General features: G+C 37.4%; 55 protein-coding genes (2 of these 55 only partly in view). 38 read left to right on the top strand and 17 right to left on the bottom strand.

Translation table 11 applies throughout. The features are described 5' to 3' along the window. A protein-coding gene (locus ABJQ32_11960) for a transketolase C-terminal domain-containing protein (GenBank protein MEP5290356.1) crosses the window boundary here: on the top strand, positions 1-285 show its end. The gene continues 1,785 nt to the left of window position 1, outside the view; the window shows 285 of its 2,070 coding nt (coding positions 1,786-2,070); its start codon lies off the left edge, out of view; the stop codon is at positions 283-285. Here ABJQ32_11960 and ABJQ32_11965 read toward each other — a convergent pair. Both ABJQ32_11965 and ABJQ32_11970 read right to left on the bottom strand, forming a co-directional pair. Beyond that, positions 282-872, bottom strand: coding sequence for a thioredoxin family protein (locus tag ABJQ32_11965; protein ID MEP5290357.1), 591 nt, complete (start codon positions 870-872; stop codon positions 282-284). The two genes, ABJQ32_11960 and ABJQ32_11965, sit on opposite strands and share 4 nt — an antisense overlap. 96 nt (positions 873-968) lie before the next feature. Beyond that, a complete protein-coding gene (locus tag ABJQ32_11970) occupies positions 969-2,096 on the bottom strand; it encodes a histidinol-phosphate transaminase (GenBank protein MEP5290358.1) in 1,128 nt (375 codons plus the stop codon). A 71-nt stretch (positions 2,097-2,167) separates the two neighbouring features. Between ABJQ32_11970 and ABJQ32_11975 the strand changes: the two genes are divergently transcribed. Continuing rightward, positions 2,168-2,995, top strand: coding sequence for a DUF3667 domain-containing protein (locus tag ABJQ32_11975; GenBank protein MEP5290359.1), 828 nt, complete (start codon positions 2,168-2,170; stop codon positions 2,993-2,995). A gap of 3 nt (positions 2,996-2,998) precedes the next feature. Then, the gene (locus ABJQ32_11980; GenBank protein MEP5290360.1) at positions 2,999-3,355 is read left to right on the top strand and encodes an ArsC/Spx/MgsR family protein; all 357 of its coding nucleotides are present in this window, start codon (positions 2,999-3,001) and stop codon (positions 3,353-3,355) included. A gap of 21 nt (positions 3,356-3,376) precedes the next feature. Here ABJQ32_11980 and ABJQ32_11985 read toward each other — a convergent pair whose 3' ends face one another. Continuing rightward, positions 3,377-3,811, bottom strand: coding sequence for a nuclear transport factor 2 family protein (locus ABJQ32_11985; protein ID MEP5290361.1), 435 nt, complete (start codon positions 3,809-3,811; stop codon positions 3,377-3,379). Between the two features lie 105 nt (positions 3,812-3,916). Between ABJQ32_11985 and ABJQ32_11990 the strand changes: the two genes are divergently transcribed. Beyond that, complete coding sequence (locus ABJQ32_11990; protein MEP5290362.1) at positions 3,917-4,366, top strand: MarR family transcriptional regulator; 450 nt, start codon at positions 3,917-3,919, stop codon at positions 4,364-4,366. Here the strand turns inward: ABJQ32_11990 and ABJQ32_11995 are convergent. Then, positions 4,363-5,733 carry an amidohydrolase family protein gene (locus ABJQ32_11995; protein MEP5290363.1) on the bottom strand — a complete coding sequence of 457 codons (1,371 nt, stop codon included), beginning with the start codon at positions 5,731-5,733 and terminating at the stop codon, positions 4,363-4,365. The two genes, ABJQ32_11990 and ABJQ32_11995, sit on opposite strands and share 4 nt — an antisense overlap. Before the next feature lie 220 nt (positions 5,734-5,953). On the opposite strand from ABJQ32_11995, the gene ABJQ32_12000 reads away from it, so the two are divergent. The 9 genes from ABJQ32_12000 to ABJQ32_12040 all read left to right on the top strand — a co-directional run bounded on the left by ABJQ32_12000 (position 5,954) and on the right by ABJQ32_12040 (position 15,567). Then, complete coding sequence (locus ABJQ32_12000; protein MEP5290364.1) at positions 5,954-6,844, top strand: hypothetical protein; 891 nt, start codon at positions 5,954-5,956, stop codon at positions 6,842-6,844. Positions 6,845-6,997: 153 nt separating this feature from the next. Further along, positions 6,998-7,336, top strand: a complete 339-nt coding sequence (locus ABJQ32_12005; GenBank protein ID MEP5290365.1) for a PadR family transcriptional regulator — start codon at positions 6,998-7,000, stop codon at positions 7,334-7,336. Next, positions 7,333-9,966, top strand: a complete 2,634-nt coding sequence (locus tag ABJQ32_12010; protein ID MEP5290366.1) for an FtsX-like permease family protein — start codon at positions 7,333-7,335, stop codon at positions 9,964-9,966. Before ABJQ32_12005 ends, ABJQ32_12010 begins: the two co-directional genes overlap by 4 nt. Before the next feature lie 127 nt (positions 9,967-10,093). Beyond that, positions 10,094-11,215 carry a carboxypeptidase-like regulatory domain-containing protein gene (locus ABJQ32_12015; GenBank protein MEP5290367.1) on the top strand — a complete coding sequence of 374 codons (1,122 nt, stop codon included), beginning with the start codon at positions 10,094-10,096 and terminating at the stop codon, positions 11,213-11,215. A 52-nt stretch (positions 11,216-11,267) separates the two neighbouring features. Continuing rightward, a complete protein-coding gene (locus tag ABJQ32_12020; protein MEP5290368.1) occupies positions 11,268-12,236 on the top strand; it encodes a YafY family protein in 969 nt (322 codons plus the stop codon). Between the two features lie 95 nt (positions 12,237-12,331). Then, on the top strand, positions 12,332-12,958 hold the full coding sequence (locus ABJQ32_12025) for a GyrI-like domain-containing protein (GenBank protein ID MEP5290369.1): 627 nt from the start codon (positions 12,332-12,334) through the stop codon (positions 12,956-12,958). Continuing rightward, positions 12,955-13,329: a VOC family protein gene (locus ABJQ32_12030; protein ID MEP5290370.1), complete on the top strand. Its 375-nt coding sequence runs from the start codon at positions 12,955-12,957 to the stop codon at positions 13,327-13,329. The genes ABJQ32_12025 and ABJQ32_12030 overlap by 4 nt, the downstream gene beginning before the upstream one ends. After that, on the top strand, positions 13,326-13,679 hold the full coding sequence (locus ABJQ32_12035; GenBank protein ID MEP5290371.1) for a DUF1801 domain-containing protein: 354 nt from the start codon (positions 13,326-13,328) through the stop codon (positions 13,677-13,679). The genes ABJQ32_12030 and ABJQ32_12035 overlap by 4 nt, the downstream gene beginning before the upstream one ends. 139 nt (positions 13,680-13,818) lie before the next feature. Next, positions 13,819-15,567 carry a tetratricopeptide repeat protein gene (locus ABJQ32_12040; GenBank protein ID MEP5290372.1) on the top strand — a complete coding sequence of 583 codons (1,749 nt, stop codon included), beginning with the start codon at positions 13,819-13,821 and terminating at the stop codon, positions 15,565-15,567. A gap of 3 nt (positions 15,568-15,570) precedes the next feature. Here the strand turns inward: ABJQ32_12040 and lpdA are convergent, their stop codons facing one another. The 3 genes from lpdA to ABJQ32_12055 all read right to left on the bottom strand — a co-directional run bounded on the left by lpdA (position 15,571) and on the right by ABJQ32_12055 (position 21,322). Then, positions 15,571-16,965, bottom strand: coding sequence for a dihydrolipoyl dehydrogenase (gene lpdA / locus ABJQ32_12045; GenBank protein MEP5290373.1), 1,395 nt, complete (start codon positions 16,963-16,965; stop codon positions 15,571-15,573). A 41-nt stretch (positions 16,966-17,006) separates the two neighbouring features. Then, positions 17,007-18,545, bottom strand: coding sequence for a 2-oxoglutarate dehydrogenase complex dihydrolipoyllysine-residue succinyltransferase (odhB, locus tag ABJQ32_12050; protein ID MEP5290374.1), 1,539 nt, complete (start codon positions 18,543-18,545; stop codon positions 17,007-17,009). Positions 18,546-18,607: 62 nt separating this feature from the next. Then, complete coding sequence (locus ABJQ32_12055; protein ID MEP5290375.1) at positions 18,608-21,322, bottom strand: 2-oxoglutarate dehydrogenase E1 component; 2,715 nt, start codon at positions 21,320-21,322, stop codon at positions 18,608-18,610. A 207-nt stretch (positions 21,323-21,529) separates the two neighbouring features. On the opposite strand from ABJQ32_12055, the gene ABJQ32_12060 reads away from it, so the two are divergent. From ABJQ32_12060 to ABJQ32_12115, 12 genes are all read left to right on the top strand, one after another. Then, complete coding sequence (locus ABJQ32_12060; GenBank protein MEP5290376.1) at positions 21,530-22,276, top strand: 30S ribosomal protein S16; 747 nt, start codon at positions 21,530-21,532, stop codon at positions 22,274-22,276. Between the two features lie 6 nt (positions 22,277-22,282). Next, a complete protein-coding gene (gene rimM, locus ABJQ32_12065) occupies positions 22,283-22,804 on the top strand; it encodes a ribosome maturation factor RimM (GenBank protein ID MEP5290377.1) in 522 nt (173 codons plus the stop codon). Positions 22,805-22,813: 9 nt separating this feature from the next. After that, positions 22,814-23,488 carry a tRNA (guanosine(37)-N1)-methyltransferase TrmD gene (gene trmD, locus ABJQ32_12070; protein MEP5290378.1) on the top strand — a complete coding sequence of 225 codons (675 nt, stop codon included), beginning with the start codon at positions 22,814-22,816 and terminating at the stop codon, positions 23,486-23,488. A 79-nt stretch (positions 23,489-23,567) separates the two neighbouring features. Beyond that, a complete protein-coding gene (locus ABJQ32_12075) occupies positions 23,568-24,509 on the top strand; it encodes a hypothetical protein (protein ID MEP5290379.1) in 942 nt (313 codons plus the stop codon). A gap of 179 nt (positions 24,510-24,688) precedes the next feature. Next, a complete protein-coding gene (locus tag ABJQ32_12080; protein ID MEP5290380.1) occupies positions 24,689-25,312 on the top strand; it encodes a hypothetical protein in 624 nt (207 codons plus the stop codon). Beyond that, positions 25,313-26,923, top strand: coding sequence for a sensor histidine kinase (locus tag ABJQ32_12085; protein ID MEP5290381.1), 1,611 nt, complete (start codon positions 25,313-25,315; stop codon positions 26,921-26,923). After that, the gene (locus ABJQ32_12090) at positions 26,920-27,537 is read left to right on the top strand and encodes a response regulator transcription factor (protein MEP5290382.1); all 618 of its coding nucleotides are present in this window, start codon (positions 26,920-26,922) and stop codon (positions 27,535-27,537) included. The genes ABJQ32_12085 and ABJQ32_12090 overlap by 4 nt, the downstream gene beginning before the upstream one ends. A 102-nt stretch (positions 27,538-27,639) precedes the next feature. Next, complete coding sequence (rplS, locus tag ABJQ32_12095; GenBank protein MEP5290383.1) at positions 27,640-28,002, top strand: 50S ribosomal protein L19; 363 nt, start codon at positions 27,640-27,642, stop codon at positions 28,000-28,002. Between the two features lie 66 nt (positions 28,003-28,068). Next, entirely contained in the window at positions 28,069-28,842 is a 774-nt protein-coding gene (dapF, locus tag ABJQ32_12100; protein ID MEP5290384.1) for a diaminopimelate epimerase, read from the top strand. Between the two features lie 102 nt (positions 28,843-28,944). Next, on the top strand, positions 28,945-32,298 hold the full coding sequence (gene secA / locus ABJQ32_12105; GenBank protein ID MEP5290385.1) for a preprotein translocase subunit SecA: 3,354 nt from the start codon (positions 28,945-28,947) through the stop codon (positions 32,296-32,298). Next, a complete protein-coding gene (locus ABJQ32_12110) occupies positions 32,280-32,777 on the top strand; it encodes an SPOR domain-containing protein (protein ID MEP5290386.1) in 498 nt (165 codons plus the stop codon). Before secA ends, ABJQ32_12110 begins: the two co-directional genes overlap by 19 nt. Next, the gene (locus ABJQ32_12115; GenBank protein ID MEP5290387.1) at positions 32,770-33,960 is read left to right on the top strand and encodes a M20 family metallopeptidase; all 1,191 of its coding nucleotides are present in this window, start codon (positions 32,770-32,772) and stop codon (positions 33,958-33,960) included. Before ABJQ32_12110 ends, ABJQ32_12115 begins: the two co-directional genes overlap by 8 nt. Before the next feature lies 1 nt (position 33,961). Here the strand turns inward: ABJQ32_12115 and ABJQ32_12120 are convergent, their stop codons facing one another. Beyond that, a complete protein-coding gene (locus ABJQ32_12120; GenBank protein MEP5290388.1) occupies positions 33,962-35,125 on the bottom strand; it encodes a porin in 1,164 nt (387 codons plus the stop codon). A gap of 199 nt (positions 35,126-35,324) precedes the next feature. Here ABJQ32_12120 and ABJQ32_12125 point away from each other — a divergent pair, with 199 nt between their 5' ends. From ABJQ32_12125 to ABJQ32_12140, 4 genes are read left to right on the top strand one after another with little or no spacing between them, the layout of a single operon-like run. Beyond that, positions 35,325-37,043, top strand: a complete 1,719-nt coding sequence (locus tag ABJQ32_12125) for a Na/Pi cotransporter family protein (GenBank protein ID MEP5290389.1) — start codon at positions 35,325-35,327, stop codon at positions 37,041-37,043. After that, positions 37,040-38,203 carry a Na/Pi symporter gene (locus ABJQ32_12130; protein ID MEP5290390.1) on the top strand — a complete coding sequence of 388 codons (1,164 nt, stop codon included), beginning with the start codon at positions 37,040-37,042 and terminating at the stop codon, positions 38,201-38,203. Before ABJQ32_12125 ends, ABJQ32_12130 begins: the two co-directional genes overlap by 4 nt. A gap of 22 nt (positions 38,204-38,225) precedes the next feature. Then, entirely contained in the window at positions 38,226-38,585 is a 360-nt protein-coding gene (locus tag ABJQ32_12135; GenBank protein MEP5290391.1) for a phage holin family protein, read from the top strand. Beyond that, complete coding sequence (locus ABJQ32_12140; GenBank protein ID MEP5290392.1) at positions 38,563-38,931, top strand: hypothetical protein; 369 nt, start codon at positions 38,563-38,565, stop codon at positions 38,929-38,931. Before ABJQ32_12135 ends, ABJQ32_12140 begins: the two co-directional genes overlap by 23 nt. Here ABJQ32_12140 and ABJQ32_12145 read toward each other — a convergent pair. After that, entirely contained in the window at positions 38,928-39,842 is a 915-nt protein-coding gene (locus ABJQ32_12145; GenBank protein ID MEP5290393.1) for an AraC family transcriptional regulator, read from the bottom strand. The genes ABJQ32_12140 and ABJQ32_12145 overlap by 4 nt on opposite strands. Before the next feature lie 114 nt (positions 39,843-39,956). Beyond that, the gene (locus ABJQ32_12150) at positions 39,957-41,096 is read right to left on the bottom strand and encodes an acyl-CoA dehydrogenase (protein MEP5290394.1); all 1,140 of its coding nucleotides are present in this window, start codon (positions 41,094-41,096) and stop codon (positions 39,957-39,959) included. A 495-nt stretch (positions 41,097-41,591) separates the two neighbouring features. Here ABJQ32_12150 and ABJQ32_12155 point away from each other — a divergent pair, with 495 nt between their 5' ends. Further along, positions 41,592-42,680, top strand: a complete 1,089-nt coding sequence (locus ABJQ32_12155) for a hypothetical protein (GenBank protein MEP5290395.1) — start codon at positions 41,592-41,594, stop codon at positions 42,678-42,680. A 527-nt stretch (positions 42,681-43,207) separates the two neighbouring features. Here ABJQ32_12155 and ABJQ32_12160 read toward each other — a convergent pair. Beyond that, on the bottom strand, positions 43,208-43,531 hold the full coding sequence (locus ABJQ32_12160) for a hypothetical protein (protein MEP5290396.1): 324 nt from the start codon (positions 43,529-43,531) through the stop codon (positions 43,208-43,210). 431 nt (positions 43,532-43,962) lie between these two features. On the opposite strand from ABJQ32_12160, the gene ABJQ32_12165 reads away from it, so the two are divergent. Further along, the gene (locus ABJQ32_12165) at positions 43,963-44,202 is read left to right on the top strand and encodes a hypothetical protein (protein ID MEP5290397.1); all 240 of its coding nucleotides are present in this window, start codon (positions 43,963-43,965) and stop codon (positions 44,200-44,202) included. A gap of 153 nt (positions 44,203-44,355) precedes the next feature. Here the strand turns inward: ABJQ32_12165 and ABJQ32_12170 are convergent, their stop codons facing one another. The 4 genes from ABJQ32_12170 to panC form a co-directional block, all read right to left on the bottom strand. After that, positions 44,356-45,045 carry a zinc metallopeptidase gene (locus tag ABJQ32_12170; GenBank protein MEP5290398.1) on the bottom strand — a complete coding sequence of 230 codons (690 nt, stop codon included), beginning with the start codon at positions 45,043-45,045 and terminating at the stop codon, positions 44,356-44,358. A 108-nt stretch (positions 45,046-45,153) separates the two neighbouring features. After that, the gene (locus tag ABJQ32_12175) at positions 45,154-46,140 is read right to left on the bottom strand and encodes a lysylphosphatidylglycerol synthase transmembrane domain-containing protein (GenBank protein ID MEP5290399.1); all 987 of its coding nucleotides are present in this window, start codon (positions 46,138-46,140) and stop codon (positions 45,154-45,156) included. A 4-nt stretch (positions 46,141-46,144) separates the two neighbouring features. Beyond that, positions 46,145-46,495: an aspartate 1-decarboxylase gene (panD, locus tag ABJQ32_12180; protein MEP5290400.1), complete on the bottom strand. Its 351-nt coding sequence runs from the start codon at positions 46,493-46,495 to the stop codon at positions 46,145-46,147. A 6-nt stretch (positions 46,496-46,501) separates the two neighbouring features. Continuing rightward, a complete protein-coding gene (gene panC / locus ABJQ32_12185; GenBank protein MEP5290401.1) occupies positions 46,502-47,353 on the bottom strand; it encodes a pantoate--beta-alanine ligase in 852 nt (283 codons plus the stop codon). 113 nt (positions 47,354-47,466) lie between these two features. On the opposite strand from panC, the gene ABJQ32_12190 reads away from it, so the two are divergent. The 7 genes from ABJQ32_12190 to ABJQ32_12220 all read left to right on the top strand — a co-directional run bounded on the left by ABJQ32_12190 (position 47,467) and on the right by ABJQ32_12220 (position 54,943). Continuing rightward, positions 47,467-48,276, top strand: a complete 810-nt coding sequence (locus tag ABJQ32_12190; GenBank protein MEP5290402.1) for a glycogen/starch synthase — start codon at positions 47,467-47,469, stop codon at positions 48,274-48,276. 37 nt (positions 48,277-48,313) lie between these two features. Further along, complete coding sequence (locus tag ABJQ32_12195) at positions 48,314-49,648, top strand: DUF4270 family protein (protein MEP5290403.1); 1,335 nt, start codon at positions 48,314-48,316, stop codon at positions 49,646-49,648. A 20-nt stretch (positions 49,649-49,668) separates the two neighbouring features. Then, the gene (gene glmS, locus ABJQ32_12200) at positions 49,669-51,507 is read left to right on the top strand and encodes a glutamine--fructose-6-phosphate transaminase (isomerizing) (GenBank protein ID MEP5290404.1); all 1,839 of its coding nucleotides are present in this window, start codon (positions 49,669-49,671) and stop codon (positions 51,505-51,507) included. 9 nt (positions 51,508-51,516) lie between these two features. Beyond that, entirely contained in the window at positions 51,517-51,894 is a 378-nt protein-coding gene (locus ABJQ32_12205; protein MEP5290405.1) for a RidA family protein, read from the top strand. Positions 51,895-51,960: 66 nt separating this feature from the next. After that, the gene (gene gltX, locus ABJQ32_12210) at positions 51,961-53,490 is read left to right on the top strand and encodes a glutamate--tRNA ligase (GenBank protein ID MEP5290406.1); all 1,530 of its coding nucleotides are present in this window, start codon (positions 51,961-51,963) and stop codon (positions 53,488-53,490) included. A gap of 10 nt (positions 53,491-53,500) precedes the next feature. Next, positions 53,501-53,683 (top strand): hypothetical protein, encoded by a 183-nt coding sequence (locus ABJQ32_12215; protein MEP5290407.1) that lies wholly within the window; start codon positions 53,501-53,503, stop codon positions 53,681-53,683. 54 nt (positions 53,684-53,737) lie between these two features. After that, positions 53,738-54,943, top strand: a complete 1,206-nt coding sequence (locus ABJQ32_12220) for an NAD(P)-dependent oxidoreductase (GenBank protein ID MEP5290408.1) — start codon at positions 53,738-53,740, stop codon at positions 54,941-54,943. 47 nt (positions 54,944-54,990) lie between these two features. On the opposite strand, the gene ABJQ32_12225 is transcribed toward ABJQ32_12220, so the two are convergent. Both ABJQ32_12225 and rho read right to left on the bottom strand, forming a co-directional pair. Then, a complete protein-coding gene (locus ABJQ32_12225) occupies positions 54,991-56,079 on the bottom strand; it encodes a hypothetical protein (GenBank protein MEP5290409.1) in 1,089 nt (362 codons plus the stop codon). 108 nt (positions 56,080-56,187) lie between these two features. Next, on the bottom strand, positions 56,188-57,671 hold the 3' portion of the coding sequence (gene rho / locus ABJQ32_12230; protein ID MEP5290410.1) for a transcription termination factor Rho. 124 nt of this gene lie beyond the right edge of the window; only the last 1,484 of its 1,608 coding nucleotides appear in the window; its start codon lies beyond the right edge, outside the window; its stop codon occupies positions 56,188-56,190.

The following is a 57,671-nucleotide window of genomic DNA, read 5'->3' on the forward strand; positions in this document are numbered from 1 at the left end:
GTCATTGACCTCCGTACAATCATGCCATGGGACAAGGAAGCGGTACTAAATTCTATCAAGAAAACAAATAGATGCCTCATTGTACATGAAGACGCGATGACAGCAGGGTTTGGAGCTGAAATAGCTGCAGTACTTGCCTCTGAAGGGTTTAGCTACCTAGATGCTCCAGTAGAGCGAATTGCCATGCCGGATATTCCACTCCCTCACAATGTGCCACTGATGGAATCAGTGGTGCCCAACATAGAACGAATTGCTGAGAAGATGAGAGAGATTGTGGAGTTTTAAATGAACTCTCCAATCTCTTCCTGAATAGCTTCAAGCTTATTATCGTTATACCATTTTTGGAGAACGACCTGAAACTCTTTATAAGGTTCTCGGTCTTCACGCTCTCTCCAGCTCCAGTATAGTTCTTGGGCTTCTTTTGGTCTTGGTCCCCAGTCAAAAAGCACATTGAGTTCTTCATCCAAAGCAATCAATTTTGGAATAGACCTTCCTCCCTTTGTCAGGAACTGATCCATTAGCTCCAAATTCTCATCTCTAAGCACAATTCTCAGTTCAATTTTAGGATTCAATTCTGCCAATTTTGCTAGCAAAGGAACGCTATTGGCAGCATCACCACACCAGGTTTCAGTGATCAAAAGCCAGGTTTGCTTAGGTAAGGATTTAATCTTGTCAACTAAATCAGGTATTAAGACTGCAGTCTTACCAATTCGTTTGGAACGTTGAGCATTTAGCTTGGTATAATAAATCAAGTCTTCTTTTTGCTCTCCAGAAGTTTTCCCCTCAACTGCATAATTTGCCAACATCACCTGATATTCTTCTGCAGAGAACGAATTGTTTAATGCTTCAGAAACTATCTTCTTTAAATCCATTTTTGAAATTTCAAACAACTACAATTTTCAATTAGCAGAAGTTCAAAAAAAGAGAAAATCAATTCCGAAAAGTTAGCCCCACGACCAAATGGAAGATCAAATCAAAAATTCTTCTGCCACTTGAATAAACTTTCTCAATTGTTCAGGTCTACCAATACTTACTCGAATATGATTCGTCATACTGGGCCACTTTGTAATAAGGATACCTTTATCTCTCATTTTAGCAACTAGATTGCTTTCAAAACGATCATCTCTAGCATAAACAAAGTTTGTAGAAGAGGGATTGTAGCGCACTCCCCAATCATCATATGCTTTATAGAGAATTTCCTTTCCTTCATTGTTTTTGTTAATACATCTATTTAGAAATTCAGTATCGTCCAGAGATGCTCTTGCTGCAACTAGCTGGGGCCATCCCGTCGAAATTTCTGCGCCTAAATGCCTTGCTCTTAATGCTTGAATATTTTGCTCTTGAGATACCGCAAACCCTATTCTTAATCCCGCCAGCCCATATGTCTTGGAAAAAGTTCTGCATATAATCAAGTTTGGTAGTTGGCGCACGAGGCTAATCATACTCCCCTCCAATCCAGCATTAGAATATTCTATATATGCCTCGTCTACACAGATCAATACGTTTTCGGGTACTCTTTTACAAAAATTCGTCAGATCAGCCGTATTCACTTCTGTTCCTGTAGGGTTGTTAGGATTACAGATAAACACCATCGTGGTTTTAGGCGATATTGCTTGAAGTAGCCTATCTAAATCTATTCGATCATCTCCATCCAGCTTTACTCTTTTGACTGTGGCCCCAGTTTGTTCTCCAAATCGAAGAGCAGTTGGAAATGTTGGTGATGGAGCAAGAATTTCTCCTTTCTGCAGTGATACATGCTGCCCGAGTAAACTTAAAACTTCAGTTGATCCAGCTGTCAAAAAGAAGTTTTCTTCTTGGAGTTCATTGTTTTTAGCCAACTTCTTTTTCAACTCAACCACTACTTCATCCGGATAGCGATTTGCATACTGCATAGCATCACTCACCGCTTTGACGGCAGACTCTGAAGGTCCGTAAGGATTTTCGTTCCAGTTAAGCAAAATCAGATTGTCCTTTTCTCTAAAATCTTTCGGTCGCTCACTCGCGCATCCTTGTGCTATAGGTACTCCTGCAAGCAAGACTGAAGTTGAGGCAAGCAAACTTTGTTGAAGCCATTGTCGTCTGTTGATACTCATCATTTTTTTGAGGTAGGTATATCAGTAATTTACTAATTTGAGGAATTAGTATTCATTAGTCCCCATTATAGGTTTTGGAGAAACAGACATGCAAAACATGCAGCAATAAATTTTCAGGAAATTACTGCAACATATGTGGAGAAAAAGTAATTACCAGTGAAGATCAAAAGTTAAAGTATTTGATTGGCGAATTCATCAATGCAATATCATTCGCTGATAGCAAATTTTGGAGGACGTTAAAAAGCATATTGCTTAACTCTGGAAGGTTTTCAAGAGATTTCATGGATGGAAGAAGAAAGAAATACATGCGCCCCATTGCTATTTTCTTATTCGCAAACCTGGTTTATTTCTTATTCCCCTTATTCACCACCTTCCATTCAAGCTTGGGAAACCAGATATCAACGTACAATTTTGTTCATAGTGATTTGGCAAGTGAACTTGTTCATAAAAAAGTAGCGAATGAACAAACAACTTTCCAAGAGTATGAAGTTGTATATAACTCAAAGACGAAAGAGTTATCAAAAGTCTTTCTCATACTGGTAGTGGTTATTATAGCATTACTTCAGTGGCTCTTTCATAACCCAACTAGATTCTACCTTTCAGAGCACCTAGTATTGTCATTTGAGCTAGTAACTTTCATGATAATCGTTGGTGTTCAGTTTCAAGGGGTGCTCATGCATTTTCTCCGTTTCATAGGATTGGGGCACATCATATCAGAGATGCTCGTCACTTCTATCGCTTTGGTTTTATTACTCTACTTTTTAATTCGCTCCGAAATTTCTTTCTTTAATTTTTCGAAACTGCGAGCTATATTGAATTCAACACTGGGAATAATAAGTTTTGCTGTTGCAATTTATACTTATAGAATCTTTTTATTTTTCATCACATTTTGGTCTACTTGACATATGAAAAAAGTTTATTATTTATCCACCTGTACCACCTGCAAGCGAATCATGGATGAGCTTGGCGACCTTATCTCGAACTTTGATCAGCAAGATATCAAAACTGAACAGATGACTTTTGAGCAGGTTGATCTAATGAAGGAATTAAGTGGGACTTACGAATCACTTTTTTCTAGAAAGGCTATGAAATATCGGTCGATGGGATTGGGGGATAAAAATTTATCAGAGGAAGATTATCGTAATCTGATTCAAGGAGAATACACATTTCTCAAACGCCCAGTTTTTATTCTCGATGATCAAATATTTGTTGGAAACAGTAAGAAAACGATAGAGGAACTAAGAAAAATTCTGGAGAGCTAAAAACTCTCCAGAGAACAAACATCAACCGTTCTTTCGAGATCGCTGACCAAAAGAAACAATTCCCCACTTACCATCAATTTTAAATAGCGTTAATCGATAATCGTAAAAGACTTTCTTATCATATGCATGTACAATAGCCGAAGCAATTAAGCCTTCGTCGTTTATGTCCAGGCCTTTGATTTCCATTTTCCTCTTACGCCCTCCAAACTTTCCTGAAGCATGCATTCCCGCAAACTGCTCTGCTGTCACAGTAAGCATTCCTGTACCATCGGGTGTAAAAGCAAATATTCCTGAAGTCTCATGAAATACATCTGCTAACATTTTCCCATCTTGTTTGTCAACACCCTCTACAAGTTTCGTTATCACAGTTTTTACCGCTTCAGTTTCATCTTTAGATTGAGAGCATACTGCTGAAGCAAAAAGAGAAGCAAATACAATTAAAAAGGTAGTTTTCATTTTCGTGTTTTTAGATTTAAATTAAATTAATTAGCACACTAATAATTAGCTAGCTAACTTATACTCTATAACTAGATTTAGGTTTCATATTCTTTAGAAAAACTGATGAAATTTGACAAAATGGGCACTAGCCCCGGATATTTGATTGAATCGCTGAGTAGAAATATGCGCAGGTTTTCTGCTGATATTTTAAAGAAAAACGATGTAGGACTAACCTTGGAGCAATTTGCTGTACTGATGGTGCTCAGTGATCATGGACCAAAGCATCAAGCTGAGATAGCAGAGATTATGTCAAAAGACAATCCCACGCTCACGCGCATTTTGGACTTACTTGAAAAAAAAGAACTGCTAAATCGTGAAACCTCTCCTGATGACAGAAGGAAGTTTTTGCTTGTGCTTACAAAAAAAGGAAAAGCTAAAATAGATGCTACTCATCCTCTGGTAATCGAAATTAGAAATACTCTGTTTGGTGGTTTTACTTCTGATCAGCTTGATCAACTACTGGAGATAAAAGCCCTAATAGAAGCCAACATTTCTGCTGCAAATAAATCTTAAATATTCTTAGCTCTTTCAGCAATTTTCTCTAGCTCCTTATCAATAGCTGCACGATCAATCCATTGGCCTCTAACCATTACACCTGCAGGTTTTTTTAGGTTGGATAGATCCTTGAGCGGATTATTATTCAATAAAATTAGATCAGCACTAGCTCCTGCTTTCACTTCTCCAAATTCGCCTTCCATATTAAAAAATTTTGCTGGATTAATTGTTCCTGCCTGTATTGCTTGAAGAGGTGTAACTCCAGCATCTATCATTCCTTTCAACTCATGATGAATCGAAAAACCTGGCACATTAAAAACCTGTGGAGCATCTGAACCTAGCAACAGACCATGACCATTTTTTTGCAGCGAAAAAATTAGTTTTTTTCTGAGACTATTAAATCTTTCCCATTTTTCCGGATTATACTCTGAACTTGAAATCAATCCCTTTTTATTACTCACCCATTGATCAAGTGTTGATTTTGGCATGTATTTCATTTCAGGCTCATCAGCAAGTACCTCTGGGTCAATAGGAGAAAACCATCTGTCAAACAAACTTTGAGTGGGCACTACCCAAACGCTATTTTCCCGTGTCAAATTAATTAGCTCTTCCATCAAGGTCTCATCCACTAAATCAGTAAAATTGAATCCGAAGAATCCATTCTGATTTGGATCAACATTCTCGCTTTCCGGCACCATCCCTTCCAAAAACCCGTCTACATGATCAATAGATCCATAACCACTATTGATTGCATGTCTTACTCCGATATCTACTGGTACATGTCCGGAAAATCCTATCCCTACTTCTTTTCCAGTCTTTACAATCTGATCAAAAACTTCTTTCTGAAGACCAGGGTGAATCTTCAAAAAATCGTAACCATCATTTTTGAACTGCGTTACTTTTTCAATCGCCTCTTCCACTGTTTTTACAGAGTTACCATTAACTGAAGGACTAGAAATAAAAATTCGCGGGCTTAAAATTTCATTGTTTTCCGACTTTTTTCTCAATTCTAAATGTGATGGATGTCCTAACATACCTCGGATGGTTGTTACCCCATTGGACAGGTATAGAAAAAGAGTTTCATCGGTATTATCTCTCCCCCACTGTGGAGAAGGAATATGTGCATGCATCTCAGCTAGCCCCGGCATTACATATTTTCCTGTTCCATCAATCACTATTGCATCACCAAAGTTTTTTGATTTTGCATCTATCGCTCCAATCTTTCCTTCTTCCACAATTACATTTTGCCCTTCCGAAATACTCCCATCTTGAATATTTATGATATTGACATTTCGAATGACCGTAACAGATGAGTCCAGATCGGAAGTTGGGCTTTGCGCCTGGCAGGATACAATGAGGAGGATGATTGGAATAAAGTGCTTCATAGAAAATTTTGGATGAAGATACGCATACTATCGATCAGTATAAATCAAATTGTGATGAAAGGATAAAATCTATCTGGCATGTGTTTTTACTTAAAGTTTTACTTTAAGTATTGCCATCTAGTAAGCATTAAGCAGAATACTTATATACAAATGAGTGAAATCAATAACCAAAATCGCTTCCTTCACTTTCTAAGTTTGTATCATACCAAATAATAGCGGTTTGTCACTTAATGCATTTGTTTTAATACTCTCCCTACCATTCAGTTTATTTAGTGAACAAGGCGATAAGGGAAATGACTCTTCTGAAATTAGAATTCAGAAAGGGCATTCGCTGATGGAAACGGTATTTGATCGGTTTCATATCAATTATGAAATGAGCAGAATCCACAAAGTTGGATATTATAGAGAATCAATGTCAGATTCACAATCCTTGTACTATCTAGCAGATGGTATTGTTGATATCTACATCCCATCTAATTTGAATCAAATAGAGAATGCTTACATTAAGCCAATCAAGACAAGAAAAAAGGCATTCAAAGAGCTAGCTGATGAATATATACTCTTAGGTAACGCCAGTGATATGGCTAGATCTTCGATTTGGAGACCAAATTCTTTTTTGAGTGATAAGAACAGAGAGCACTACACATTTAAATATGAAGGAGATTCTATCTTAAATAATTACGATATATCCATTATTAGTTTTGAGCCAATAAAAACTAAAGGAGAAGCTTCAGGGAAAATTTATGTTGACCAGCATAGCAAAGCTATTATCAAAATAGCCTATTTACCAGACGCCTCACATTCCAAATTATGGAGTTCTGTTTCCTGGTCAGAAGAATTTCAATTTCGAGATGGCGCTTTTGAACTTTCCAGCGTTCGATTCCATGGAGTGAGTTCTGAGAATAGCTATCAATATGATGCTACTCTTGTCATGGATCAATTAGAGGTACTTATCAGGATTCCTGAAAATGAAGAGTACATAAAAGAGAATAGCCCTCTGCTAGATGAAGTGGTGATCGAAAGCTCATCTGACTTCTGGGATGGTTACGAATTCTTGAAACGTAACCTACAATCAGAGGCCGAACAAGCTATTTTAAGTCAACTTAATTAAAAATCTCCAGTCAGGCTAATTGCCTATTTACGAAAAATTTAACGCTCTTTCCCTATCTGTCTTTTTTCCTATGTAACCTTTTTCTTGATAGTCAGTATTAAGATTACAATTGTAACTTATATATTTAGGTAACAATTGTAATTTTAAATAGATATGGGAAAAGAAACCATCGGAGAATTTGAAGAAGTAGTGATGCTCACTGTCGCTGTGCTTTACAAAGAAGCATACGGTATTACTATCAAAGAAGAAATGGAAAAACACTTGAAACGAGGTGTTAACCTAGGCGCGATGCGCATCGCCCTCAAAAGATTGGAAAGTAAGGGATTTCTGAAATCTGAATTTGGAGAAGTCACGGCTGTTCGTGGAGGAAAACGAAAGCGATACTACGAAGTAACTCCACAAGGAAAAAAGGTACTTGAACAAGTAATGGAAACTAGAAAACAGCTTTGGAAATCGATCCCCTCCGTTGCTTTTGATTTCAAATTTGGATGAATAAAATCGTCCATATAAAACCTCCACAAAAGTTGCTAAGATTCTTTCGCTGGTTTTGCGATCCTGATCTTGTAGAAGACTTAGAGGGAGATCTCATAGAGCTTTTTGAGGAGAGGGCAGGAAGTAGTATATCAAGGGCTAAAACACTTTTTATAAGAGATATACTATTCATGTTCAGACCCGGTATCATTAAAAATTTTGAAGGACACAAAAACTTAAATAATTACGGCATGTTAAAAAATTACCTAAAATCTGCATGGAGAAACCTTATGAAATACAAGGGTTTTTCCACTATCAACATTCTGAGTCTATCTATCGGCATGGCTGCATGTATGGTCATCTTTCTCTTTATCAAAGATGAGCGTTCCTTTGATGCGTTCCATGAAAAGAAGGACACAATCTATAGGCTTTGCGAAGTACAAAGCTTTCCTGGAACTAACACACAAAACGTAGCTCTCAGCATGCCAGGGATGGGGCCAACGATGACGGCCGAGTTTCCTGAAATTGAGAATTTTACCCGCTTTAGAAGCTTTGGTGAGCAATTAATTGAAGTCGGTGATCAAAGAATAATGATTGAAAATATTTCCAGCGCGGATAGTAGTTTTCTGAGCATATTCGATTTTCCCTTTATTTCTGGAGATCGGAATACTGCTCTGAATAACCCATACGATGCGATTATTTCGAAAGAAACTGCTCTGAAGCTATTCAACCAGATGGACGTTTTAGGAGAAACTTTTACAATCAATGGTGATCAATGTAAAATTACAGGAGTGATCGAAAATGTACCTGAAAACTCTCATTTGCAATTCAACATCCTTTTATCTATCAGAATATCCACTCAAGATAATCCTGGGTTTGATAATCAATTTGGAAGCAATTTCTTAAATACTTACTTCGTCCTAAACGAAAACGCTGACTTAGATGCAATGTCAAAGCGCTATCCAGATTATTTATCAAGTCACATTCAGAGGGATGATGATATCAATGAATTCTACAAGCTCTTTCTACAACCATTACCAGATGTTCACCTGGCCTCAACTGATATTGAGCACGACTACAATAATCACCGAAAATTCAATGGTACTTACATTGATATATTTATCCTCATTGGTATTTTCATCTTAATTATAGCCTCGCTTAATTTCATGAATTTGACCACTGCAAGGGCGAGTAATCGAGCAAAAGAAGTGGGTGTAAGAAAAGCCATAGGAGCAGTTAAAGGTCAGCTTTTCAACCAATTTATTGTTGAATCAATATTACTAGCAACTCTGGCACTCGTATTTGCTATTTTTTTAGCATTCATCTCCTTGCCTCTTCTTAATAATCTGATCGATAGACAATTTGGGATTGTTACACTTTTTTCCAATTTAGAGATTGTCATGGTTATTATTGGAGCTACACTTTTACTTGGTGTTCTGGCCGGACTATATCCTTCTCTATACCTTTCTTCTTTCAGGCCGGTAATTGTCTTGAAGGGATTCAAGTCCTATGAGAAAAAGTCCTACTTCAGAAGCTCGCTTATTGTCATCCAATTCAGTTTAGCTCTTGGTATGATTGTGAGCACACTAGTGGTCTTGCAACAACTCAATTTTATGAAAAACAAAGACATTGGATTTGGAAAAGATCATATTCTACTCGTGCAAATGAGAGGTGAAGCAGGAGAAAAGTATGAGCAGATGAAGCAAGCATTGCTGGGAGAATCCAACATTCTTGGGGTAACTGCTTCAGGCCAAAGACTAGGTAGTAATTTCCACCAATGGGGATTCAAGGTTAGAAAAGATACAGGCATTGTTAGTTTGACTCCTTCCAATGTATTTGTAGATCATGACTATTTGGATGTCTACGATATAAAGCTCCTATCAGGTAGAACTTTCTCAAAGGATTTTGAGACAGATGATGGCAATGCGTATATTATAAATAAAGCATTCGCTGATGAGTTAGGCTTTGAAAATCCCGTTGGCAAACGGGCAGCTCACGCCTGGTATCCAGATGATTCATTGGGCACGATCATAGGAGTAACAGAAAATTTTAATTTCAACTCGCTACATTATAAGGTAAATACTTTATCAATGGTCGTTCACACTGACTGGGGGTATAGTGAGATGTCTATTAAAATAAATGGGGAAAATATTACTCAATCTATTCAAGATGTAGAAAGAATTTACAATCAGTTTGTTACTGACTACCCAATAAGGTATGAGTTTCTGGATGACCATATGCAGCAACTCTACGAGTCTGATCAACAGATGGGATCTGTCATTACAATTATTGCTGTCCTCTCCATTTTTATTGGCTGTATGGGACTTTTTGGATTGGCTTCTATCTCTATTCAAAGAAGGATAAAGGAAGTAGGCATTCGAAAGGTAATGGGAGCTTCAACTATGGAGTTGCTTACCATTTTGTCAAAAAATTTCGCATTGATGATTTTGATAGCTTTTGTTTTAGCAACACCTCTCACTTTCTTATTTCTCTCAGGGTGGTTAGATAATTTCGCCTATCGTATAGAAATAAATCCACTCATTTTCTTCGTAGGAGGTTTGCTTGCATTAGTAATTGCTTTAGCAACGATCAGTTTCCATGTAGTAAGAGCAGCAAATGCAAATCCAATTAAATCATTGAAGTATGAATAGCTAAGAATTTAATCTAAGGTTAGATCCTTACAAAACCGATATTATCATTTGATAAATTTTATCGAAAAAATCAATGCTTAAATGCATTTCAGAGCTATATTTGAAGTGAAATAAATGATCACCTCTTATGTTTCACTCAGCCTTTACACTCGCATTGGCATTGATTTCTTTTTTCTCTGTTCCTGATCCATATTCGGTGAAAGGGATCATCCGCGATAAAGAAAGTAATGAGCCAATTCCTTTTGCACATGTAGTAATCGATGATGTTATCAACATCTCTAACATTGATGGAGAGTTTATTATTTCAATAGCTGATTTGGAATCTGAAGACGCGCAGATTGAAATTTCTTACATGGGCTATGATTCCTATTCTAAATCCGTGCAAGACATAGAAGGATATCATACTATTTTTCTTCAGCCATCAATCACCACATTGGATGAAGTTGTAGTTAGAACAGGGCCATTCATAATGGAAAAAGTATTTAATCGATTTCATATCAATTATTCTATGGAACGCCAGCATATGGTTGGTTTTTATAAGGAATCTATGTCTAACTGGAAAGAATTCTATTATGTGGCTGAAGGGATCATGGATATTTACTCCCCCAGCAATATTGATAAATTACAATACCCGCTAGTGAGGCCTTTGAGGACAAGGAAAAAAGTATTCAAAGAGCTAGATATTATCAACGATGTTCTTGGTGGAAATGCGAGTGATATGGCGCACTCCTCAATATGGCGAACAGATTCCTTTCTAAGTACAAAAAACAGAAAAGACTATGACTACTTCTACTCAGGAGCAACTTCAATTGGTTCCAAAGAAGTGATTATTGTCGAATTTGAACCTAGAAAAAACAGTAAAGGAAATACAAAAGGAAAACTCTATATTGATGAAGAAAGCCTTGCCATTATTAAGATCGAATATTTCCCAGTAATTGATGATTGGTCACATTGGGAATCCGTATCGTGGGTAGAAGAATATGAGAAGAAAAATGGACTATATGAAATGATTAGTGTCTCATTTACTGGCACCAGCACCAATCATGAATTTGATTATAATGCGCTTCTGGTCATCAATGAGTCCAAAGCAATTGATGAATTTCCTGAGGATATCTACCTTCTAACTCAACATGATTCATTCTTTGAAGAGGCACAGGATAATTTCTCAGATACTTTTTGGGAAGGCTTCAATTTCATGAAATTAGGCACTAAAGCTTCTGCCAATTTAGAAGACACAAATCGTAATTAAATAAGAATCCTCTTTTCTTACATCATTAAGAGAATACCTTTAATTTTCTCTTATGAATCGTATTGATCGGCTCAATGCCTTGCTAATTCACCTGCAAAGCAAGCCACGTGTCATCTTATCAGAACTCGAGGATCGTTTTAATATCGGAAGACGAACTGTATTTAGAGATATAAGATCTCTGATTGATGCAGGCGTGCCTATTGGCGGAGATGCAGGAGAAGGTTACTTCATTGTCGAAGGTTATCATCTACCACCGGTGGTCTTTAATAAAGAAGAAGCAAGTGCCATTCTTATAGGAGCCAAATTCGTAGAAAGAAGTGCCGACAGTCACACAATCAGCGAGTATGAAAAAGCAATGTATAAAATCAAGGCTGTCTTGAAATACTCCGATAAAGAGTTTTTGGACAATCTTGACGATAGGATAGCCATAAGACCAAGTCCGGCTCCACAAAAATCCGCTGATTCACACATAGCCGAAATTCAACAAGCTATCGCCACAAATAGATTGATTTCGATGACTTACTATTCTCAGTATAACGACTCTACCACTTCCAGAGAAGTAGAACCACTTGGTATGGTTTTCTACTCCGGTCGCTGGCATCTAATTGCTTATTGTCGTTTACGAAATGACCTAAGGGATTTTAGAACCGATAGAATACAAAAAGTTAAGATACTTGCAGAAGTGATAGATCCCTCTCGGCATCCCAATTACCTTGATTTCCTAAACGAAGCATTATTAGGAACTGATGCTAAAGAAGCTACCATCATTTGTTCTGCAATGGTTGGAAGATTCATGGGAGAACAAAAGTATTACCAAGGCTTTGTAGAAGAAAAAAAAATAGAAGACGGACGATATGAAATGAAATTCACTCCACCCTACTATGATTACTTCGCACGATGGCTTATGATGTATGGCAAAGAAATAGAAATAGTGTCACCATCAGAACTTCAAGGGATTGCCGCCACTCTGGCAAAAGAACTTCTGGATCATCACAGCGTTCCTTTTTTTGCTGATAAATAATCACTGAATAAATTTTTGAATTCAATTTTTTTGGGTGACATAAGGCTGTCACTCTGGGTCATTTCTTTGCTTCCATAATCATAAAACTCACTATTATGGAAGCAACAATTGAAAAACTAGACTTGCAAAAATCAGATCCAAATTATTACAAAGCTGGAAAAAAACCAGACTTAAGAGATCTGGATTCTTACTACTATCTCACACTTTCGGGCCGCTGTGACCCAAAATCGGATACCTTCCTAGAAGCTATTGACAAGTTGTACGCAGTAGCCTACAGCATAAAATTTATTTGTAAATCAGAAGACATGGACTTTGTAGTCCCAAAAATGGAAGGGTTTTGGTGGATTGATGGAGGATTAAAAGCACAACATAAGTTTGCACAAACACCTGCCAATGAATGGAATTGGAAAATAATCATACGAATGCCGGACTTTGTTGAAGGTGATCACTATTATCGGGCAGTTCAGAAGGTAAAGGCTAAGAATCCTGATTTACTTGATAATGACGAAGTGAAGTATGAACTTATCAATGAAGGTAGGTGCGTTCAAGGATTACACATTGGAAGCTTTTATGAAGAAGAACTAACTATTGCTAAAATCATGCAATACATTGAAGAGAACGGATTAGAGGTGGCTGGTTATCATCATGAGATTTATCTTAGCGATCCAAGGCGCACATCAGAAGAAAAACTTAAAACAATTTTAAGATACGCTGTGCAATGAAAACTAATTTTTTAGGGTTAAAAACCACAATATACCATGTGCCAAATTTGAGTGAAGCAAAAGAATGGTATACCAAAGTATTTAGTACAGATCCTTACTTTGAAAACGATTTTTATATCGGATTTAATGTTATGGGATATGAACTTGGTTTATATCTTGACAAGACTTCCTCTGACAAGAAGTCAGACAATATAGAATCACTATGGGGAGTCAGTAATGTAGAAAAAGAGCATAAACGAATGATTGAGCTTGGAGCTACAGAACATAGCGCTCCTCAAAATGTTGGAGGTGATATAATCGTTTCCAATCTTAAGGATCCGTGGGGTAATGTGATTGGACTTATATGTAATCCGCATTTTAAGTTACCTTGAAAACAATCGGCAGCTTCATATTAGGACTCGACGGCCAGCAAAAAGCCGTCGTTTCTTTCCTACATAATCATTTAACTAATCACCATGATTTAAATGGAAAGATTAGCTATAATATTCCAGTATATTATAGGAAGACATGGATATGCTATCTTAATCCAATCAAAAAAAATGGAATTGAATTAGCATTCGTTAAAGGTCATAGACTTTCTAATGAACAAAATTTGTTGAAAAGAAAGAATCGTAAATACGCAGCGGGAATTGATATCTATGAGATCAATGATATTCCTGAAAAAGCAATAAACGAAATTATCAATGAAGCATTAATTCTTGATCAGCTTCATTCAAAATAACCTCATATTAAGTATTTTAACTACCCAAATGATACGTGTATATACCTAAATTTTCAATCAATACTCTCTTAGCATTGTACCTGCTAATATTAATTGAAATCAACTAGTATATTTCAAGATTAAATTTTGTATCACTAAGTTGAAAATCGCCCCTAATTCTAAAAGATCGAATATTCTCTCGCTGCTAGATGATGCCTATCAATCGCGAATAAATAATCTAAAAAATAGTATCGCACTTGCCGAAAAGGCTTTTGAAATAAGTAAAGAAATAAGTGACAAGGAGTGTATAGCAAAATGCTTATCGCAACTCTCCCTTTTTCATATGATTATTGGTGACTTTGACCTCTCCATGAATATGGCAAAAGAAGCCATTGAAAATTTCGAGGAGTTAAAAGATGAGAAAGGAATTGCAGATGCGAAGTACACCATTGCAGGAGCTCTATACAAGACAAATGATTTTCACAAAGGCCTGACTTACTTAATCGATTGCCTGGCTACTTATAAGAAACTCAAGGATTATCACAATCAAGCTAGAGTACAAAAATCTATGGGTACTATCTACGAATACTTCGGAGATGTAAAAAGTGCCATGCAAAATTATGAGGAAGCTATTGACTCGGGAGAAAAAGCAGGTGACTTGAATCTTAAATCCAATGCCTATAATCCGCTATCAGGCATTTATCTCAATCAGGGTAACATTGCGAAGGCAATGGAAGTCATTGAAGAATCAATAAAACTGAAGAAAGAAACGGGAGATACTCGTGGGTTAGCTTTTGCACTCTACGGTAGAGGAAAAATATATACAAAGACAAAGCAATTTGCTGAAGCGGAAAATGATTTTCATAACTCGATAAAAATCCATGAAGACATGGGAGAAAAGCTTGGTTGGGCGATGAGTCATCACAAGCTAGGTGCACTTTATATTCAAATGGACAGGTTGGGCAATGCAAAAGAAACGTTAATAAAAGCGCTAGAGTACAGCAATAAGAATAAGATAATACTAATCAAATTCAAGGCTAATTTCCTTCTTCACAAAATAGCAAAAAAAGAAAATGATTTCGAGTTAGCACTGAAGTACTTGACGCAATATGTTGAAGAAAAAGAAAGTGTAATCAATGACAGAACTGCAAAGGTCATTGAAGGATATGATGTAATCTCAAAAATGCAAGCGCTTGAATTGGACGCGAAAGCTCAAAAAGAAAAAGCCGAAATAATAGAAAAGAAGAAAATCGAGTTAGACTCCTTTTTCTATCGCATATCTCATGACTTAAAGGGCCCTATTACATCCATGATGAGCCTTAATTACATTGCGAAAATTGAGATCAAAGATGAAGCTGCATTGAAATTTTTCAACGAATTTGAGAATCAAGCTAATCGACTCAATAATATCTTGGATGGTTTGTTAAACCTGACCAAGATGTCTTTTAACACAGAAGCGACTCAAGAAATCGACTTTAAGAAGATTATTGAAGACTGTATTGCATCATATAAATTCCTCAGTCACTATGAATTGGTTGAATTCAAGATTGATGTTGACCAGAAAATTAGATACAAAGTAGAATGGGCGCTGGTAAATACTATTATTCAAAATCTAATTGAAAACGGAATTAAGTATGCCAGAACTGAAAATAACAAGCCTTACATCTTTATTTCTGTAAAACAAACCTCAAGCTCCATCGAAATCAAAGCTGAGGATAATGGAATAGGTATGGATGAAAAAACAGTTGAGAACATCTTTGTAATGTTCTTTAGAGCTAATCGTAAAATAGAAGGCACAGGATTGGGACTTCATATTCTGAGAAGGGCAATTGAAAGACTGGATGGGGATGTTAGAGTAGAAAGTGAATTTGGGAAAGGTTCTACTTTCAGCATAACCCTTCCCAAATAATTCTTACATATGTATTGGTCTATTGTCCGTGGCAGCTAATGCAGCCTCTTTAAAGGCTTCCATGTAGGTCGGATGAGCATGAGACATACGCGCAATATCTTCAGCAGAAGCTCTGTATTCCATAGCGGTAACTCCTGCTGCAATCATATCCGCAGCACGCGCGCCAATGATATGAACACCCAGCACCTCATCAGTCTCTTTATCAGCAAGGATTTTTACCAGTCCTTCTGTATCCATACTCGCTCTTGCTCGTCCAAGTGCTTTATATGGAAATTTACCAGTTTTATATTGTCTACCTTGTTCCTTCAATTGCTCTTCAGTATACCCAACTGAAGCAACTTCAGGCCATGTATATACTACTCCTGGAATAAGGTTGTAATTAATATGTGGTTTCTGCCCTGCAATTGATTCCGCTACAAAAACACCTTCTTCCTCAGCCTTATGAGCTAGCATAGCTCCTTTCACTACATCACCTATTGCATAAATATTATCAACACTTGTCCGCAGATGATCGTCAACCTCCACTCTTCCTCTATCGTCCATCTTCACACCCGCTTTATCCAATCCCAGACTATCTGTGTACGGTCTTCTGCCTATAGAAACCAAGCAATAATCACCTTTAAGTTCAATTGTTTCTCCTTTTTTACTTTCAGCTTTAACAGTGACGTTTTTGCCCTTTTTCTCAACCCCTATTACTTTATGTCCTAGGTAAAACTCAAAACCCAGTCCTTTGAGAGACTTCTGTAATTCTTTACCCATAGTAGAGTCCATACTTGGAATTATACTATCCAGGAATTCAACAACAGAGACTTTCGCTCCAAGTCTTCCATATACTGATCCGAGCTCCATTCCAATCACACCTCCACCAATAATAATCATATGTTTTGGCACTTCTTTTAGCTCTAATGCCTCAGTACTTGTAATCACTCGATCTTTATCAAGCTTGATGAAAGGCAAGCTTGATGGCTTAGATCCGGTAGCAATAATTATTTTATCTGCAGTAATCTTTTTCTTGTCTTTACCATCAATCTGAATGGTGTTTTTATCCACAAAACTTCCCATCCCTTGAAATACATCTATCTTATTCTTCTTCATAAGATAATCTACACCTTCCACATTCTGCTTCACCACATCAGCCTTGCGGTCAATCATTTGCTTCAGATTCACCTTCGGTTTATTAATATCAATACCGTGCGTTTTGAATGTATGCTCCGCCGCATGAAAGTGCTCTGAGGAATCTAAAAGTGCTTTAGACGGAATGCAACCAACATTCAGACACGTTCCTCCAAGTGTATCATATTTTTCAATGATGGCGGTTTTCATGCCCAATTGAGCGCACCGAATGGCTGCTACATACCCACCAGGTCCAGAGCCTATTACTATTACTTGATAATCCATATTTCTTAAGATTTTAGATTAGGAGATTTTGAAATTTAGATTTAAACGCCTAATAATAACCTGGTAGGATCCTCAAGGAGTTGCTTAACTCTCACAAGGAAACTTACAGATTCTCTTCCGTCGATGATTCGGTGATCATAGGAAAGCGCAACATACATCATAGGTCTCACTACAACTTCTCCATTCTCGACCACCGCTCTTTCTACAATATTATGCATACCAAGAATCGCTGATTGAGGTGCGTTGATAATAGGCGTTGACATCATTGAGCCAAATACTCCTCCATTCGTTATAGTGAAGGTTCCTCCCTCCATTTCTTCAATACTCAACTTGTTGTCTCTAGCCTTAGTGGCAAGTCGAACTACTTCTTTTTCTATCTGAACAAAGTTCATTGACTCAGCATTTCTAATGACTGGAACCACAAGTCCTTTAGGAGCAGAGACTGCAATAGAGATGTCACAGTACTCACTAAAAACCATTTCATTTCCATCAATCTGGCCATTGACCGCTGGCCATTCTTGAAGAGCCACGCATACTGCTTTTGTAAAGAAAGACATGAACCCTAGTCCTACTTCGTTCTTCTCTTTAAATTCCTCTTTGAACTTCTTGCGAAGGTCCATGATTGGCTTCATATTCACCTCATTGAATGTGGTAAGCATGGCCGTATCATTCTTTACAGAGACCAACCTTCGAGCTACCGTCTTTCTAAGTGAAGACATTTTTTCCTTGCGCTGCTCCCTGCTTACTCCACCACCGAACGTTGGAGCTTCAAATTGTGGTTTGGATGGTTTATCATCGGAAGCTTTGGAAGAAGGGCCTTCTTGCCTCGCTTTCTCAGCATTCATGGCATCCTCCTTCGTTATCCGTCCATCTTTTCCTGTTCCTTTTATATCAGAAGCAGCAATTCCTTTTTCATCTAGTATTTTTGCTGCTGCTGGAGATGCATGACCGGTAGCATATGTTTGATTCTCAGAGTTGGAGCTGGAAGAAGAACCAGATGCCGACGATGTATCTGTAGATGTATCCGAAGAAGGCAACCCTCCTTTCATTACTTCAATCTTGCAGATTAGGGCTCCAATTTCGAGCGTATCTCCTTCTTGAGCAACGATTTGTAATTTGCCCTGTGCTTCAGCGGTCAGGTCAAACGTAGCTTTATCTGATTCTATCTCTGCAATTACCTCATCTAGTTCTACAAAATCACCATCTGATTTTGCCCAGTTAGAAATAGTTACTTCTGTTATTGATTCGCCAACAGCTGGAACTTTCATTTCCAAAATTTCTCCCGTAGTGGTAGCTTCATCAGAGGAACTCGCAGATTCAGAATTACTTGATGGACTGTCTGTTGGTTTGCTGTTGGCATCAGGCTCAATTGCGCAAAGAACAGCCCCTATTTCTAGCGTGTCCCCTTCTTGAGCTTTGATACTTAATTTACCAGCAGCCTCGGCCGTTACTTCAAATGTGGCTTTATCTGATTCCAATTCACAAATGACTTCATCCATCTCAACAATGTCTCCGTCATTTTTAGTCCAGGATGCTACGGTTACTTCAGTGATTGATTCACCTACCGCAGGTACTTTCATTTCAAGACTCATTTTCTTCTTGTTTAATATTGTTGTATTTCTTCTAGACCTTAAATGCCTAACTAAATTTCAAATGCTTGCTTTACCAGATCCGCTTGTTCTTGTTTATGCACTTTAGCAAATCCAGTAGCCGGTGATGCACTAACTTTTCTTCCAATAACCTCAAAATTCATCTCTATCCTTGTTTTAATAAAACTCCATGCACCCATGTTCTTTGACTCTTCTTGTACCCAAACTAATTTCGGATTATTGTACTTCTTTAGAATGGCATCAATTTGTTTTTGTGGCCAAGGATAGATTTGCTCTACTCGCACAATGGCAACATGCTTAATCTTCTTTTTCTTTTGCTCATCCAGCAAGTCGAAATAGATTTTCCCAGAGCAGAAGAGCACTTTCTTCACATCCTTATTTGTGACATAAGAATCTCCAATTACTTCCTGAAACTTACCTGAAGTAAAATCCTTCAATGGAGAAGCCACTCCTGGATGTCTCAACAAAGATTTAGGAGAAAACACAACAGCAGGTTTTCGAAACTCCCAGGAAACTTGTCTTCTCATCAAATGAAAAATATTAGCTGAAGTGGTCAGATTAGCAATCACAATGTTCTCATTCGCACACATTTGAAGGAATCTCTCCATTCTTGCACTCGAATGTTCCGGGCCTTGACCTTCATATCCATGAGGCAACAGCATAACCAGTCCATTCATTCTCTGCCACTTACTTTCTGCACTCGCAATGAATTGATCAATCATTATTTGAGCTCCATTGGCAAAATCTCCAAACTGAGCCTCCCAAATGACCAGAGCATTTGGTGTGGCCATAGCATAACCATACTCATAACCCAGTACCCCGTATTCTGAAAGCAGGGAATTATAAATTCTTAATGGTTCCTGATCATCCTGAATATGATTCAGACCACAGTATGGTTCATTAGTACTTGAATCAAAGAAGTAAGCATGTCTATGAGAAAACGTTCCTCTTTTCACATCCTGCCCAGACATGCGGACCATTTTACCTTCTGCCAAAAGTGAACCATAAGCAAGTAATTCTGCATCTGCCCATCCAAGTTCTTTCTTTTCAAAGAAGTTAGTTTTTCGGTCTTTCAGTAGTTTTTCAATCTGACGAAGAGGTTTAAATCCTTTTGGCACCTCAGAAATAGCCTTGGCTACCTTCTCAACTACATCTTGACTAATACTCGTGTTTGGGGACTTATCGAAATCCTTAGCTTCAGATCTTCTTAAGTGATCCCACTCCTCCTCGATTTTTTGAGGTTTATATGGAAGAGGGTTTTCCTTAATATCGTTGAGCCTGTCTTGAAGCTTATTCTTGAATTCCTTCTCCAATTTTTTTACCTCAGAATCACTTAAATCTCCTCGCTCAGTAAGCTTCTTTACATAGACTTCTCTCGGATTCGGGTGCTTACCAATTGCATTATACAATTTTGGCTGAGTGAATTTGGGCTCATCGCTCTCATTGTGGCCATGCCTTCTGTAGCAAAGCATATCAATAAAGATATCTTTGTTGAATTTCTGACGATATTCTACTGCAAGGTTAGCGCAGAATTGAACAGCTTCTGCATCATCTCCATTAACATGGAGAATCGGGGCATCCACTATTTTGGCTAAGTCAGTACAATAAATACTAGATCTAGCATCTTCAAAATCCGTAGTAAATCCTACCTGATTGTTGATCACAAAATGAATTGTTCCTCCTGTTTTGTATCCTTCCAGCAAAGACATTTGTATACATTCATAAACAATACCTTGTCCTGCAACAGCAGCATCTCCATGAATAATTATTGGAATTGCCTTACCCATATCCCCTCTGTATTCATCATCGATCTGCGCTCGACTATACCCAAGTACAACAGGTCCAACGGCTTCTAAATGGGATGGATTAGGTGCTAGTTTGACGTACACTTTTTTTCCGGTAGCTGTTTCAAGATGTGAAGCATAGCCCAAGTGATATTTCACATCACCATCTCCCATGGTCAAATCAACTTCTTGATTTCCTTCAAACTCGCTGAATATCTCTTCATAAGTTTTCCCCATGATGTTGGCCAATACATTCAACCTTCCTCTATGAGCCATTCCTATTACAATCTCCTCTGTCCCCAGCTCTGCCCCTTTACTGATGATTTTATCCAAAGCCGGAATCATATTCTCCCCTCCTTCGAGGGAAAACCTTTTCTGGCCCAAAAATTTTGTGTGCAGAAAATTTTCAAAACCGCTTGCTTCATTAAGCTTTGAAAGAATTTGTTGTTTCTCCTCTTTGGAAGGACTTACATCTACTCCTTCAGATTCAATCTTGTTCTTTAACCATTCGCTAATATTAGAATCTCTAATATGGTTGTATTCAAATCCTATATGATCAGCATAAACCTTCTTCAGTTTATCAAGAATTTTTCTGAGGGACGCTTTACCCAATCCAACTTCACTCCCAACCTCAAATTCTGTATCCAGATCTTTTTCAGACAAGTCAAAATCTGATAACTCTAATTTGGCTGTATGTGGACGTCTATCTCTAACTGGGTTAGTTTTTGCAACTAAATGAGCCCAGGAGCGGTAGTTGTAGATAAGGTTTCTAACAGCAGTTTCTTTGGGAGTAGCTAAACCAGGCTCTATTCCCTCTTCACCATACTTTTCCTGAGCAAATTCAAAACCTTCGAAAAACTTCTTCCAAGACTCATCTATACTTTCAGGATTATTTTTGTAAGCTGAAAATAGCTCATCTAAATAGTTGCCGTGAGCATTGGCAATGTAGGAATACTTATCCATGTTCATATTGTTGGTAAAACAAATTTAGAGCTAATAATGATTCTTTAAAAATTGTAAAATCGGGTAAGCAAATATTTTATTTTAACAACACTCATGACTCTCTTTCTACCTATCTAGTTCGATTCATATTTTTTTCACTAAAAACCATTACATTTGCGCTCCATTTTTAAAACTTTTGATGGACGAGTTCCATAAACAAAAAGAATTATGCCAGTAAAAATTAGACTAGCGCGTCGAGGACGCAAAAAACAAGCCATGTACGATGTAGTAGTGGCAGACAGTAGAGCACCACGAGATGGCCGCTTTATTGAAAAGATTGGTACTTACAATCCAAATACCGACCCAGCATCCATAAGCATGGATGATTCAAAAGCATTTGATTGGGTAATGAAAGGAGCACAGCCAACAGATACTGTTAGAGCTATGCTTTCTTACCGTGGTATTATGATTAAGAAACACCTACAAGTTGGTGTAAATAAAGGAGCAATCACTCAAGAAGAAGCCGATAAGAAGCTTGATGCCTGGATGTCAGATAAAGAATCTAAAATCCAAGGAAAAGTAGATCAGCTAAGTAAGGCGAAGGCTGATAAGAAAAAAGCTGCTTTAGATGCTGAAACCAAAGTGAAAGAAGCAAGAGCTGATGCACTTAAGAAAAGAGCGCAAGAAGCTGAAGCTGCTCTGGTTGAGGAAATCAAAGAAGGCGGTTCTGAAGGAAGTGAAGATGTAGAAGAAGATGTTGCTGAAGTCGAAGAAGCTCAAGCTGCAGAAGCGCAGAAAGAAGCTCCTGTGAAAGCAGAAACACCTACGGAAGAAGTGAAAGAGGAACCTAAGGCCGAAGCACCAGCGGAGGTTAAGGAAGAAGCACCAGCAGCAGAGGTGAAAGAAGAGCCGAAAGCTGAAGCTAAGGAAGAAGCTCCTGCTGAGGAAGCTAAAGAAGACAAGAAAGAAGGGTAATCTGCCATGCAGCAGAAAGATTGCTACCAACTTGGGGAAGTAATCAAGACCCATGGTCTTAAGGGTGAAGTAAACATTTTTTTGGATGTAGATTTCCCAAATGAATATCAGAAATTGGAATCAGTTTTTCTTGAACAGCAAGGAAAGCTGATTCCTTTTTTTATTGATACAATTCAGATAAATAATGGAAAGGCTTTAGTCAAATTTGAAGATGTTGATTCTTTGGATGAAGGAAAATCTCTTATCAAGTCTAAACTCTTTCTCCCACTTTCCTCCTTACCAGTATTGAATGACCACCAATATTACTTCCATGAATTGGTTGATTGCGAAGTTTACGAATCTTCTACCCTCATTGGAATTGTAAAGAATGTAATTGACCTCAATGGCAATCAGTTGCTATCAGTAGACATGAAGGGATCCGAAGTGTTGATTCCCCTTAAGGATGAAATTCTAATTGAAGTTGATGTTTCATCAAAAAAAATTGATGTAGACTTACCAGAAGGTCTATTAGATATATATAATGAGTAACTTGATATCGTGCGGATAGATATAATCACCTGTCTTCCTGATCTTTTTGAAGGACCATTAACACAAAGTATTGTGAAGAGATCCATGGATAAGGGACTTGTTGAACTCGATATCCATAACCTTCGCGACTACTCTGAGGATAAACATCTGAATGTAGATGACTATGCATTTGGAGGTGGGGCTGGCATGGTGCTTAGAGTTGAGCCTATCGATATGTGCATCTCGACATTAAAATCGAAGAGAACATACGATGAGGTCATCTACTTAACCCCTGATGGAGAAACCTACAATCAGTCCATCGCTAATCAGCTTTCTTTGAAACAAAACTTTATCTTTCTCTGTGGCCATTATAAGGGAGTAGATCAGCGAGTTCGAGACCATTTGGTGACTCGGGAGATTAGTATTGGAGATTATGTACTTTCAGGTGGGGAACTTGCCGCCATGGTTTTAGCCGATTCTTTAATTAGACTGGTTCCGGGAGTCTTAAATGACGAGACGTCTGCCCTTTCTGATTCTTTTCAAGACAATCTATTAGCCCCTCCGGTGTACACACGTCCAGCAGAATATAAAGGATGGAAGGTTCCAGACATACTTACTTCAGGGCATGAAGCCAAAATAGAGGAATGGCGAAGCAATCAAGCATTAAAAAGGACTGAAGAAAGACGTCCTGATCTTTTAGATTAAATCCAACTTAAAATACCCCTAGATGGGTATTTTAATTAGCCTTAAGAGTCCGTGTATTTGTATTCAAACAAATACTACCATGAAGACTCTTTATCATTCAATCAAATTTTTTAGTGCCATTATCTGTATTTCCACGCTTCTATTCATAACCAGTTGTGGTAGTGATGGCGACAGTCCTGCTGAACCCGATGATGCAAATGCCTACCTTAATGAAAACATCATTCTTCCTGCAGGAAGTTTTACTGTCAGTGTAGATCAGATTACAGAAACAAATGATGTTACCATTCAAAGCAACCCATCAGGATCCACCATGCAAGTGGTTGGAGGACAACAAATCAATGTCAGCATTCCATTCACTTCTCAAAATAGCAATGTCACACATGCTGGAATACGATTCGGTGATAGAGGAGACATCATCATGATTCCTATTCCTGGCGCTAATGGAAATTCCAGTGGAACCTTAGATTTTGCATTTGCTATTCCTCCAGACATTTGCGAAAATTTGAACGACATCTGCCATGATATCAGATGCTACGAATTTGCAGTGACTTCAGATGGAACTGGCAACTCATTTCAAGCATCTCGTTCAAACATCAATCAACTAGCATCTGCTTGTGGAGGTTGTGATGAACCACAATGCGTAGCATTGTTAGGTCCCGGATGTGGAGCTGCTGGTGGAGATGGGGACCCACGATTTAATCTAACCTGGGATAATGGCAATGTCGATCTAGACCTTATGGTTCGTGATCCCAACGGAGACCTACTTGGATTCGAAGGTTCGGGAACATCACCTTCAGGAGGTGTATGGGATATCGACTGCACAGGTTCATGCACAGATGAGAACATTACCTGGATTAATGGAGGACCTAGCGGTACTTATAGCTACTATGTAAACTACTTCGGAGGAACTGGCTCGGCAAACTGGACAATTCGGGTTTTCGATGGTGGCAGAATCGTCGGAAGCCAATCAGGATCTTTATCTTCTGAAGGAGATTCGCAGACATATTCTTACTCCAGGTAACGATCTTAGGAAATTGAGGCGGCTTTTAATCCAAAGCTGCTTCTCTTCTTTAGCAATTACCCCTAGATAGGTATTTTCCTTTCTATTATATCATAGGATATTTATTGAAAATTTAAAATGACACAAAAGCATTTTCGAGTACTTTTAACTTAATCAAGTAACTAACCAAAATCTTCAAAATGAAAACATTAAAAAAGCTTCATCTGAGTGTGGTAGTCTGTATTTTTCTTTTTGCCTGCACTGATGATCGTCCTGCAAACAACCTAGACGATTCAACCCATAACCACGAAGGTTATGATCATAATATGGAAGGAATAGAAGATAATTTTCCTTTTGTAGCTCCAACACATGTAAAATCTGGAAACAAAATATTAGATGCATTTGCTGTCAAATTTGTATTAGGATCTTACAAAACCAAGCTTTGGTACATTTATGTCTATAATGATGACACTACTGAATTAGCAATTGGATACAAAATCAGCAATACTATACCTCCTGATGTTGAAGGTTATTCCTGGAAAGAATTAGTTGAGCAAAGAAATGAAAAACAAATCATTAGAAGTAAAAGACATAGAAATCAATTTATGAGCAAAAGAAGGCGAATCGTTAGTCAAGTCATTATTGTTCCTTCCAGAAAAGATGGAAACCAATATTCTATTGATGATTTATATGTACACCTTTTTACAGATAAGAATAAAATTTCTCCAGAAGAATACTTTAACATGAATTATAAACTTGAGATAGAATCAAAAACTCTTCACAAAGGCACCATACATTTCCCTGGTCTGGGTGGAGGAGGTTAAATGAAACATTTAATTATCCTATTAATTATAAGTTCTAATTTTTGTTTTGCTCAGACGGTTGTTTTAGAATCTAAAATTGATCAAGCTCAACAACTTGCTGATAGTGGACAATATGAGTCTACTATCAGCCTTCTTCATGAAATACTTCCTAACGCTCAAAGTCAAAATTCTGAATACCTGATTAGAATTTATATGCTTCTAGCAAAATCACATAGTTATACAGGAATACTAGACTATGGCTTAAGATACTATAAACTAGCACTGGAGGAGGCGAATGAAAATAACCAGTTGAAAACACAAGGTCAGTCTCTTTTGGGAATTGGATCTGTCTACTTCGCAATGGATAGTGTTATTAAAGCTAAGACGTATTTCGAGCAATCTTTGCCAATCCTAGAAGAACTTAAAGACACACTTAACCTAGCTTATATCAATAGTAATATTGCTCTCTTTAATTCTGATATGGGTAACCATGAAGAGGCGAATAAGAAGTTTACCAAAGCAATTCTATATTTCAAACTTCTTGAAGATTGGCATGGGATAGCATCCACTAACTATAACATGGGCATAAACGAATCAAGAAGGGGTGACCTAAATAAAGCCATCGATCAGTTCCAGAAATGCTATGACATAAGTCAGAAGCATAGTCTAATTGAAGATGGTGCAAAAGCCATTCGAAGAATTGCAATTGAATATTTTAAGCAAGAAAATTATGAGAAAGCATCATTATACTTTCTGAAATTTGATACCCTTGGGCATGATGTCTTTCATCAAGATTCAAAAGAGATAATTTTAGAATTCGAGACAGAGTTTAAGACAGCTAAACTTGAAAGAGATAGTGCTCGAAAACAAACAAAAATTCAGTTTCTATATTTTGTTTCTGGCTTCATTCTTCTAATCTCATTGTCAGGTTATTTCATTCTTGATCAAAGAAGAAGGCGAATAAAAAGTTCTTCAAACCAAAAGATAAATGACCTCCTCCAGCAACAAGAAACGCAAACAACACACGCACTTTTGGAGGGCCAAGATAAAGAACGGAAAAGAGTTGCTGCTGAATTGCATGATAGCCTTGGGAGTATCTTAGTTACGTTAAATATGTATGCCGACACTCTCATTACTAAAGATTCAAAAGAAATGAAAAGCATTGCGCTGAAAATCAGTGAGACAGCTCAATTGGCAAATGAAGAAACACGAAAAATTTCTCATAGTTTAGATTCTGGAATGCTAAAGCACTTTGGGCTTGAAGCTGCAATCAATCAACTCTCAGAGGCTGTAAGTACAGCAAAACAAATAAAGTTTGACTCAAGTATTCAGCTTCAATCAGCACTCTCTACTGACATGAGTCTCGAGATTTATAGAGTTATTCAAGAGTTAGTAAATAACTCACTCAAACATTCACAATGTTCTAGAATCAGACTTGAATTAACCTCAATAAAAGACAGCTTGAATTTAATTTATGAAGATAATGGGGTTGGTTTCAAGAAAGAAGAAGTCATTCGAGGAATGGGGTTGAAAAATATTGAAAATAGAGTAGATAAGTTAAATGGAGAGCTCACTATTGACTCTTCACCTAATCATGGCAGCACCTGTATCATTGAAATCTTTTCATCATGAGTTCAATTAAAATTTTAATAGCGGATGATCATCAAATTGTTTTAGATGGTCTAAAGATGGTACTAGGCTCACACGAAGATTTTGAAGTTGTTGGTGAAGCATCGAATGGAATAGAAGTGCTTGATTTTTTAGTAAAGAACAGAGCTGACATTGTAGTTCTAGACATTAACATGCCAGAAATGGACGGCATCAAATGTGCGAAAAAAATAAAAGCCACCTACCCCAAAATCAAAGTCATCATTTTAACTATGTACGCACAAAAATCCTTCGTAGAGGAAATTGTAAAAATCGGTATTGATGGATGCTTACTTAAAAACAATACAGGCAAAGAACTTTCAGAAGCTATTACAAGAGTACATAGTGGAATGTCATACTATGATCAAATTCAAACATTCAATAAGGATGATAAAAATCAAAAAGAGTTACCGTTAAGCGAGAGAGAAATAGAAATAATCAGAAAATTAGCTGACGGGTTAACGAGTTCACAAATATCAAATACCCTTTTCATCTCTGAACATACGGTAAAAACGCATCGAAAAAACATTCTCAAAAAACTAGATTTGCATAGCAGTTCCGAGCTCATCCAGTACGCACTTAATAAAGGGATTATTTGATAAGCGTATTCAATATTTATTTTTGAATATTATGTCTCAAATTATTCCGGTTATTTCTATATTTGCACTCCTTTTTTAAAACACTCAGTAAAGAGTACAGAAATGAGCGCAGAATTATTGAAAGTAGTAGCAGAAGAATATAAAGACATTAAATCTCAATATCCTTCATTTGGACCCGGTGATACAATCAATGTACACTACAAAATTAAAGAAGGTAATAAAGAGCGTGTTCAGCAGTTCCAAGGAACTGTGATGTCTATCAATAACAAAAACACTAACGGTGAGACTTTTATTGTAAGAAAAGTCTCAGGTGATATTGCTGTAGAAAGAATTTTTCCAATTCTAACTCCAAATATTGATAAAATTGAAGTTCTTAGAAGAGGAAGAGTGCGAAGAGCAAAACTTTACTACCTCAGAGGACGAAAAGGAAAAGCTGCTCGAATCAAGGAAAAGCTTTCAAGATAAAAAATTCAATCCCGACGATACTGTCGGGATTTTTTTTGCTCTTTATCCTCTTAACTTAGCTTTCAAATGGAGCTGATTTTTTCAAAATATCAGGGAACAGGAAATGACTTCATCCTTATAGATGACAGACAAAAGAAATTTCCACTGTCAAGCATTGATCTAGTCCAACAACTCTGCGATCGCCGCTTCGGCATAGGTGCAGATGGCCTTATTCTAATTCAGGAGCATTCTGAATTAGATTATAAAATGATTTATTTCAATTCGGATGGTACTCAAAGTTTATGTGGTAATGGATCCAGGTGCGGTTTTGCTTTTGCGCGCTCATTGAAAATAGTCGCTGACCATGCAACGTTCGAAACCACAGATGGAATTCACAAAATAAAACTTGAGGATGGAAAAATACATTTTCAACTGTTTGATGTTAGTGGTTTGGAAAAGATAGCTCAGGATGAATGGTATGTTAACACTGGATCCCCACACCATATTGTCATATCAGAATCAGTAGAAAATCATGATGTAGTATCAGAGGGGCGAACTATTCGAAACCAACCTACTTATTCCAGCCAAAATGGCACAAATGTGAATTTCGCACAGCTTTTGCAGGATAAGGTGAAAATTAGAACATATGAGAGGGGTGTAGAAAATGAAACATTAAGTTGCGGAACCGGAGCTACGGCAGTGGGGATTTTAGCTGGAAGGCTTGGGTTCAAAAGTCCAGTAGAAATTCAAACAATGGGAGGCGAATTAAATATTTCTTTCAAACAGGAAGGAGATACATTTACCGATATTTGGCTTGCAGGTCCTGCAGAAAAGGTGTTTGAAGGAAGTGTAACAATCTGATCACTCTTACATTAATCCATTATAACTTTAAGGCCTTATAGGCTAAATTTTAAAACCAGACGGCTAAACGTAAAACAAGAGGCCTCCAAATAAAATTTCTCAATGCTAAACTCGATTACGAAGGGATTTGCCAAAGTATTTGGCACGAAAACAGAGAAGGATCTAAAAGAGCTTACCCCATATGTAGGCCTTATCAATACTGAATATGATAAACTTAAAAACATTTCTGATGATGAGCTTCGAGGAAAAACAACAGAATTAAAAGGAATCATTAAGGATCACCTCAAGAACATCGATGATCAAATTGAAACGCTACATAAACAAGTAGAAGCTGATGTTTCATTGGATGTCCATCAAAAGGAAGATATTTTCAGTCAGATAGATAAACTTGAAAGTGATCGGGACGAAGAATTAGAAAAAGTTCTTCTCAATATCTTACCAGTAGGATTTGCAGTAGTTAGAGAGACTGCCAGACGATTTGCAGAAAACGAAAAAATTGTTGTTCAAGCTACCCAATACGATAAAGAATTAGCTGCTAAGAAAACCAATGTAGAAATCAATGGAGAGACAGCAACATGGAAAAATAAATGGCTTGCTGCAGGAAATGAGGTAGTTTGGAATATGGTTCACTACGACGTTCAACTTATTGGGGGGGTCGTTTTGCATCAAGGAAAAATTGCGGAGATGCAAACTGGTGAAGGTAAAACCTTAGTAGCTACGCTTCCTGCGTATCTAAATGCGTTGGCCGAACGTGGAGTACATATTGTAACAGTAAATGACTACTTAGCTAGAAGAGATGCCGAATGGAATGCTCCTATCTTCGAATTCCACGGTCTAAGAATTGATTGCATTGACAATCATCAACCAAATTCTCCTGAAAGGAGAAATGCTTATTCAGCAGACATTACTTACGGAACCAATAATGAGTTTGGGTTTGATTATTTGAGAGACAACATGTCTAGAAGTCCAGAAGAGCTTGTTCAAAAGAAACACCATTACGCTATGGTGGATGAAGTTGACTCAGTGTTAATAGATGACGCTCGAACACCCCTCATAATATCTGGACCTATTCCAAAAGGAGATGAGCATGAATTCTATGATTTAAAACCTAGAATCCAACGGCTAGTAGATGCTCAAAGGAAGTTAGTTAGTGATTACTTGAATGAAGCTAAAAAATTAATGAAGGAAGGAAAAGAAGCAGAGGCTGGACTCCCTCTTTTCAGAGCTTTCAGAGGACTCCCTAAGAGTAAGCCTATCATTAAATTCATGAGTGAGACTGGAATCAAACAAATTCTTCAAAAGACTGAAAATATTTATTTGGCTGACAACCAGAAAAAAATGCCAGAGGCAGATGAACCTCTTTTCTTCACAATAGATGAGAAAATTAATAGCATTGATTTAACTGAAAAAGGCATTGATTTGATAACTGGAGAAGGCGAAGACACTAATTTCTTCATCCTTCCTGATATTGGAGACGAAATTGCCCGATTAGAAAAAGACGAAGAGGTCTCTGAAACTGACAAGCTTCAAAAGAAAGAAACAATCATCCGAGATTATAATATAAAAGGTCAACGTATTCACTCAGTAAATCAACTCCTAAAGGCTTACTGTATGTATGAAAAAGATACAGAATATGTTGTCATGGATGATAAAGTTAAAATTGTCGATGAGCAGACTGGCCGTATCATGGAAGGAAGAAGATATTCTGATGGTTTGCATCAGGCTATTGAAGCCAAAGAAAATGTGAAGGTGGAAGATGCAACCCAAACCTATGCAACGGTTACACTTCAGAATTACTTCAGGATGTATCACAAACTGGCAGGTATGACTGGAACAGCTGAAACGGAAGCTGGAGAATTTTGGGATATCTATGAATTAGATGTGGCTGTCATTCCTACTAACCGTCCCATATCTAGAAAAGATGTAAATGATAAGGTTTATAAAACCATTAGGGAGAAATTCAATGCTGTAGCAGAAGAAGTTGTTGAATTGACACAAGCAGGAAGACCGGTACTCGTCGGTACGACTTCAGTAGAAATTTCAGAGCTACTCAGCAGAATGTTGCAAATGCGAAACATTAAGCATCAGGTCTTAAATGCAAAGCAACATGCTAAGGAAGCAGATGTAGTAGCTGAAGCTGGGAAACCAGGTGCAGTTACAATTGCCACAAACATGGCCGGTCGAGGTACTGATATTAAACTTACTGATGAAGTAAAAACGGCAGGAGGCTTGGCCATCATTGGTACGGAAAGACACGAATCCAGACGAGTGGACAGACAATTAAGAGGTCGGTCCGGACGACAAGGAGATCCTGGATCTTCGCAATTCTATGTTTCATTAGAAGACAACCTAATGAGGCTTTTCATGTCTGACAGGGTAGCCAAAATCATGGATAGATTAGGCCTACAAGAAGGAGAAGTCATCCAACATTCTATGATTACTAAATCTATTGAGCGAGCACAACGCAAGGTTGAAGAAAACAACTTTGCTATCAGGAAAAACCTTCTTGAGTATGACGATGTAATGAATAGTCAGCGTGAGGTTATATACAAGAGGAGGAGAAACGCACTATATGGAGAGCGTTTAGAGTTGGATATTCTAAACATGCTTTTGGAAACTTGTGAGGACATCATTTTCACAGCAAAAGGTCAGAACGATCTTGACAGTTTAAAGCTAAATGCAATCTCGATCCTTGGTCTTGATTTCAATATTTCTCAAGAAGAGCTTGAAAAAACTGATGAAAGTTCCCTTTCTGAAAAACTCTATGAAGAAGCGCTCAAAAATTATCATCAAAAAAATCAACATATTAAGGACAAGGCGCTTCCTATATTAAAACAGCTTAAATTGACACGAGGTGCTACATTAGAAAATGTTCTGGTTCCCTTCACTGATGGAAAAAAACAAATAGGTACATCTGTCAACCTAGATAAAGCAGTTGAAACCGAAGCGAAGGAAGTAATTCTGGAAATGGAGAAAATGATTGCTTTAGCAACCATAGATCTTTTATGGAAAGAGCATCTGCGTGATATGGATGACCTTCGTCAGAGTGTAAGAAATGCACAATACGAACAAAAGGATCCCCTATTGATTTATAAGTTTGAAGGCTTTGAAATGTTCAAGCGATTTATTGGCAAGGTCAATGAAGAAACTATTTCATTTCTTATGAAATCTGAAATTCCTGTAGAGCAAGCGGATGACGTTCAGGCCGCTCAAAAACAACGAACAAGTAGAGATTATCAGGAGCAGAAAGAAGAAAGCAGGTCGGCTCTCGCAGGCCCTCAGGGTGGAAATAGACCCCCTGTCCAACAACAGACGCAACCAGTCCAATCCCAGAAGATTGCTAGCAGAAACCAACGTGTGAATGTCCAGTATGCAGATGGATCTGTAAAAAAAGATGTAAAATACAAAACAGTGGAGGACGATATTAAAAACAATAAATGCGTTTTAATCGACTAATCATATTAATCACTCTTGTAGCTTGCAAGGCTACCACTCCTACATCATCTTCGGGTTCATACTCAGAAGACTTGAGTGTTCATAGACCGGCAATAGAGTCTAATGAAAAACCATTAGAGAAATCTGAACAAGAAATCAAAACTGAACCATACGCGCCTTTAACAGGTCATATCAGACAGGAACTAGATAGCATAGCAAAAGTTGCATATTCTCTGAATAAGGAAGGAAGATATGTTGATGGCTTTGTTATTCAAGTCTATTCAGGAAATGACAGGAACGAAGCAAATCGTACGCGATCCAAAATGTATGAATTGTTCGCTGACCTTCAACCTAAAATTTCTTATCATCAACCAAATTTTAGAGTTAAAGCCGGGCGCTTTACGAATCGTCTAAGAGCCAATCGAATCCATCAAGAAGTAAAAGAAGAATTTCCTCGAGCACTGCTAATTCCTGAAAGATTTTTTCTTAAATATGAATGACCTCATTCAAAAAATAAAATCGCTTTCAACATCGTATTTTGAGGAAATTCTTGAAATTAGAAGACATATTCATTCAAATCCAGAATTGTCATTCCAAGAATACAACACTGCTGATTTCATTGAATCAAAACTCAAAGAATTTGGCATCACAAATGCAAAAAGAATAGCAGATACTGGAGTTACTTTTTGCCTAGAAGGCAAAGAAAAAGGCAAAACTGTTGCACTTCGTGCTGATATTGATGCACTTCCCATTACCGAGGCTAACGATGTAGCTTACAAGTCCCAGAATCAAGGCGTTATGCATGCATGCGGTCATGATGTTCACACTTCAAATCTTTTGGGTGTGGCAAAAATTCTATCACAACTTACAAACGAATTTAGCGGTACTGTTAAATTTATTTTCCAACCAGGAGAAGAAAAATCGCCGGGTGGTGCTTCGATATTGATAAAAGAAGGAATACTTAAAAATCCATCTCCTGAAAAAATACTTGGTCAACATGTCATGCCTCTTATTCCAGAGGGAAAAGTAGGATTTAGAATTGGCAAGTATATGGCTAGTGCCGATGAAGTGTATCTCACTGTGAAAGGTAAGGGAGGACATGCAGCTATGCCAGAAGCTTTTGTCGATCCTATAGCAATAGCGAGTCAAATCATCGTTGCATTGCAGCAAATTGTTAGTAGAATGGCAAATCCCAAAATTCCTTCTGTTCTTTCATTTGGGAAAATTTCAGGAGGCAATGTGAATAACGTTATTCCTGAAGAAGTTAAAATCGATGGCACTTTCAGGACATTTGATGAAGAATGGAGAAAGGAGGCACTACAGAAAATCAAGGAAATAGCATCTTCGATAGCATCCTCAATGGGAGCTTCTTGTGATGTCAACATTGCGTCTGGATATCCATTTTTGGTCAATGATGAACTTTATACGCTCAAAAATATTGCCGCAGCTAAAGCTTACATGGGAGAGGAAAATGTTGTGGAATTAGACTTGTGGATGGCGGCTGAAGATTTTGCTTTTTATACGCATGAAGTTCCTGGCTGCTTTTACCGCTTAGGTACCCGAAATGAAAAAGAAGGAATTACCTCAGGAGTCCACACCCCCACATTCAATATAGATGAAAATGCATTAAAAACAGGAATGGGCTTGATGGCCTATTTAGCTATTCATGAGTTAAATAGCTAGTCTATAAAGCAATTTCTGTTTGAAATCTGAATACTAGATATTCCGTGGTTTGGCCAGGAAATGTCTGATAGCTGATGTCGCTTTGAAATTTTAAGTCATGGCCAGATATATACCTAGAGATACCCAATGTGTACTCTTTTTGATCCGCAAAAACGGTTTGAACAGCATCAGCATCTATGTTGGTAAATCTTCCAGCAATCTCCCAATTAGACGAAAATAGATAACCTGCTTGAAATACAAAACCTGTTCCTGTCCCATAGATTCCAGTATTGTCATTGGAACTTCGTTTCACGAATTCAGACATTGCTGATATTCCATTGTATTTAAACATCATATCTGCAATGAAAGACTTAAGATCACTTGATGTATACTCACCCACACTATCAACTAAAAAACCACCGAGATTTCCTCTAGAGCGAGATGCTTTTATATTTAAATCACCGGTTATACCTATTGATAACTTTGGAGATGATTCTCTTTTTAAATCTGATCCAAAATAATCTCCCTTACCTGTAAAGCTCCCCATCGGAAGAAACTCTAGCCTTCCTGTGAGCTGGTGGCCTCCTCCAGGATTTCTATCAATCACATTCCGGCCCTGCCCCATAGAAATTGCAAGCATCTGCTTGAATTTATCGTTAGAACTCTTATGCCGCAATTGGACTCCAACATCACGATCAAGGTTATATCTGGAATTCACCAAACTCCGATCTACGAATTGTAGGTCTTGAGAGGAGATAACTCGTTCTCTATTTCCAGGTAATTTTGTTTGTCCGTACCAAACCTGCCAATTATTCGTAAACTTCCATTTCACAACAGCATCCAAAACTATATTAGCGGTATTTCCAAACTCATCCGCATGTCCACTTCTTTGGTCTCTATTAGATATCGCGAGTTCAAGTTTGTAAACGATACTTGGATCTATGGCCCACCCATCGAATTTTAGTCGCATTCTTCTCACAAGAAGCGCATCTTCATAATCGTCCGTGTCAAGGTTGTACCTTCCATCATATAGTGTTTGGAATCTGAACCCGAACTTCATAGCAAAGGTTGAGTCCTTAGCAACTAGATTCAGTCTTTTACCCCAAGAACTTGAAACAGCTTCCTGAGCTTGAATATGAATAAGTATACAGGTTGAAAAAAGTAGTGTAGAGTAGATTTTTTTCATACCAGCATTTTCTATAACTCACAATGTTAACCAAATATTAACTATAGATTAAATAGAATTCTTGTAATGCATGATTAATTAATCGTGTGATATTTTAATCGCCTGATTATCAAAAATATAGATGATCTCATTTATTAAATATTAGCATAATACTGACAACACATTAGTCTTCTACCTTTGCAGCAACAATTGAAATACTATGGAATACGGATTATTTGAACTGCTAAACCTGCTTGGAGCTCTTGGCTTTTTCATTTACGGGATGAAAGTAATGAGTGAGGGGATACAAAAAGTAGCAGGTGCCAAAATGCGAAGCATCCTTAGTTCGATGACTTCCAATCGATTTAAAGGTGTTTTCACTGGGTTTACCATTACAAGTCTCGTTCAATCTTCTTCAGCTACTACAGTGTTGGTCGTAAGCTTCGTAAATGCAGGACTACTGTCGCTCACAGAATCAATTGGAGTCATTATGGGTGCCAACATTGGCACAACCATAACCGCATGGCTAATTTCCATTGTTGGATTTAAAGTAAAAATAGCTAGCTACGCACTTCCAATAATTGCTCTGGGTTTTCCATTGATGTTTTTCAATCGAGATAAGCTGAAATTCTGGGGTGAAGTTTTAGTTGGTTTCGCCCTATTATTCATGGGACTAGCTCTCTTAAAGGATTCAGTTCCAGATCTCAAGGCAAATCCTGAAATTCTAGAATTTCTTAGTCGATATACCGACTTAGGCTACCTTTCAATTTTACTATTTGTTCTAATAGGCACAGGCCTTACTGTAATTGTACAATCTTCGAGTGCTGCAATGGCTCTTACATTGGTAATGGCCAATAATGGATGGATTCCATTTGAACTTGCAGCGGCAATGGTTCTAGGTGAAAACGTTGGAACAACAATTACTGCAAACCTTGCAGCACTTGTTGGAAATGTTCACGCAAAACGAGCAGCGCTATCGCATTTGATATTTAATATATTTGGTGTTCTTTGGATTCTAATCTTAATTCGACCAGCATTAAATCTTGTAGATTGGTATTTGGTTTCAAGTGGCTCAAATTCCCCTTTCGCATCTGCAACTAGCATTCCAATAGCACTCTCAATATTTCACTCAACGTTTAATATTCTCAATACTTTATTTCTTATATGGTTTGTGAATTTCATTGCAAAAACTGTAACGAAAGCTATTAAGTCTACTGGAGAGGATGAGTTCTCATTGGAATACATCAGCACGGGTATGATGAACACTTCTGAGCTATCAATTGAAGAAGCTAGAAAAGAGACTGTCCGAATGGGTGAAATGACCCAGAAAATGTCCAAACAATTTCAGAATCTAATAATAGAAGATAAGCCTAAAAAACAAAAGAAACTCCTGAAGAAGATTCGAGATTATGAAATTATAACTGACCGAATGGAACAAGAAATTGGAGAATATTTGATGAAAGTTTCATCTAATGGTACGTTGAGTAATAGAAGCTCTATTAAAGTAACGAGCCTTTTAAGTTCCGTTAATGATCTGGAGCGTATAGGAGATATATTTTTCCAGATGTCCCGAGATATTGAGCGAATCCTGAAAAGCGAAAAGAAATTCAAGAGCAAGCAAGTGAAAAACCTTCAGGACATGATGATGCTCATCGATGAAGCACTCAAAATTATGCATGGAAACCTTGACTCTGTTGAAACAAATAATTCCTTAGAGCCAGCTATGATTATAGAAGAGAAAATTGATGCCTTGAGAAATGAATTAAGAAAGGATTTAACAAAAGATATCAAAAAGGATAAGTACGATCCGCAAAGAGATGGCTGGTATAAGGACCTATTTCACCTCTGCGAAAAGGTGGGAGATCATGCCATTAATGTTTCTGAAGCAATGACAGGCGAAAAGGAACGTGAACTGAAAGAAGAATTGGAATCAGAATGATAAGCAACTTACTCTTGTCTCCTGACATGGGAAAACGTAGTTATCAAACCATAATAGTCATTGTCATCTCAATTCTAGTATTCTTACTATCAATAGAGTTGATGGGAATCTCCATTGGGGAGTTAACTGGTGGCATGACTGATAGCATCTCCGTAGTAACAGCCAATCCATTTATAGGATTGTTTATAGGATTATTATCTACTGCTCTACTTCAAAGTAGCTCTACAACTACTTCAATAACCGTGGCAACAGTGGCTTCTGGAGCAATTAGTCTTCAAAATGCTATACCAATTGTACTTGGTGCAAATATTGGAACCACCATCACCAGCACAATCATCTCCATGAGCTACATATCTAAGCAGAAAGAGTTTAGGAAAGCAGTAGCAGCGGGTACATCACATGATTTTTTTAACATTTTAACAGCATTGCTGCTATTCCCATTAGAGGTAAATTATCGGATACTTGAAAAATTGAGTGGATATATTTCATCAGGTATTCACATCACAGGAAAGTCTGGAATTGAGCGCTCCTCAGGTTATGGATTTACTTCTATATTCGAAAATTCTACTGAATGGATTGTTTCTAAATTGGGACCTATCGTTGCACTTTTGATAGGAATTGCACTTCTCTTTACGTGCATTAAGTTCATATCAAAATGGCTATACAAAATCCTGATTGGAAGAACCAAGGACCGTTTTGAAAATGTAGTATTCAAAAATAAGTATCGAGCATTTGGCTGGGGACTAATTATAACTTCAATAGCCCAATCAAGCTCATTAACTACATCACTCATTGTTCCTCTGGTAGCTACTGGGAAAGTAAAAATCAAAAAGGCTTTTCAATTTATCATGGGTGCCAACATTGGTACTACAATTACAGCTCTTTTAGCTGCAATTTTTCAATCAGAAGCAGCTATCAGCCTAGCTATTGTACATCTGCTTTTCAATTTAAGTGGAGTAATTCTCTTTTTTATAATTCCTTATATGTCCAATTTGCCAATATATCTAGCCAAAAAAATGGGAATAATTACCATGAACATTCGTCTTGTAGGCTTTGCGTATATTCTAATAGCTTTTTTCCTACTACCTTTTACATTGATATACCTTTCGCAAACAGCTGAAAAAACGTCAGATCCGGTAGAAATAACTATAGAAGATTAGCTTTGTAATAAACATAGCTAGTATGGCATCTTCAACAAGAAAGGTGATTGATAATATCGTTGAGTTTATTGAAATCAAAACCGAACAGATTAAACTTAGGATAATTGCGCGTATCGCAAGTATGCTCTCTGGAGTAATCGCAATTTCATTCATCGGATTCCTATCTCTTTTCTTTCTCTTCTTTTTGAGCTTTGCAATAGCTGAATTGATAAATATAGGCCTTGAAAGCACTTACTTAGGATATTTAATTATAGCGGGAGGATATCTACTGGTGATCATAGTTGTCTTCTTTTTAGTTAAATCCAGAAGACTTCAAAAGTTGATAGAAAAAGCAATTGTAAAATTAGAAGAGGCAAAATATGAGCAAAAAAGGAACCATTGAAGATCAAGTAAAATCCCTTTCTGAAAGAGAAGAAAAATTAAAGCTACAGCTTAGCAGTGACTCGGATGAAATAAAGGATAAAGTAAAGAGCGTCGGGAAAATAGCACTAATCGCCGGCTTGGTGGCGCTCGCAGGATATTGGATTTTCAATGCTTTTGCCGATGAGGATGAAAAAAAACCAAAAAAGCGTAAGAAAAAGGACAAAGAATCCGGTGGGGTATCTTCGAGACTAACAGCTTTGGCTGTTCCTTACTTTGAAAAACTGTTAAGTGGTTTTTTTGATGGAAAGGAAGATGACAGGGATATGATGAGTTCAGAACAAGAAAACAAAATTGAAGAAAACTAGACGTTCATTAACGACTCTCTTCTTCTCATTTTACCTGCCGGAATACCAAACATCATCTTAAATCTTCTACAGAAATAGGCGGTATCCTTATACCCTACTTCTTTTCCTATGTCTCTGATACTTTTCTTGCTTGTACGTAAAAGGTTTACAGCAGCTTCCATTCGCTGATATTCGATATAATCTTGAGGATTAATTCCGGTCAACATTTTAAAATACTGTCCTACATAATCTTCAGAGACATTAGCAACGTTTGCTAAAATCTTATTAGATAAGTCCTCGGCTAGATTCTCCTTAATAAATGTGAATATATCTATCAGACGAGGATCTTTAAAATAGGTGCTGTTCGTGGCAAGTTTTTCCACGAACAAGCTATTGTTAAGAATATATCGAATCAGCTCGATAGTCATATTCTCAGTCAATACTTTTACAATACGGTCTCGCCCAGGCATACTTGCCTTTACTTCATCATTTATTTGTTTGATTAAACCCGCCAACTTATAGTTTTCCTCAATCTTAAAACATGGAATATCAAGTGATGAGAAAAAATTAACTGAATCGAATGCCTTGGCATCAAAAGCGACATAACTGTAGTGTTCATTACTAGTCGAATGCTCGCCAAATGATTTTAGAAACTGATCTTTATTCGTAAGAAAATCATCTTTGGAAAGCACTGTTGGAGATCCCGAGCCATAGCTCATGGATATCGGCCTACCGCCCGGTATAAAGATTACATCACCCTCAGTCGCAGTTTCTTTATCCTTACCATATTTAATCTCCCCACCGGTAACCAATAGTAGATAATTCTCTACTTCATAGTTATTATCAATTGTAACAGGCTTCAAAATATTAATATTTTTAGCCTTTACATATCTAATCTCTAAGGATTCTATGATCTTGTTGTAGTCTTCCATTTATAATTAAAGCTGGTTAATCTACCAATAGATAGTAAAATAATAGGACGAATCTAATAATATTCATCCTCAAAACCTAATAAATGAAAGAAGAGTAGGACTTTGACTATTGAACTATTTTAATAAATTTCTCGAAATAACAATACGCTGTATTTCAGAGGTGCCTTCATAAATCTGAGTAATCTTGGCATCTCTCATTAATCGCTCAACATGATACTCTTTCACATACCCATATCCACCATGTATTTGCACAGCTTCCACAGTCTGTTTCATCGCTACTTCCGAAGCGAATAGCTTAGCCATAGCTCCTTCCTGAGAGAAGTCCTCACCAGCATCTTTCTTTTGAGCTGCTTTTAAGCAAAGTAATCTTGCTGCTTCGATTTGTGTCGCCATATCAGCAAGCTTAAACTGTATGGCCTGATGCTTTGAAATTTCGACTCCAAAAGCTTTTCTTTCTTGTGAGTAGTTCAGAGCTAATTCCATCGCTCCAGATGCTATTCCCAATGCTTGAGAAGCAATACCTATCCTTCCGCCATTCAAAACACTCATGGCGAACGTAAAACCAAAACCATCATCACCTATCCTATTAGCTTTAGGAACTTTTACATCTTGAAACATGAGTGAATGCGTATCACTTCCCCTAATACCTAATTTATCTTCCTTTTTGCCTACCGTAAACCCTTCCATTCCTTTTTCAACAATAATGGCGTTAATTCCTTTATGCTTCTTTTCAGCATCTGTCTGAGCCATTACTATATAGTAAGAAGCTGAATTTCCGTTTGTAATCCAGTTTTTTGTTCCATTCAAAAGATAATGATCTCCTTTATCTTCAGCCGTTGTTCTTTGTGAAGTAGCATCAGATCCTGCTTCTGGTTCCGATAAACAAAACGCTCCAATTTTCTGTCCGCTCGCCAGAGGCTTCAAATATTTTTCTTTCTGTTCTTCTGTTCCAAATTTTTCAAGCCCCCAACACACCAACGAATTATTAACTGACATGCAAACAGAAGTAGAAGCATCCACTTTAGATATTTCTTCCATGGCAAGCACATAGGAAACTGTATCCATTCCACTCCCTCCATATTTAGGATTAACCATCATACCCATGAAGCCAAGTTCTCCTAATTGTTTTATCTGCTCTGCCGGGAATTGTTGTTTTTCATCTCTTTCTATCACTCCCGGTAGAAGTTCTTTTTGAGCAAAATCTCTTGCTGCGTCTCTAACTGCTAATTGTTCCTCAGTAAAATTAAAATTCATGTGTATGTTAATTTATTTTCAATGGTCACATCGGTCCGCCGAAACGGGAATTCACATTAACAACATTCATCCTTGGTTAGGTATGCTTGCCACTTATGCTCATTTCATATGTTTCAGGTTAAAATTTTGAATGGGCCGCAAATATATTAATTGTTATGCATGCAGAATAACTTCTTTCTAAACACAGTTGTTTGATCAGCCTTAAATTAACATGAGTTCTCTCGCCTCAAGAGTTGGGGAGTTAAACCTAATGGGCTATCAAGCTGCGATTAAAAAAGGAAGATCGAACGTTGAAATCAATACATTCAACCCTGTAATAAGTCGATTAAACGAATATCATGAAAAAAAATAAAACACAGCGCTAATATTGGTAGTTCATCTGGCTTGAACAAATTGAATAATTTAAAGAAAAAACTTACTTATTTAAACCAATTGATAGACTTTTGTGTCTTAGATACTTGACGTTCAAAAACAAATAGATAATAATAAACAAAAATGAAAAAATTTAAGAACTACTCACTGATCGCTCTTCTAGGGTCTTTACTATTTATGTTTAGCTGTGGAGGAGATGAAGAAGAAATCTTCGGAGGAGACCCGGATCCAGATCCCACCTCTGAATTTGATGCAAGATTAAACTCTGCCGATACAGACTCACTCTCAGCAGAAGTATTTTTGACTGAAGTAGATGATAATAACATTGATGTTTTCATCACATTCAGTTCTGATGATGCCACAATGAGAAGACTATATGCAACTGTTGATGAATTTGGTCAAGGAGAAGAAGTATATGAATTTACTTTTAGCGCAGATAAAAAAGCAGATGGTTCATTAGAACTTGATGGAGCTCAAGGAGAAGGGTTTGCTGTAAACCTTGATATTCCAACAACCGGATTGAACGCAATGGACGGTGAGGATATCGTTTACAAATTTTGGACGACTACAGGCAAAGGAGATATCAGAGATGTTGAAAAAAGACAAGCGACACCACCTATGACATTAACGATACAGCTTAGTGGTGATAATCCTAATGCTCCACTTATTTCGGTCTCGGATGTACAATTGTTTGCTCCAACAGCTGATCTAATGTCAGAAAGTTTTGTTTCTACTGCTGATGGTATGGTCTATGAACTAGAAGAATTTGAGTCCTCCGATTTATGGGATATAGGATACACTGCTCAGGGTAATGAACCACAGCTTAGCTCTGCTGCTGGTTCGCCTCAGATGTTCTTTGATGAAAATCAAGAATTAATTACATTAGAAGAATTGGTAGAAAGCAACTTAACTGAAGAAGAACTTGCTGATTTTGATTTAAATACGGTGTATTTTGTAGATATCACTGACGATTTTGATTTTGATGGTGCAACTACTACAAGCAGTTTGAGTGCAATCAGCCTTACGCCTACTTCAAGTAATGATCAAACACTACCTATTCCTATTGATGCTGATGGTGATCTAATTGCCTTCCTTGATCAATATGGTAAAATTGGAGTCATTCGAATAGATGCCTTAGTTGATGTAAATGGTGACGGAGAATATTTTGATGCAAGTGATTATGTGCAGATTGACATAAAAGTTCAGCGATAATAGCTAATTAACAGAAATTCAAAAGGGAGCGTTCGCTCCCTTTTTTTGTTTCATGATGTTTCCAATTGAGCTAAATGAAGATTGTCCGAATCATCTTATCATCCGACTAGCGTGGAAGTTACTTCCGTGCTTTTTCATTCAATGAATCTATTGTTAATCAGCTCTTTTCTCCAGAGCAATCTTGGGTTCATAAGACTTCCTATGTTTTCAAAACATAGGAAGTCTCTTTATAGTCACAAAACTTCAAAGTAAACCTCATGAGGGGTTTCAATGCTATTAAGCTAAGCGACTTTCTTATTTGTCCTCTCCCTAACCCTCTCCATGAGAGGGATATTTTGTTGCTTAACTTAATAGCACTGTGAGGGGGTTAGGGGGAGGTTTTTATCTTCAAGTAGTTGTGAAACTCAAACACCCCTATAAACCCCCTAGCGCAAGTATCCACTTGTGCTTATTATTACATAGGATAGCTATGACGTTTATGTAGACTTTTGGCACCCCTCCTAGCGCGGAAGTTACTTCCGTGCCTTTCATTCAATGAATCTAATATTAATCAGTCCTTTTCCGCCAGTATAATCTCTGGCGCTACTGTACAGATAATGCTCAGCCTCATCAACTAGTCCCTCGATAACTGGATTTTGATGGATATAATCCAGTTTGTGTTGCATAACCTGATTGTCTGCCAATTCTATTGGGTGGTATTCGTTTTGCCAAAAACAATGTTTCTGATGTTTGTTGCTTTTCTCCGCTAGTTTTCTGAACATCCAAAGCATCCATTCACGTCTGCTTTCTTGCGTATTCTGTTGAATTTGCTTGATCAATGCCACAGAAGTATATTTTTTAAAGTCTCTCACAATATTTTCAATGTTTTCTTCTCTCTAACTAAGCGTAGTTTGTGAAATAGAAAAAATCACTAGGCATAGGTTTTAGCTATGCCTATCTATCTTGATGCTTTCATAGCAACATACATATATAACAAAAATGTCAGAAAGCTATCAAATCAAAGATCAGGGAGGAACACATTTTCTAACATGTCAGGTTGTAGGCTGGGTGGATGTTTTTAGTAGAAAAATATACCGAGACATAGTTATTGATAGTTTAAGGTATTGCATGAAGGAAAAAGATTTAGTTGTATATGCATATGTTATTATGACAAATCATGTTCATCTAATTGTAAGGTCAAATTCAGAAGCTTTCGGACACAATTAGGGATTTTAAGAGGTTTACATCCAATCAAATATTGAAAAGCATTGATGAGAATAATATCGAGAGCAGAAAGGACTGGATGAAAGTCGTATTTTCTTATCATGCAAAATTCAATAAGAGAGTAAAAGACAAGCAATTTTGGACACATGAAAATCATGCGGTTGAATTGACCTCCAACGAAATGATAGATAGTAAAATGAATTACATTCATGAAAATCCAGTGAGAGCTGGATGGGTGGAAAAAGAAGAAGATTATTTGTACAGTAGTGCGAGAAATTATGCAGGTTTGAATGACCTATTAGAAATAGAAATGATATGAAAGCGTAGGTGCAACCTACGCTTAGATGAGGTGAATATTTCAGTAATACTGATTATGTACAAATTGACATAAAAGTTCAGCGATAATAGCTACGTAGTAGAAATAAAAAAAGGGAGCAAATGCTCCCTTTTTTTGTGCTCTTTTTTAAGATTTTTAATCCCTCCCTAAGAAGATCATCACATAGTAAAGAAGAGTTGCAAGAGCTCCAAGAGCTGCTACCAGATAGGTGGATGCTGCCGCATTCAACGCATCCTTTGCCATTGCATGCTCTCTATCGTCCACAATGTTTCGATCTTTTATCCATGCTAGTGCTCTATTGCTGGCATCATATTCTACCGGTAAGGTTACGAAAGCAAATAAGGTAAAAACACTATAGCAGCCTATGATTACGAGTATTGCCAGATCAAAAGGAATGACCTGAGGCAATAGAAACGCTCCAAAGAACATCGCCATAAAGATGATATTGATAATCCTCGCGCTTACATTTTGAACTGGGACCATTGCTGACCTAAACTCAAGCCATTTATAAGCTTTAGCGTGCTGAACAGCATGCCCACACTCGTGTGCCGCTACGGCAGCTGCCGCAGCTGAACGTCCATTATAAACATCCGCGCTAAGATTCACCGTTTTATTTGCTGGATTATAATGATCCGTAAGCTTTCCTTGAACAGATGTAACGCTTACGTCATGAATTCCATTATCTCTCAACATTAACTCAGCTATTTCACGTCCTGACAAGCCAGAACCTAATGTCACCTGAGAATACTTCTTAAACTTATTTTTCAGTCGAGTGCTAACAGCCCAGCTAGCAATCATGAAAACAATAATTATTACTAATATCATATTATACGTTATTTCAAATGCTATTTATAAATCAACTTTTCAATTATCGAGCATACGATAATTCCAATTCAAATGTTCCTACCATTTTCAGGCCAACTTCAATATATGTCAATTTGTCGTTTTCTTAACGGAAGCTCTACGAATTAAAAAGGAAATTATTATAGCTATTGTTCCAAATAAGGCTATCGCTACTATTTGTGATGTATGTAATAAAGTCGCAAGAAACACGCCAGTAGTTTCATCAATTGAATAAAGTAGCAGCATTCCTGCAATCATTCCGTGATAAGTTCCAAAACCACTCTGTACTGGAAGAGATATGGCTATACCTCCAGTAACTAAAAGCATAAAACCTGCTCCAATGCCAAGGTGGGATGTTTCAGGCAAAGAAAAAACGATGATGTAAGACATGAGAAAATATACAAGCCACAGTATCATAGTTGAAACTAAAAAACCAACGGGCCTCTTAATTTTTCTCAGGGAAAGAATCCCATTGATAAACCCCTTAATCAATTCTGCGAATTTTCCTTTCAACCGATCTTGTCTTTTGACGAAGACAATCAAAACAGACATACCTAAAAGTCCCAAGATGAGGACAATTCCAATCACATAATTTGGAATATTTAAATCTTTGTATGCCTGGTTTAGAAAAGTCATTAGTCTTTCCGATTCAATAATTAAACTGATAAAAATCAATACTAAAAGCGTAAGCATATCAACCACACGCTCAGCAACCACGCTCCCAATCGCTACAGGCATTGAAACTTTATCATTCCTATTTAAAATACCGCATCTCGTTATTTCTCCCAATCGAGGTAGTGCCAAATTTGCCAAATAACCAATCAAAACAGCAAGTGTCGTTCTGGAGGTTTTTAAATTATACCCTAAGGGCTCTAACAAAATATTCCATCGGTAAGCTCTTGCTACATATGCCACAATGGAAAGGATAATAGAAACAATCACCCAGCTGTAGTCTACGGATTGCGCTCTTGCCCAAAAATCTACCCAATCAATATTTCTAAATACGAGGTATAATAGTAAGGACGCTAAACCAACGCTTATTGTGACTTTTAAAATGGATATAAATGTCTTAGACATTTAATTAAGAAACCAGACGGTTCTTTTCATCGGGAAATATGACAATTGGCTCGTGATTCTTTGCTTCCTGCTGATCTAATGAACAATACGAAATAATGATAACAATATCACCTACCTGAGCCTTTCTAGCGGCTGGTCCATTGAGGCAAATCTGCCCTGATCCTCTTGCTCCTTTGATAACATATGTTTCAAGTCGTTCACCGTTATTGATGTTCACGATCTGAACTTTTTCGTTCTCAATCAGATTCGCCGCTTCCATCAAGTTCTCATCAATTGTGATGGAACCCACATAATGAAGCTCAGCTTCTGTGATTTTTACTCTATGAATCTTCGATTTAAGTACCTCTATGTACATGCCCTCCTATTTGAGCCGCAAATATAAATTATCAATCAGTCTTATCCCTTCTACATAACCGGCAACACATATTGCAAGTTCATTTAATGATCGATAAGTGCTTACCGTCGATAAATCTGACGGGTCTATCGCTTCAAGATATTCCAAATCAAAGCCCTCCGCCTCTTCATACATTTTTTTTGTAGCCTCCAAAAGCTCGTTTAAGTCTTTTCTAGAATCTATTCCACTTCCCATTTTTGATAGACCTTCATAAATAACCGTAGCATTTTTTAATCCCTGATCAGATAATTGCCTATTTCTTGAAGACATTGCAAGTCCTGTAGTTTCCCTTACTGTGTCCACACCAACAATTTGACATGCAAAACTTAGATCTTTACACATTCTTCTTATCAGAATAAATTGCTGCAAATCTTTTAATCCAAAATATGCCTTGGATGGAAGTGTCAAATGAAGCAGTTTACTTACTATAACTCCCACTCCGTCAAAATGATCCGGTCGATATTTTCCTTCGAGTATCTCAGAAAGATCTCCAAAATCAATCGTTACAATTTGCTTTGATGGATAGAGGTCTTTTTCACTGGGTGCGAAAACCAGATCTACTCCCTTTCCTTCAAGCAATCGGACATCCTCTTCTAAAACTCGTGGATATTTTGCTAAATCTTTGGCACTATTAAACTGCAGTGGATTAACAAAAATACTAACGATGGTCCGATCATTTTCTTCGATCGAACGCTTGACAAGTGCCAGATGACCTTCATGCAAAGCTCCCATTGTAGGCACAAATCCAATGGTTTTGGATTCTTTCTTGTAAGAAGAAACAATATCGGAAAGTTCTTTTTTGGCGCTCAGTACGCGCATAGCCTAGATCGATTTAATTCGCTAACTTATTGAAAGCGTTGATAATAAATCAAAAAAATGGTAAATTTGTGCTCATTTTTAAAGTCCCATCAAGAATTTAATCAAAAGCAAGTATGGAAAACATTAGAATCCTCTATGTGGCAAGCGAGATCAATCCATTTCTCAAGACCACAGAAGTAGCGGAATTTGTGAGAAGGCTACCCCAAGCTATGCAAGAAAGGGGTATGGAAATTAGGATTTTAGTTCCAAGATTCGGACTTATAAACGAGCGAAAAAACCGCTTGCATGAAGTCGTAAGGTTATCAGGAATAAATATTGCCGTTGGTGATGAAGAAAAGCCTCTCGTAATTAAGGTGGCTTCTATTCCAAATGCAAAACTTCAAGTTTACTTCATTGATAATGAAGATTACTTCTACAGAAAATCAGTCTTTTTTGATAAAGAAGATAACTTCTTTGAAGACAATGATGAAAGAGCAATATTCTTCTGTAAAGGCGTTCTAGAAACGGTGAAAAAATTGGGATGGTCTCCTGATATTATTCACTGCAATGATTGGATGACAAGTTTGATTCCTCTTTATACAAAGACGACTTACAAGAATGACCCTATTTATAAGGACTCTAAGACTGTTTTCACAATTTATAACAATCGTTTTTCACATAAATTCGGTTCAGACTTGCTTGAAAAGGTAAAAATGATCGATATTGACGATCAAATGCTGGATCCATTAAAAACCGCAGATTATGATGGTTTTGTGAAGCTTGGCATGCAATATGCAGATGCAGTAATCAATGCTAAGGAAGAGAACACAGATAGCTTCGAAAAGCTAATCTCTGACTTAGGAGATAAGAAAACGGATACGATAGAAAAGGATGAAAATTTTGAGGAGTCTTACTACAATTTATACAATGAACTTATTGGCTAAGAAGCTCTCAATTAAGAATATTATAAAACCGGGATTAATGATTTTGATCCCGGTTTTTTTAAGCTGTGAAACAAATCAAGATCTTGGAATAAACTATGAGCTTGAATCAAATACTAATGTCAAATTTGTAGAATTTACTCTGCCGGCTACCAATATTTTTCTTGATAGTCTCAGGACTGACGGTGAAAATAGAATTCTGGTTGGCACCTTTAATGACCCCTTGACCGGCTCTGTAAACGCAGAAGGATATTTTCAATTTTTATACGAAGGAGGGCCTTTTCCAAGAAAAAGACAAACCTCAGGAGAACCAAACCCACCAGACACACTCCAACTAGACTCAATAATAGTCACATTTGAGTCCAACGCTGTAATCCCTCAAAGCGGATCTTCCTTCCAGGAATTTAAATTAGTAGAACTTCAAGACTCTCTTGAAAGCTCAGCAGTTTACCTATCAAACCTACAACAAATACCTGCAACAGAAATTGGAACATACTCCAGTACAATCAATACTTTGCTTGACACATTGTATAGAATTAAATTAGAAGATGATTACGCTAATTCTTTTTTCGACTTAATAGGTGACATTACTGCAGATTCGACACAGTTGGTAATAACAACTATTTTTCAATCTCTTGGAGTAATTCCAGGAGCATCCTCAGAGAGTATTGCAGCTTTGGATTTAGCTAGCGACACCTCACGTTTGATTATGTACTCCTCTCCCGCAGACCCTGATGCTGAAGACACTACATACCTTACAACTTTTAGATTTACAGGTAAAAATTATTCCTACTTAGATAGAGATCGTACAGGTTCAAGTTTTGATGGTATAGTTGAGAATGCGAACTTTGATTTAGCCTCTAACCAAACATTAATTGATCCTCTCTCAGGCATTAGTACTGCTTTTTCCATTACTCCACTTGAAGATTTTTTTAGAGAAAACGGAAATATCCTTATCAACAATGCCACATTGGCTTTTGAATTTGAAAGTGAAAACGATAGAGATACTCTGGTCAGCTTTATAAACTTTCTCAGAAAAGAGGACAATAGCATTTTTGGCCCTGCCACAGTCACCAACTCATTTGCGAACATAGTCATGAACGATGCAGGATATCTGAATCTACAGACTGCCCCCGCGATAGGCACACTAAATGACAGTAAAGAAAATATTCTCATTAGTTCTACCCTTTTCTACCAACAGCTGTATAATCAATTTAATAAAGCCGACAGCTTGGCTTTTCTTATTCCAACATCAGGTGAGATTAGATCAATCAATGACCTTGTTACAATAAGTGCTATAGATGTCACATTAAATAGGACTATCTTGGCAGAAGACGGCATTAAACTCAGGCTGTACTATACAGAGGTGAATTAACTTCAAAATAAATTTCAAAAATGTGTGGAATAGTAGGATACCTTGGACCTAAACAAGCTTACCCAATCATCATAAGTGGATTACAACGACTTGAATACAGGGGGTATGATAGCACAGGGGTCGCACTGATCAGTCAAGGCGACATTGACGTTCATAAAAAGCAAGGAAAAGTTCAGGATCTTAAAGACTATACGAAAGAAGAAGCCCTTGATGGAAATATTGGGATAGGTCACACAAGATGGGCAACACATGGAGAACCAAACGATGTTAATGCACATCCTCACCTATCCAATAGTGGAGACTTAGCACTCATACATAATGGAATCATTGAGAATTACGGATCTCTTAAAGAGGATTTATCTCAAAAGGGCTATATTTTCAAAAGCGAAACTGACACAGAAGTCTTTGTCAATTTCATTGAGGATATTAAAAAAAATGAAAAGGTTTCATTAGAGGATGCCCTTAGGATTGCTCTTTCTAAAGTTATTGGAGCATATGCCATTGCTATCATTTCAAAAGACAACCCCAAAAAATTAATCGCGGCTAGAAAAGGTAGTCCCCTCGTAATAGGGCTAGGAAAAGGTGAATTCTTCATAGCGTCTGATGCTACTCCGATCATTGAGCATACGAATGAAGTCATCTATCTAAAGGATGAAGAAATTGCTGTCATGGAGGGTGATTCCTTCACCATTACTGATTCGAAAGACATACCTCAGACTCCTTATGTACAAACACTTGATTTAGAGCTGGAGGCAATCGAAAAAGGAGGTTATGAACATTTCATGTTAAAAGAAATTTTCGAACAACCGCGCTCCATAGCTGATTGTATGCGAGGTAGACTTAATGCCGATACGGGAGAGCTGGTATTAGGAGGTATTCGAAATTACTCCAACGCCTTAGTAAATGCCGAAAGAATCATCATCGTGGCATGTGGAACTTCATGGCACGCTGGCTTAGTTGCTGAATACCTCATCGAAGACCTGTGCAGAATCCCTGTTGAAGTTGAATATGCTTCAGAATTTCGATATAGAAACCCAGTTATCAAAGAAGGAGATATTCTACTAGCAATATCTCAATCTGGAGAAACTGCGGACACATTAGCTGCTATAGAGTTAGCCAAAAGTAAGGGTGCAATAGTTTTAGGTGTTGTAAATACTGTAGGATCATCTATTTCAAGAATATCTCATGAAGGGGCTTATCTTCATGCTGGCCCTGAGATTGGTGTGGCTTCTACCAAAGCTTTTACTGCCCAGCTTACAGTATTATATATGATTGCCTTAAGAGCAGCAAATCGTAAGGGAACAATAACTGAAAACAAATATCAAGAGCTAATAAGAGAGTTGAGCCTAATTCCTGATAAGGTCGAAAAAGCTCTCAAATCAAGTGATAAGATTGAAGAGGTTTCTGATTTATTTAAGAATGCAAAAAACTTCTTATATCTAGGTCGAGGATATAATTTCCCTGTCGCCCTAGAGGGCGCCCTTAAGCTCAAAGAAATTTCATACATCCATGCTGAGGGGTATCCTGCGGCAGAAATGAAGCATGGCCCGATAGCGCTTATTGATGAAAATATGCCCGTTGTTGTCATTGCTACTCGTGATAGCAGTTACGATAAAATAGTTTCTAATATTCAGGAGGTAAAGGCTCGAAAAGGGATTGTAATTGCTATTGTAACAGAGGGTGATTCTTTAATTCCTGATATGGCTGATTTCACGATAGAAGTTCCATCGACGCATGAATCTTTAATGCCACTTTTATCAGTTGTTCCACTTCAATTGCTCAGCTACTATATCGCAGTACTTAGAGGTGCAAATGTGGATCAACCAAGAAATTTGGCAAAATCTGTTACCGTAGAATAAATTGATAATATGAAAGAAATAATTAACTCACCTAAAGCTCCAGCTCCAATTGGGCCATACTCTCAAGCGGTAAAATCAGGAAATACCCTTTACGTATCTGGTCAAATTCCAATTGATCAGGAAAGAGATGTGTTAATTGAGGGTTCAATTGAAGATGAGACCGAGCAAGTCATGAAAAACCTTAGTCATATTCTCAAAGAAGCTGGATTGACTTTTGAAAATGTTTTAAAGTGCTCAATTTTTGTTTCTAACATGAAAGACTTTGCTCGCATCAACGCTGTATATGGACAATATTTCAAGGAAAACCCACCTGCTAGAGAAACTGTAGAAGTAAGCGGCCTACCAAAAGGGGTAAATGTTGAAATTTCTTGCATAGCTTCTTTCTAAGAATACTAATGTAATACCAGCTTTCCATTAGTTGATTTGTATTTTTGAGCCCAATCAAAATAACAGATGGAAAACGTTCGTGTAAGATTTGCGCCCAGTCCAACAGGGGGGTTGCATATTGGTGGTGTAAGGACTGCTTTGTTTAATTACCTATTTGCCAAAAAGAATAATGGCAAATTCATCTTACGTATTGAAGATACTGATCAGTCAAGGTTCGTCGAAGGTGCAGAAAAATATATTAAGGATACGCTTGATTGGTGTGGAATTTCTCCGGATGAAGGACCTGGCCAAGAGGGAGAATATGGACCTTACCGGCAATCGGAAAGGAAAGAAGTGTATCAACAATATGCAGAAAAACTTATTGCTGAAGGTAATGCCTACTATGCTTTTGACACTCCAGAGGAGTTGGAGGCTATGCGGGAGAGATTGAAGGAAGCGCGAGTTGTCAATCCGCAATATGATACAGTCACTAGAACCACAATGAAAAATTCACTTACTCTTCCTGATGAAGAAGTGAAGCAGAGAATTGAAAACGGTGATCCTTATGTTATTCGAATAAAAATACCTAAAAAAGAAGAGATTCGATTGAATGACATGGTCCGCGGATGGGTAATGGTGCATTCAGAGGCTTTAGATGATAAGGTCCTCATGAAATCGGATGGAATGCCTACATATCATTTGGCAAATATTGTAGATGATCACTTGATGAAGATCACACACGTTATTAGAGGTGAAGAGTGGCTTCCTTCTGCACCTCTTCATGTGCTTCTTTACCAATTTTTAGGATGGGAAAATGAAATGCCTCAATTTGCTCATTTACCACTTATCCTAAAACCAGACGGTAATGGTAAGTTGAGTAAACGTGCAGCAGACAAGGCCGGATTCCCCATATTTCCTCTCAATTGGAATGATACCGAATCAAATGATATATCAATAGGGTTCAAAGAAATGGGTTTTCTTCCAGAAGCTCTCGTGAATTTTCTTGCATTTCTAGGGTGGAATCCTGGCACTGAGGAAGAGATTTTTTCTTTAGCAGAATTAGTCAATGAGTTTTCAGATAAGCGAATAAACAAGGCAGGAACGAAATTTGATTTCGACAAGGCTAAGTGGTACAACCAGCAGTACATTAAAAAAACTGATTCCAACATATTCGCCAAAGATTTGAAAACATCACTTCAAAGTGAACATGGTATCGATTGCTCAACAAGTATCGCACTTCAAATAATTGATTTATTGAAAGAACGAGTAACATTCTCAGATGAGTTCGTAGAGCTAGCACTTCCAATTTTTAAAGCCCCGATCAACTACGATGAAAAAGTACTTAGTAAAAAATGGAGTGAAGATGTGTCTAAAGCTTTAATGCTGTATGCTGAAGAGTTGATTCAACATGAAAATATAGATGCTGAATCAGCGAAAAATCTTTTTTGGGAAACCCTTGAAAAAGCTGGATATAAGCCTGGACAATTCATGCAAATGCTTAGGTTAACAATAACGGGCGAAGGGTCTGGTCCAGATCTCATGACTATGATTAAAATTATGGGAGGGAAAAAAACTGCAGAGCGAATTAAATCATCCCTTAATACGTTAAATAAATAAAATAGGAATTATGAATAAGAAAGGGAAAGCCCGAGTACATAAGGATTTAGATGGATTGGAGTTGCGTGTTGATTCTTTTGGAGAAATTTCTTCAAATATGCCAATTGATAAGTTGAATAAGTTTTTAAATAAAAATGTAGAAGACAAAAAACTTAAGAACCGAGAAGATTTGGATAATTTAAAGGAAGACTAGCTCATATTCTTTTGCATAAATCCAATTACGTAATTTCGCATCAAAAATTGTGATATGACTAAAATTGGAATAATCAAGGAGGGCAAAGTGCCGATAGACAGACGCGTTCCTCTAACTCCCATTCAGGCCAAACAAATCAAAGATAATTTTGATGTAAATCTAGTAGTTCAAACTAGTGACATTCGATGTTTTTCAGATGACGATTATCGCAATGCTGGCCTCCAAATAGTCGACTCCATAAATGATTGTGACATTATACTGGGTGTCAAAGAAGTGCCTGTAGACACCCTTACTCCAAATAAAACTCACTTTTTCTTTTCACATACCATAAAAAAACAAGATTATAATCGAGACTTATTGCGCTCGATACTAGACAAAAACATTCGATTAATAGATTGGGAAACTCTTACAAATGAGAATGGCAATAGGATTATTGCTTTTGGAAGGTGGGCAGGCATTGTAGGTGCATATAATGGTCTCTGGACATATGGGAAAAGATATAACTTGTTTAGCATCAAAAGAGCTCATGAGTGTTTCGATTACGAAGACCTAAAAAATGAGTTAAAGAAAATCAATCTCCCAAACATTAAAATAGCTCTAACAGGCGGGGGAAGAGTCACCAAAGGAGCGATGGAAGTGTTACTTGGTACTGGTATCACTCAAGTCACACCTCATGAATTTATCACCCAGCGATTTGATGAGCCGGTATTTACGCAACTCAATTCAAGAGACTACAATAAGAGAAAAGACGGAAGTGAATTTCATAGAAATGAGTTTTATGCAAATCCAGAATTGTATGAAGGCGATTTTCTGAAATACGCTAAAGTCACTGACCTGTTAATAGCTTGCGCATTTTGGGATCCCTCTGCACCAGTTCTTTTTCATCGAGAGGATATTATTCGAGATGATTTTGATATTAGAATAATTGCCGATATCACTTGTGATATAGAAGGTTCCATTCCATCTACTAAAAAACCTAGTACGATAGACGATCCTATATATGATTATAATCCGAGTGATGATCAGGTAGAACAAGCCTTGACAGATGAAGGTAATATAACTGTTATGGCAGTAGATAACTTACCATGTGAGTTGCCAAGAGACGCATCTGAAAGTTTTGGAAATGAATTTGTCAACAATGTTATTCCTCACCTCCTTGGGAAGGATGAAATGGGGATAATAGCTGGAGCAACGATTGCAAGTGAAGGAAAACTCACTGAAAAATATAGCTATCTTCAGGATTACGTTGATGGGAAATAAAAAACCTCCTGAATTATCAGGAGGTTTTGTCTAGAAGATTTACTCTATTAATCAATTACTGATGGGTCATCCTCATCTTCGATAAAGAATTCATCTTCGATTCTTTCCAATTCTTGTAATACCGGATCCAGAATTACCTCAAGTTCTTCCTGAGTACCGTCCTCATACTGAACATAAGCAACATAGTCTTCAACATCGTCTTCATAAACGAACACAATATCACCAACTTTTGAATTATCAGAGTACAGTGCTAATTTGATGTAATCATTTGGATCTGCATCATCCTCAATATCCCTCACGTCAACAGAACCGTCTATCTTAAGAGATCGATATTGAACGTTACCTTCAAATAATACAGGTTCTTCTTTTGCTTCTGATTCAAATGTCACATCTAGATCAACACCTACTATTACATCACCATCCAGCCTAATTGAAGTGACAAGTGCTGTCTCTACGCCAAATGAATCGTTGAATCCTACAACAATGCTAAAAGGCGAAACAAAAAGATCAATGTCTGCTGTGATAGGGAACCCTTCAGAAGACCAATCAACACTAAGTGACAATTCAATAAATGTCTCTCCATCTACCTTTAAATATCCTTCTATTTTAGAAACTTCCTCATATTCATCAGTAAATCCATCTTCCGTATCGGTGATAGTTTCAAATTCTAACTCAGAGATTTGCAGTTCAGCATTATTCGTATCCGAGCCTTCAGTAGGAAATTTCACAATGAAGATATCAGATTCTTCTTTATCAAAATCTTCAATTTCTGGATTCCATTCATACAATCCTTTAATATCATCAAATGAAGTAGGCTCGTCTTCTGAAACTCTTCCCGCAGGTCCATTCACAAAGTATTGCTTTAGAATGCTAAGTCGACTTTTTGTCCAATCCTTCTGGCTTGTTCTTCCATTTATTACCTCAGTACCATCTAATAAATTAATCAATTCAGAAGCAGCATCCACACCTTTAGATTCCGTCAGTGATAGTATGTCACTTTCCATGTCACCAACGGTGTTCGAAACTATTGCTTTAGATTCTTCACTAGTAAGGTCTACATTCTTTTCCTCCTCATCATTTTCACAAGCAGTGAAAACAAACAAGCCTAACATAAGCAAGGGAAATAATTTTTTCATAGTTATTAGTTTTTACCTTTTTAAAGATTATATGTAAATATTTAGTGAGGCACATAAAAAAAGCCAGACCCCTAAGTCTGGCTTTTAAATAATTTGTCAAGGAATTTATTATCCATTCATGCTAACAAGAAATTCATCATTATTAACAGTGCCTTTCATTTTACTAAGTAAGAATTCCATTGCTTCATTACTATTCATATCGGACATAAACTTGCGAAGAATCCAAACACGTTTCAATTCTTCAGGATCCATCAATAGGTCCTCACGACGTGTGCCAGATGCAGGAACATCGATAGCAGGATAAACTCGTTTGTTAGATAATTTTCTATCTAATTGAAGTTCCATATTACCTGTTCCTTTAAATTCTTCAAAGATCACTTCGTCCATTTTCGAGCCAGTCTCGATTAGTGCTGTAGCAATGATGGTTAACGAACCTCCATTTTCTACATTTCGAGCAGCACCAAAAAATCTCTTAGGCTTGTGAAGAGCGTTTGCATCTACCCCTCCAGAAAGAATCTTACCCGAAGATGGAACGACAGTATTGTGAGCTCGTGCTAATCTTGTGATTGAATCTAAAAGAATCACAACATCGTGACCACACTCCACCATACGCTTTGCTTTTTCAAGCACCATATTAGACACTTTCACATGCTTATCAGCTTGCTCGTCAAATGTTGAAGCTACTACCTCACCTTTTACTGAACGAGCCATATCTGTTACCTCCTCAGGTCTCTCATCAATGAGTAAAACCATTAAATAGCACTCTGGATGATTTTCTGCAATAGCATTAGCTACATTTTTCAAAAGCACAGTTTTACCTGTTTTTGGCTGTGCTACAATCATTCCTCTTTGACCTTTTCCTATAGGAGAAAATAAATCTAGAATTCTTGTAGAATAATTATCCGCTTTTGTACTCAAGCTCAATTTTTCTTGCGGAAATAGGGGTGTCAGATACTCAAAAGCTACTCGATCTCTAACCTCCTCAGTTGTCTTACCATTTACAGTTTCTACTTTCAAAAGAGCGAAATATTTTTCACCATCTTTTGGTGGTCGAATTTGACCTTTTACTGTATCACCCGTTTTCAAACCAAAAAGCTTGATCTGTGAAGGAGAAACATAAATATCATCAGGACTAGCTAAGTAATGGTAGTCACTAGACCTTAAGAATCCGTAACCATCTTGCATAATCTCAAGAACTCCCTCGTTCTCAATTACACCATCAAATTCTTTGATTTCCTCATTATAAGCCTCTTTCTTTCTCCGTTTTTCCTGACGCTCAGCCTCACGTTCAGCTCTTTGATTATCTCTTTCTTGTCTTTCTTTGTTATCACCCTCCTTCTTTTCGCCATCGTTCTTCTTGTCATCATGACGCTTGTTACTATCTGGACGCTCCTTTCTTTCCTCTTTTTCTGGCTTGTCGTCTTTCTTACCTGCTTCAGGTTTATCCTTCTTAGGAGCTTCCTTTTTAGGTGCCTCTTTTCTAGGCGCTCTTGGCTTTTTCTCCGGCTTTTCTTTCGACTCTTCAGCTGGAGCGGCACCTGAGCCCTCATTCTTTATTTTTTTAATATCGCCTTCTGGCATGCTGGCTTGTT

The sequence above is a fragment of the Marinobacter alexandrii genome (genome assembly GCA_039984955.1).
Taxonomy (GTDB): Bacteria; Bacteroidota; Bacteroidia; order Cytophagales; family Cyclobacteriaceae; genus Ekhidna.

Coding starts and splice junctions, on each gene's coding strand:
- ABJQ32_11965 (MEP5290357.1), bottom strand. CDS start 872: ATGGATTTAAAGAAGATAGTTTCTGAAGCATTAAACAATTCGTTCTCT.
- ABJQ32_11970 (MEP5290358.1), bottom strand. CDS start 2,096: ATGATGAGTATCAACAGACGACAATGGCTTCAACAAAGTTTGCTTGCC.
- ABJQ32_11980 (MEP5290360.1), top strand. CDS start 2,999: ATGAAAAAAGTTTATTATTTATCCACCTGTACCACCTGCAAGCGAATC.
- ABJQ32_11985 (MEP5290361.1), bottom strand. CDS start 3,811: ATGAAAACTACCTTTTTAATTGTATTTGCTTCTCTTTTTGCTTCAGCA.
- ABJQ32_11990 (MEP5290362.1), top strand. CDS start 3,917: ATGAAATTTGACAAAATGGGCACTAGCCCCGGATATTTGATTGAATCG.
- ABJQ32_11995 (MEP5290363.1), bottom strand. CDS start 5,733: ATGAAGCACTTTATTCCAATCATCCTCCTCATTGTATCCTGCCAGGCG.
- ABJQ32_12005 (MEP5290365.1), top strand. CDS start 6,998: ATGGGAAAAGAAACCATCGGAGAATTTGAAGAAGTAGTGATGCTCACT.
- ABJQ32_12010 (MEP5290366.1), top strand. CDS start 7,333: ATGAATAAAATCGTCCATATAAAACCTCCACAAAAGTTGCTAAGATTC.
- ABJQ32_12015 (MEP5290367.1), top strand. CDS start 10,094: ATGTTTCACTCAGCCTTTACACTCGCATTGGCATTGATTTCTTTTTTC.
- ABJQ32_12020 (MEP5290368.1), top strand. CDS start 11,268: ATGAATCGTATTGATCGGCTCAATGCCTTGCTAATTCACCTGCAAAGC.
- ABJQ32_12025 (MEP5290369.1), top strand. CDS start 12,332: ATGGAAGCAACAATTGAAAAACTAGACTTGCAAAAATCAGATCCAAAT.
- ABJQ32_12030 (MEP5290370.1), top strand. CDS start 12,955: ATGAAAACTAATTTTTTAGGGTTAAAAACCACAATATACCATGTGCCA.
- lpdA (MEP5290373.1), bottom strand. CDS start 16,965: ATGGATTATCAAGTAATAGTAATAGGCTCTGGACCTGGTGGGTATGTA.
- odhB (MEP5290374.1), bottom strand. CDS start 18,545: ATGAAAGTACCTGCGGTAGGTGAATCAATCACTGAAGTAACCGTAGCA.
- ABJQ32_12055 (MEP5290375.1), bottom strand. CDS start 21,322: ATGGATAAGTATTCCTACATTGCCAATGCTCACGGCAACTATTTAGAT.
- ABJQ32_12060 (MEP5290376.1), top strand. CDS start 21,530: ATGCCAGTAAAAATTAGACTAGCGCGTCGAGGACGCAAAAAACAAGCC.
- rimM (MEP5290377.1), top strand. CDS start 22,283: ATGCAGCAGAAAGATTGCTACCAACTTGGGGAAGTAATCAAGACCCAT.
- ABJQ32_12075 (MEP5290379.1), top strand. CDS start 23,568: ATGAAGACTCTTTATCATTCAATCAAATTTTTTAGTGCCATTATCTGT.
- ABJQ32_12080 (MEP5290380.1), top strand. CDS start 24,689: ATGAAAACATTAAAAAAGCTTCATCTGAGTGTGGTAGTCTGTATTTTT.
- ABJQ32_12085 (MEP5290381.1), top strand. CDS start 25,313: ATGAAACATTTAATTATCCTATTAATTATAAGTTCTAATTTTTGTTTT.
- ABJQ32_12090 (MEP5290382.1), top strand. CDS start 26,920: ATGAGTTCAATTAAAATTTTAATAGCGGATGATCATCAAATTGTTTTA.
- rplS (MEP5290383.1), top strand. CDS start 27,640: ATGAGCGCAGAATTATTGAAAGTAGTAGCAGAAGAATATAAAGACATT.
- dapF (MEP5290384.1), top strand. CDS start 28,069: ATGGAGCTGATTTTTTCAAAATATCAGGGAACAGGAAATGACTTCATC.
- secA (MEP5290385.1), top strand. CDS start 28,945: ATGCTAAACTCGATTACGAAGGGATTTGCCAAAGTATTTGGCACGAAA.
- ABJQ32_12110 (MEP5290386.1), top strand. CDS start 32,280: ATGCGTTTTAATCGACTAATCATATTAATCACTCTTGTAGCTTGCAAG.
- ABJQ32_12115 (MEP5290387.1), top strand. CDS start 32,770: ATGAATGACCTCATTCAAAAAATAAAATCGCTTTCAACATCGTATTTT.
- ABJQ32_12120 (MEP5290388.1), bottom strand. CDS start 35,125: ATGAAAAAAATCTACTCTACACTACTTTTTTCAACCTGTATACTTATT.
- ABJQ32_12125 (MEP5290389.1), top strand. CDS start 35,325: ATGGAATACGGATTATTTGAACTGCTAAACCTGCTTGGAGCTCTTGGC.
- ABJQ32_12130 (MEP5290390.1), top strand. CDS start 37,040: ATGATAAGCAACTTACTCTTGTCTCCTGACATGGGAAAACGTAGTTAT.
- ABJQ32_12135 (MEP5290391.1), top strand. CDS start 38,226: ATGGCATCTTCAACAAGAAAGGTGATTGATAATATCGTTGAGTTTATT.
- ABJQ32_12140 (MEP5290392.1), top strand. CDS start 38,563: ATGAGCAAAAAAGGAACCATTGAAGATCAAGTAAAATCCCTTTCTGAA.
- ABJQ32_12145 (MEP5290393.1), bottom strand. CDS start 39,842: ATGGAAGACTACAACAAGATCATAGAATCCTTAGAGATTAGATATGTA.
- ABJQ32_12150 (MEP5290394.1), bottom strand. CDS start 41,096: ATGAATTTTAATTTTACTGAGGAACAATTAGCAGTTAGAGACGCAGCA.
- ABJQ32_12155 (MEP5290395.1), top strand. CDS start 41,592: ATGAAAAAATTTAAGAACTACTCACTGATCGCTCTTCTAGGGTCTTTA.
- ABJQ32_12165 (MEP5290397.1), top strand. CDS start 43,963: ATGAAAGTCGTATTTTCTTATCATGCAAAATTCAATAAGAGAGTAAAA.
- ABJQ32_12170 (MEP5290398.1), bottom strand. CDS start 45,045: ATGATATTAGTAATAATTATTGTTTTCATGATTGCTAGCTGGGCTGTT.
- ABJQ32_12175 (MEP5290399.1), bottom strand. CDS start 46,140: ATGTCTAAGACATTTATATCCATTTTAAAAGTCACAATAAGCGTTGGT.
- panD (MEP5290400.1), bottom strand. CDS start 46,495: ATGTACATAGAGGTACTTAAATCGAAGATTCATAGAGTAAAAATCACA.
- panC (MEP5290401.1), bottom strand. CDS start 47,353: ATGCGCGTACTGAGCGCCAAAAAAGAACTTTCCGATATTGTTTCTTCT.
- ABJQ32_12190 (MEP5290402.1), top strand. CDS start 47,467: ATGGAAAACATTAGAATCCTCTATGTGGCAAGCGAGATCAATCCATTT.
- ABJQ32_12195 (MEP5290403.1), top strand. CDS start 48,314: ATGATTTTGATCCCGGTTTTTTTAAGCTGTGAAACAAATCAAGATCTT.
- glmS (MEP5290404.1), top strand. CDS start 49,669: ATGTGTGGAATAGTAGGATACCTTGGACCTAAACAAGCTTACCCAATC.
- ABJQ32_12205 (MEP5290405.1), top strand. CDS start 51,517: ATGAAAGAAATAATTAACTCACCTAAAGCTCCAGCTCCAATTGGGCCA.
- gltX (MEP5290406.1), top strand. CDS start 51,961: ATGGAAAACGTTCGTGTAAGATTTGCGCCCAGTCCAACAGGGGGGTTG.
- ABJQ32_12215 (MEP5290407.1), top strand. CDS start 53,501: ATGAATAAGAAAGGGAAAGCCCGAGTACATAAGGATTTAGATGGATTG.
- ABJQ32_12220 (MEP5290408.1), top strand. CDS start 53,738: ATGACTAAAATTGGAATAATCAAGGAGGGCAAAGTGCCGATAGACAGA.
- ABJQ32_12225 (MEP5290409.1), bottom strand. CDS start 56,079: ATGAAAAAATTATTTCCCTTGCTTATGTTAGGCTTGTTTGTTTTCACT.